Source organism: Oceanobacillus limi (genome assembly GCF_900111445.1).
In the GTDB taxonomy this organism is placed as follows: Bacteria; Bacillota; Bacilli; order Bacillales; family Amphibacillaceae; genus Ornithinibacillus; species Ornithinibacillus limi.
In genome coordinates this window covers 1-57,671 of sequence record NZ_FOHE01000010.1, presented here as the reverse complement: position 1 = coordinate 57,671, position 57,671 = coordinate 1, and the positions used below count along the sequence as shown (strand labels likewise).

Annotated in this window: 57 protein-coding genes, 1 pseudogene and 1 riboswitch (1 of these 59 running past the window's edge); of the genes and pseudogenes, 37 read left to right on the top strand and 21 right to left on the bottom strand. The window is 37.8% G+C overall.

Translation table 11 applies throughout. The features are described from left to right. Both BMX40_RS11780 and BMX40_RS11775 read right to left on the bottom strand, forming a co-directional pair. Positions 1-1,862, bottom strand: the 5' portion of a protein-coding gene (locus BMX40_RS11780) for a vWA domain-containing protein (RefSeq protein ID WP_090870123.1). 55 nt of this gene lie to the left of the window's left edge; only the first 1,862 of its 1,917 coding nucleotides appear in the window; its start codon is at positions 1,860-1,862; its stop codon lies off the left edge, out of view. Between the two features lie 15 nt (positions 1,863-1,877). Then, positions 1,878-2,753 carry an ATP-binding protein gene (locus BMX40_RS11775; RefSeq protein ID WP_090870121.1) on the bottom strand — a complete coding sequence of 292 codons (876 nt, stop codon included), beginning with the start codon at positions 2,751-2,753 and terminating at the stop codon, positions 1,878-1,880. A 295-nt stretch (positions 2,754-3,048) separates the two neighbouring features. On the opposite strand from BMX40_RS11775, the gene BMX40_RS11770 reads away from it, so the two are divergent. The 9 genes from BMX40_RS11770 to BMX40_RS11730 all read left to right on the top strand — a co-directional run bounded on the left by BMX40_RS11770 (position 3,049) and on the right by BMX40_RS11730 (position 9,262). Next, a complete protein-coding gene (locus BMX40_RS11770) occupies positions 3,049-3,768 on the top strand; it encodes a Na-translocating system protein MpsC family protein (RefSeq protein ID WP_090870119.1) in 720 nt (239 codons plus the stop codon). A 315-nt stretch (positions 3,769-4,083) separates the two neighbouring features. After that, positions 4,084-4,326 carry a hypothetical protein gene (locus BMX40_RS11765; RefSeq protein ID WP_090870117.1) on the top strand — a complete coding sequence of 81 codons (243 nt, stop codon included), beginning with the start codon at positions 4,084-4,086 and terminating at the stop codon, positions 4,324-4,326. A gap of 101 nt (positions 4,327-4,427) precedes the next feature. Further along, the gene (locus BMX40_RS11760) at positions 4,428-5,120 is read left to right on the top strand and encodes an N-acetylmuramoyl-L-alanine amidase (RefSeq protein WP_090870115.1); all 693 of its coding nucleotides are present in this window, start codon (positions 4,428-4,430) and stop codon (positions 5,118-5,120) included. Between the two features lie 88 nt (positions 5,121-5,208). Continuing rightward, positions 5,209-5,484: a GNAT family N-acetyltransferase gene (locus BMX40_RS11755; RefSeq protein ID WP_090870113.1), complete on the top strand. Its 276-nt coding sequence runs from the start codon at positions 5,209-5,211 to the stop codon at positions 5,482-5,484. Between the two features lie 163 nt (positions 5,485-5,647). Beyond that, a complete protein-coding gene (locus BMX40_RS11750; protein WP_090870111.1) occupies positions 5,648-6,076 on the top strand; it encodes a transposase in 429 nt (142 codons plus the stop codon). 287 nt (positions 6,077-6,363) lie between these two features. Then, entirely contained in the window at positions 6,364-6,594 is a 231-nt protein-coding gene (locus BMX40_RS11745) for an excisionase family DNA-binding protein (RefSeq protein ID WP_090870109.1), read from the top strand. A 29-nt stretch (positions 6,595-6,623) separates the two neighbouring features. Then, complete coding sequence (locus BMX40_RS11740) at positions 6,624-7,514, top strand: RluA family pseudouridine synthase (protein ID WP_090870107.1); 891 nt, start codon at positions 6,624-6,626, stop codon at positions 7,512-7,514. A gap of 286 nt (positions 7,515-7,800) precedes the next feature. Then, entirely contained in the window at positions 7,801-8,550 is a 750-nt protein-coding gene (locus tag BMX40_RS11735; RefSeq protein WP_090870105.1) for a hypothetical protein, read from the top strand. A gap of 4 nt (positions 8,551-8,554) precedes the next feature. Next, positions 8,555-9,262 carry an ATP-binding cassette domain-containing protein gene (locus BMX40_RS11730; RefSeq protein ID WP_090870102.1) on the top strand — a complete coding sequence of 236 codons (708 nt, stop codon included), beginning with the start codon at positions 8,555-8,557 and terminating at the stop codon, positions 9,260-9,262. A 43-nt stretch (positions 9,263-9,305) separates the two neighbouring features. On the opposite strand, the gene BMX40_RS11725 is transcribed toward BMX40_RS11730, so the two are convergent. After that, the gene (locus BMX40_RS11725; RefSeq protein WP_090870100.1) at positions 9,306-10,307 is read right to left on the bottom strand and encodes a P1 family peptidase; all 1,002 of its coding nucleotides are present in this window, start codon (positions 10,305-10,307) and stop codon (positions 9,306-9,308) included. 188 nt (positions 10,308-10,495) lie between these two features. Between BMX40_RS11725 and BMX40_RS11720 the strand changes: the two genes are divergently transcribed. The 9 genes and pseudogenes from BMX40_RS11720 to BMX40_RS11680 all read left to right on the top strand — a co-directional run bounded on the left by BMX40_RS11720 (position 10,496) and on the right by BMX40_RS11680 (position 19,047). Then, positions 10,496-11,083 (top strand): peroxiredoxin family protein, encoded by a 588-nt coding sequence (locus BMX40_RS11720; protein WP_244513506.1) that lies wholly within the window; start codon positions 10,496-10,498, stop codon positions 11,081-11,083. Between the two features lie 98 nt (positions 11,084-11,181). Next, a riboswitch (FMN riboswitch) is annotated at positions 11,182-11,326 on the top strand. A 141-nt stretch (positions 11,327-11,467) separates the two neighbouring features. Further along, on the top strand, positions 11,468-12,118 hold the full coding sequence (gene ribE / locus BMX40_RS11715) for a riboflavin synthase (protein WP_090870095.1): 651 nt from the start codon (positions 11,468-11,470) through the stop codon (positions 12,116-12,118). A 15-nt stretch (positions 12,119-12,133) separates the two neighbouring features. After that, a pseudogene (ribB, locus tag BMX40_RS11710) lies at positions 12,134-12,745 on the top strand (3,4-dihydroxy-2-butanone-4-phosphate synthase); the annotation flags it as partial. 38 nt (positions 12,746-12,783) lie between these two features. Beyond that, positions 12,784-13,248, top strand: coding sequence for a 6,7-dimethyl-8-ribityllumazine synthase (gene ribH / locus BMX40_RS11705; RefSeq protein WP_090870091.1), 465 nt, complete (start codon positions 12,784-12,786; stop codon positions 13,246-13,248). 153 nt (positions 13,249-13,401) lie between these two features. Then, a complete protein-coding gene (locus tag BMX40_RS11700) occupies positions 13,402-13,581 on the top strand; it encodes a hypothetical protein (protein WP_090870089.1) in 180 nt (59 codons plus the stop codon). Between the two features lie 22 nt (positions 13,582-13,603). Continuing rightward, the gene (locus tag BMX40_RS11695; protein ID WP_090870087.1) at positions 13,604-15,484 is read left to right on the top strand and encodes an ABC-F family ATP-binding cassette domain-containing protein; all 1,881 of its coding nucleotides are present in this window, start codon (positions 13,604-13,606) and stop codon (positions 15,482-15,484) included. A gap of 390 nt (positions 15,485-15,874) precedes the next feature. Further along, a complete protein-coding gene (locus tag BMX40_RS11690) occupies positions 15,875-16,927 on the top strand; it encodes a C45 family autoproteolytic acyltransferase/hydrolase (protein WP_090870085.1) in 1,053 nt (350 codons plus the stop codon). A 155-nt stretch (positions 16,928-17,082) separates the two neighbouring features. Then, entirely contained in the window at positions 17,083-17,754 is a 672-nt protein-coding gene (locus tag BMX40_RS11685) for a hypothetical protein (protein ID WP_090870083.1), read from the top strand. 174 nt (positions 17,755-17,928) lie between these two features. Further along, entirely contained in the window at positions 17,929-19,047 is a 1,119-nt protein-coding gene (locus BMX40_RS11680) for a DUF5667 domain-containing protein (protein ID WP_090870082.1), read from the top strand. A gap of 96 nt (positions 19,048-19,143) precedes the next feature. Here BMX40_RS11680 and BMX40_RS11675 read toward each other — a convergent pair whose 3' ends face one another. The 4 genes from BMX40_RS11675 to kynU form a co-directional block, all read right to left on the bottom strand. Continuing rightward, complete coding sequence (locus tag BMX40_RS11675) at positions 19,144-20,490, bottom strand: sodium-dependent transporter (protein WP_090870080.1); 1,347 nt, start codon at positions 20,488-20,490, stop codon at positions 19,144-19,146. 291 nt (positions 20,491-20,781) lie between these two features. After that, on the bottom strand, positions 20,782-21,630 hold the full coding sequence (gene kynA / locus BMX40_RS11670) for a tryptophan 2,3-dioxygenase (protein ID WP_090870078.1): 849 nt from the start codon (positions 21,628-21,630) through the stop codon (positions 20,782-20,784). Beyond that, the gene (gene kynB / locus BMX40_RS11665; protein ID WP_090870076.1) at positions 21,623-22,267 is read right to left on the bottom strand and encodes an arylformamidase; all 645 of its coding nucleotides are present in this window, start codon (positions 22,265-22,267) and stop codon (positions 21,623-21,625) included. The genes kynA and kynB overlap by 8 nt, the downstream gene beginning before the upstream one ends. Continuing rightward, positions 22,267-23,538 carry a kynureninase gene (gene kynU / locus BMX40_RS11660; RefSeq protein ID WP_090870074.1) on the bottom strand — a complete coding sequence of 424 codons (1,272 nt, stop codon included), beginning with the start codon at positions 23,536-23,538 and terminating at the stop codon, positions 22,267-22,269. Before kynU ends, kynB begins: the two co-directional genes overlap by 1 nt. Positions 23,539-23,715: 177 nt before the next feature. Here kynU and BMX40_RS11655 point away from each other — a divergent pair, with 177 nt between their 5' ends. From BMX40_RS11655 to BMX40_RS11635, 5 genes are all read left to right on the top strand, one after another. After that, positions 23,716-24,882: an aminotransferase class I/II-fold pyridoxal phosphate-dependent enzyme gene (locus tag BMX40_RS11655; RefSeq protein ID WP_090870072.1), complete on the top strand. Its 1,167-nt coding sequence runs from the start codon at positions 23,716-23,718 to the stop codon at positions 24,880-24,882. Positions 24,883-24,887: 5 nt separating this feature from the next. Then, positions 24,888-26,552, top strand: a complete 1,665-nt coding sequence (locus BMX40_RS11650) for a thiamine pyrophosphate-binding protein (protein ID WP_425287858.1) — start codon at positions 24,888-24,890, stop codon at positions 26,550-26,552. Between the two features lie 34 nt (positions 26,553-26,586). Next, complete coding sequence (locus tag BMX40_RS11645) at positions 26,587-28,086, top strand: aldehyde dehydrogenase family protein (RefSeq protein ID WP_090870070.1); 1,500 nt, start codon at positions 26,587-26,589, stop codon at positions 28,084-28,086. Between the two features lie 28 nt (positions 28,087-28,114). Beyond that, a complete protein-coding gene (locus BMX40_RS11640; RefSeq protein WP_090870068.1) occupies positions 28,115-29,287 on the top strand; it encodes a saccharopine dehydrogenase family protein in 1,173 nt (390 codons plus the stop codon). 185 nt (positions 29,288-29,472) lie between these two features. Beyond that, complete coding sequence (locus BMX40_RS11635; protein WP_090870262.1) at positions 29,473-29,805, top strand: DUF3870 domain-containing protein; 333 nt, start codon at positions 29,473-29,475, stop codon at positions 29,803-29,805. 30 nt (positions 29,806-29,835) lie between these two features. Here the strand turns inward: BMX40_RS11635 and BMX40_RS11630 are convergent, their stop codons facing one another. The 4 genes from BMX40_RS11630 to mreBH form a co-directional block, all read right to left on the bottom strand. Then, complete coding sequence (locus BMX40_RS11630) at positions 29,836-31,281, bottom strand: NAD-dependent succinate-semialdehyde dehydrogenase (RefSeq protein ID WP_090870066.1); 1,446 nt, start codon at positions 31,279-31,281, stop codon at positions 29,836-29,838. Between the two features lie 133 nt (positions 31,282-31,414). Continuing rightward, a complete protein-coding gene (locus tag BMX40_RS11625; protein WP_090870064.1) occupies positions 31,415-32,605 on the bottom strand; it encodes an acyl-CoA dehydrogenase family protein in 1,191 nt (396 codons plus the stop codon). 14 nt (positions 32,606-32,619) lie between these two features. Then, on the bottom strand, positions 32,620-33,771 hold the full coding sequence (locus tag BMX40_RS11620; protein ID WP_090870062.1) for a CaiB/BaiF CoA transferase family protein: 1,152 nt from the start codon (positions 33,769-33,771) through the stop codon (positions 32,620-32,622). A gap of 448 nt (positions 33,772-34,219) precedes the next feature. Beyond that, a complete protein-coding gene (gene mreBH / locus BMX40_RS11615) occupies positions 34,220-35,227 on the bottom strand; it encodes a rod-share determining protein MreBH (protein WP_090870060.1) in 1,008 nt (335 codons plus the stop codon). A 357-nt stretch (positions 35,228-35,584) separates the two neighbouring features. Here mreBH and BMX40_RS11610 point away from each other — a divergent pair, with 357 nt between their 5' ends. The 3 genes from BMX40_RS11610 to BMX40_RS11600 all read left to right on the top strand — a co-directional run bounded on the left by BMX40_RS11610 (position 35,585) and on the right by BMX40_RS11600 (position 38,322). After that, a complete protein-coding gene (locus BMX40_RS11610; RefSeq protein WP_090870058.1) occupies positions 35,585-36,334 on the top strand; it encodes a lysophospholipid acyltransferase family protein in 750 nt (249 codons plus the stop codon). 311 nt (positions 36,335-36,645) lie between these two features. Then, entirely contained in the window at positions 36,646-37,641 is a 996-nt protein-coding gene (locus tag BMX40_RS11605) for a glutaminase (protein ID WP_090870056.1), read from the top strand. Between the two features lie 15 nt (positions 37,642-37,656). Continuing rightward, on the top strand, positions 37,657-38,322 hold the full coding sequence (locus BMX40_RS11600) for an SOS response-associated peptidase (RefSeq protein ID WP_090870054.1): 666 nt from the start codon (positions 37,657-37,659) through the stop codon (positions 38,320-38,322). 41 nt (positions 38,323-38,363) lie between these two features. Here BMX40_RS11600 and BMX40_RS11595 read toward each other — a convergent pair whose 3' ends face one another. The 7 genes from BMX40_RS11595 to BMX40_RS11570 all read right to left on the bottom strand — a co-directional run bounded on the left by BMX40_RS11595 (position 38,364) and on the right by BMX40_RS11570 (position 42,230). Next, on the bottom strand, positions 38,364-38,615 hold the full coding sequence (locus BMX40_RS11595; protein WP_090870052.1) for a hypothetical protein: 252 nt from the start codon (positions 38,613-38,615) through the stop codon (positions 38,364-38,366). Between the two features lie 227 nt (positions 38,616-38,842). Then, complete coding sequence (locus tag BMX40_RS11590) at positions 38,843-39,376, bottom strand: cysteine hydrolase family protein (protein WP_090870050.1); 534 nt, start codon at positions 39,374-39,376, stop codon at positions 38,843-38,845. 20 nt (positions 39,377-39,396) lie between these two features. Next, positions 39,397-39,558 carry a hypothetical protein gene (locus BMX40_RS20275; RefSeq protein ID WP_170840765.1) on the bottom strand — a complete coding sequence of 54 codons (162 nt, stop codon included), beginning with the start codon at positions 39,556-39,558 and terminating at the stop codon, positions 39,397-39,399. Positions 39,559-39,585: 27 nt separating this feature from the next. Then, a complete protein-coding gene (locus BMX40_RS11585) occupies positions 39,586-40,077 on the bottom strand; it encodes an NUDIX hydrolase (RefSeq protein WP_090870048.1) in 492 nt (163 codons plus the stop codon). A gap of 32 nt (positions 40,078-40,109) precedes the next feature. Then, complete coding sequence (locus BMX40_RS11580) at positions 40,110-40,397, bottom strand: hypothetical protein (RefSeq protein WP_090870046.1); 288 nt, start codon at positions 40,395-40,397, stop codon at positions 40,110-40,112. Positions 40,398-40,582: 185 nt separating this feature from the next. Further along, entirely contained in the window at positions 40,583-42,049 is a 1,467-nt protein-coding gene (locus BMX40_RS11575) for a sodium:solute symporter family protein (RefSeq protein WP_090870044.1), read from the bottom strand. 1 nt (position 42,050) lies between these two features. Continuing rightward, on the bottom strand, positions 42,051-42,230 hold the full coding sequence (locus BMX40_RS11570) for a hypothetical protein (protein ID WP_090870042.1): 180 nt from the start codon (positions 42,228-42,230) through the stop codon (positions 42,051-42,053). Positions 42,231-42,612: 382 nt separating this feature from the next. Between BMX40_RS11570 and BMX40_RS11565 the strand changes: the two genes are divergently transcribed. Continuing rightward, entirely contained in the window at positions 42,613-43,155 is a 543-nt protein-coding gene (locus tag BMX40_RS11565) for a transcription repressor NadR (RefSeq protein WP_090870040.1), read from the top strand. Positions 43,156-43,235: 80 nt separating this feature from the next. Here BMX40_RS11565 and BMX40_RS11560 read toward each other — a convergent pair whose 3' ends face one another. Further along, positions 43,236-44,588: an alanine/glycine:cation symporter family protein gene (locus BMX40_RS11560; protein WP_090870038.1), complete on the bottom strand. Its 1,353-nt coding sequence runs from the start codon at positions 44,586-44,588 to the stop codon at positions 43,236-43,238. 807 nt (positions 44,589-45,395) lie between these two features. Here BMX40_RS11560 and BMX40_RS11555 point away from each other — a divergent pair. Genes BMX40_RS11555 through BMX40_RS11545 form a run of 3 tightly spaced genes read left to right on the top strand, consistent with a single transcriptional unit; the run spans position 45,396 to position 47,027 of the window. Continuing rightward, complete coding sequence (locus BMX40_RS11555; RefSeq protein WP_090870036.1) at positions 45,396-45,863, top strand: low molecular weight protein-tyrosine-phosphatase; 468 nt, start codon at positions 45,396-45,398, stop codon at positions 45,861-45,863. A gap of 18 nt (positions 45,864-45,881) precedes the next feature. Then, positions 45,882-46,175: a hypothetical protein gene (locus tag BMX40_RS11550; protein WP_090870034.1), complete on the top strand. Its 294-nt coding sequence runs from the start codon at positions 45,882-45,884 to the stop codon at positions 46,173-46,175. Positions 46,176-46,199: 24 nt separating this feature from the next. Continuing rightward, entirely contained in the window at positions 46,200-47,027 is an 828-nt protein-coding gene (locus BMX40_RS11545) for a YihY/virulence factor BrkB family protein (protein ID WP_090870031.1), read from the top strand. Between the two features lie 69 nt (positions 47,028-47,096). Here the strand turns inward: BMX40_RS11545 and BMX40_RS11540 are convergent, their stop codons facing one another. Then, on the bottom strand, positions 47,097-48,986 hold the full coding sequence (locus tag BMX40_RS11540) for a heavy metal translocating P-type ATPase (RefSeq protein ID WP_090870260.1): 1,890 nt from the start codon (positions 48,984-48,986) through the stop codon (positions 47,097-47,099). Positions 48,987-49,324: 338 nt separating this feature from the next. On the opposite strand from BMX40_RS11540, the gene BMX40_RS11535 reads away from it, so the two are divergent. Both BMX40_RS11535 and BMX40_RS11530 read left to right on the top strand, forming a co-directional pair. Continuing rightward, positions 49,325-50,197 carry a transporter substrate-binding domain-containing protein gene (locus BMX40_RS11535; RefSeq protein WP_090870029.1) on the top strand — a complete coding sequence of 291 codons (873 nt, stop codon included), beginning with the start codon at positions 49,325-49,327 and terminating at the stop codon, positions 50,195-50,197. A 9-nt stretch (positions 50,198-50,206) separates the two neighbouring features. Further along, positions 50,207-50,890 (top strand): amino acid ABC transporter permease, encoded by a 684-nt coding sequence (locus BMX40_RS11530; protein ID WP_090870027.1) that lies wholly within the window; start codon positions 50,207-50,209, stop codon positions 50,888-50,890. 39 nt (positions 50,891-50,929) lie between these two features. On the opposite strand, the gene BMX40_RS11525 is transcribed toward BMX40_RS11530, so the two are convergent. Further along, positions 50,930-52,105, bottom strand: a complete 1,176-nt coding sequence (locus BMX40_RS11525; protein WP_090870025.1) for an MFS transporter — start codon at positions 52,103-52,105, stop codon at positions 50,930-50,932. A gap of 133 nt (positions 52,106-52,238) precedes the next feature. Between BMX40_RS11525 and BMX40_RS11520 the strand changes: the two genes are divergently transcribed. From BMX40_RS11520 to BMX40_RS11500, 5 genes are all read left to right on the top strand, one after another. Further along, entirely contained in the window at positions 52,239-53,066 is an 828-nt protein-coding gene (locus BMX40_RS11520) for a YfkD famly protein (protein ID WP_425287857.1), read from the top strand. A gap of 126 nt (positions 53,067-53,192) precedes the next feature. After that, complete coding sequence (locus BMX40_RS11515; protein ID WP_090870023.1) at positions 53,193-54,497, top strand: Na+/H+ antiporter family protein; 1,305 nt, start codon at positions 53,193-53,195, stop codon at positions 54,495-54,497. Positions 54,498-54,551: 54 nt separating this feature from the next. Then, entirely contained in the window at positions 54,552-55,349 is a 798-nt protein-coding gene (pdaA, locus tag BMX40_RS11510) for a delta-lactam-biosynthetic de-N-acetylase (RefSeq protein WP_090870021.1), read from the top strand. A 146-nt stretch (positions 55,350-55,495) separates the two neighbouring features. Then, complete coding sequence (gene mbcS / locus BMX40_RS11505) at positions 55,496-57,076, top strand: acyl-CoA synthetase MbcS (protein ID WP_090870019.1); 1,581 nt, start codon at positions 55,496-55,498, stop codon at positions 57,074-57,076. Positions 57,077-57,396: 320 nt separating this feature from the next. Further along, the coding region (locus BMX40_RS11500; protein WP_090870017.1) for a transposase at positions 57,397-57,671 on the top strand (275 nt) is incomplete at its 3' end.

The window sequence follows — 57,671 nt, the reverse complement described above, 5'->3', positions numbered from 1 at the left end:
TCGGCGACGCTTGGGATCATCAGCCTTTCTCGTCCATAGATGTTCCTCATGGTTAGGTCTTCGTGCTCTTGAACCTCTCCATCTGCCAGGAACATGCCGACTACATCAATACCTCTTTTACGTGCTTCAGCTACTGCTTCATTCGTATCAACAACCCCATTTTGTTCATAATTCGAAGCAGCTGGTTCGCCGTCAGAGAATACCAATAAAAACTTATTCTTTTCTCTACGACTTTGTAATTCTTTTGTCGCGACGCGAATGCTAAATCCATCACGATTATCCTCTTCCGGTTCTAGTTGCATGATCTTAGGACCATTATCTTCATAAAAAGAGTCGGAAAATGCGTGGATTCGATGAAAATAATTAGGTTGATACCCTTCTTTTACTGCGTTGGCATCCTCCCAAAATCCGGTAATCGAGTGAGGAATTTTTAATTCATTTAGTACTTCGTGAAATAATACGATTCCTTTTTTTGTCTCTTCCATCTTATTGTGCATGGATGCGGAGCAGTCAACGAGAAGGGAGAATACCGCATCTATTTCATTGGATTCATTGTTTTTCTTATAGAAAATTCTTCGATCATTATCAACTACAATTGGTAATAGCTTTCTAGACAGTCGACCAAATAATAAGTCTTTACGGGGAGAGTTCTTCTTATGCTCTAACGTTTTTTGAATTGTTTTTGAAAGCTTGCGTTTATAAGCTTCGATGTCATACGTGTATTCCGCATACAATTGCACATCCTCTGCGGAAGGCTTATTAGCAACCTTATCCATTTTAACGGCATCTCTATTTTCTTCACCATAAGGTACTTCCTTTTGTTCCTGTCCTTGATTGGATTCCTTTTTTTCCATAGATTCCATTTTTGAGTAGTCATTTTGTTTGCTCTCACCTGATGCACCTTGGATGGAAGCCATTGCTTGATCGCCTTCCTCCGTTTCTCTCGCTCCATCACCGATAAGACTTGTCTTTGTACCTTGTTCTAATTCAAATTGTAAAAAGGTTTGATTGCCATCTCCGTTTTTATTTTCGCGATGCCATGTGGAAAACTTCTCATCGATATATTCACTTTTTTCTTGATCAACCTCTTCAAAATCGTCATTTGATAACGGGTCTGTTCGCGTAAGTTCGTCAAAAAGTGTATTTCTTGTATAGTTTTCCATATGAACAATTGGGAAGATGAAATATTCATTAAATGTATCCTTGTAATCAGGATCAACCTGGAAAACAATTTGGGTTGCTAAGTTGGTGATATCAGCTGTTGTTTTTGCCTCAAAGACCGAATAAAGGGTTGGCTTTAATCTTTCTAGCTTTTCCAATTGTCGTTCATTCGCTTTTGGAAATCGTGGGTCTGGAACATCTGATAAGATTAATAAATAAATCAGACAAAATAATTCATCTGTGGAATAGCTTCGGTTTACATTCGTAGCCAATTGACTTTCAAAGTATTGTTTATGATAGCTTCTACGTGTGGCAAAAGCTCTTTTGGTACCTGGGCGTTCTTTTTTAATAATTTCTTCTAAGCGAATATCCTCTAAAATAGCGACCAATTGAGAAGCGAATTTGGAAATAGAAACTTCTTGAATTTCTTCTCGATAGTTTTTCATCGCAGGGATATTCGTATATTTGAGTGTTCCAATGGCTCGCAAAAAGATATCTGTCTTTAGTCCAGCCTCCTTGATGTCTTGTTTTGTATTATCCCAAAAGGAGCGACTTGCAGTTATTTTATGCTCCACGACATCAATAAAGGAACCGTAGTTGTATTCAAAAGCAATTTCAGGATCACTAGACAATACGGTTGATAGATCTTGCAATTGTAGGAATAGGTTCGTATCAACTCGTTTATCATTAAATTGAAACATTACGAATTCTCCTATCTAGAAAAGCGTCTCTGTTAAATTTTGAACAAATTCTCTTTCGCGCGCTTCATCTAACTTATCGGCAATAGATCGCTGAATCGCCCGTTTTGCTGGAATAAGTGCACTTAAGTCACATGCATCTAGTAATGCTCGAATAGATGCCGCATCTTCCGATAGTTTCCCTTGAGAAACAGCATGAATAAGGTCACTTGATAGGGTGACAAATAAATCAATCATGGAATCATCCGTTAAATTCGTATTGGAACGGATCAGATTTCGTAATTGATCGCCTTCAATATATGGTACTTCAATGACAACGAATCGGTTCTTTAATGCTTCATTAAGGGGAACGGTTCCTACATAACCTTCATTAATAGCTGCAATGACGTTAAATCCATCTTCTGCGGTTACGATTTCGTTTGTAAATGGATTTGTGATCGTTCTGCGGTAATCCAGCACGCCATTAATAAGTGGCAACGTTTCTGGTTTTGCCATATTTACTTCATCAATATATAAAAAATTTCCGTGTTTCATGGAATTGATGACTGGTCCAGGAATGAATTCAATTACTTGTTTTTCCCCTTCATAAGTCAATGTTTTAAACCCTAATAGGCTTTCTGCATCCAAATCAACGGAACAGTTTACACTAAACATTGGTTGGTTGAATAACTGAGATAAGGATTCAGCGAATTTTGTTTTTCCCGCGCCAGTTGGTCCTTTAAGTAAAACGTTTTTCCCCATACTTAATGCAGAGATCGCATCGACTAGTAAATCCATATTCGGTGGAACATAGCCACCGCCTCTTATTAAATCCGTAAATGAATCATTCGTCTTTCTTCTTCTCGATTCTAATATATCAACAATATTTTCTGGTAATGGGTAGTGTGGTTTCATGTTGTAAAACTCCTTTCTTAACACATTGTAATCCTCTTTGACAGGAATCTCAAAAAATTGTTATTGGAAATGTATTGTCAAACGTGCTAATTATAAATGGAGTTTAGATACGATGATGTGATATACCTCATTCGTTAATATTGTAGATTAGGAATTTAAAGATTTTAAATAGTATGAAGAAATTGGCAGGGAATATTTTTCTCTTATTTTGTTGATAATCTTATTATTAGGTATTAAAATGAAAACTCGGATAAAAGAAAACAATGCTTTTATCTATAGAAAAAGGATGTTACGTTTGGAAACGGAACAAATTCAAAAAGAACTAGCGAGTTACATAGGTAAACTATTAAGAGATAATTTTGGTCGAGGACCGGAAACGGTATTTGTATCCGTGAAGCAACCATTTATAACGGTATATTTACGAAAGTTTTTATCACCGATGGAAAAAGTGCTTATGAGTGAAAAACAAGAAAGCTTTGTACAATCTTCTAGGGATATTCTAATGAAAAGTTTAATCCCAGAAATTAAAGCCTATATGAAGTTACTAACTGCCTGCGAGATTGAAGAATTCTACTATGATTGGAATCTTCAAAATCAATCGGGAATGTTTGTGGCAATTTGTCCTGAATCAGCGAAGTTAGACCAGCTTGCAACCTTAGATTATCCAGGAAAACAAGAGGTTCATGAGGAGATTAATAATGTTAGTCAGCAGGCGCAAAAAGTTCCTGAAGAAGTCGTTTCGATTAAACTAAATGAACGAACAATTGTAGTTATTCGAACGGGTATCTTTGTAACAATTGAACGAGAATTTATTCGTATGGGCCAGACAGAAGTATTACGAACCGCTAAAAGGCGGGTAGAAAAACGCCTATTACATAATAGTACACGGATGGAATCCATTCTTGATGCGAAAATAGATGATTCATTTACAGCTTGGGATTTTGAACGTGATAAAAGTGTCATTTTGTTCATTATCAACCCAAATCAAAAAGGTAGCAATGTGCTAGATAAATAAGCTAGCCATAAGCCAAAAAGTAGGAAGCTTTAACGCTCCTCTTTTTGGCTTTTTTATTTTGCAGATGAAAGAATAAAAATTTGGTTTTGTTAAGCTTACATACAGCAATAACGAAGCATGACGAATACTCCATTAAAATCGTCACTTTGCCTGGCAATATGGAGCCACCTGGCATGGCCAGGTGCAAAAGGTTTTCGGTTTGGCGAGTAATCGCCGTCCCAGTTCGTACGTCGCTAAACGGGCGCTTGCGCTTTTGTTCTTTTGGGTATAGAGAGATAGAGAGAAAAATAGAAGTATAAAGGGAGAAGTAGTAGGGTGAAACGTAGAAATTTTTATGACAAAATATCAAATGAACTATTAGGATGTTTTTATTGTTATATACAGGATAAAATTGAACAAGGTGTTCATTTAAAAACAATGAACTTTGAAAATCACTTAATAGAGGAAGTGGCCAAAAAGCGGGGGATTTCCTTAATTGAACTGCGAATTATTGGTTATTGGTTTATTCAAAAAGAGAAAAACTTAACAAAAGATAATGTCAATCGACCTAAGAAATAATTGGTAGTACGAAAAATAGGATCAAGACTCGAAAGCAATGTTGTTTTTTCACTCCATGTATGGTATAAAAACGCTACAATGGATAGAAATGAGGACACATTTTGAAGCGCAACGTATTTTATCTTATTTTATGCTGTGTGGGGATTGTTGCATTTTTGTTTATTCATCATTTAAGGAGTGAATCATCCTCAATCACGGTGAAAGATGTAGAAGAAAGTCAACAAGAGGAACGTTTTAAAGCAGAAGTAAATGAAATCTTGCTGCCACTTGAAAACTCTGAATTTCGATTAGAACCTGTCACACATGTAGTGATTCATTATATGAGTAATGCGGTAGAAAAACCGCATGATCCTTATAAATTAGAGGACATTTATTCTATATTTTTAGCAAGTGGATTGTCTTCCCACTATGTTATTGATCGAAAAGGTAATATCTATCAGCTTGTTGCAGAAGAACGCATTGCTTATCATGCTGGGGCTGGAAGGTTAACAACTGTACCTAATTATGAAGATAAGCTGAATGATTATTCTATTGGAATTGAATTGCTAGCAATTGGAACAAAAGATGAAATGAAACCACTTATAGATGAACAGACCTATGAGGTTATACCGTCTCAATCTATTGGCTTTACAGAGGATCAATATCAATCATTAAAGGAGCTACTAGATGACATACAAGTAAGACATCCTGACGTTCACTTAAACAGAGACCATATCGTTGGACATGATGAATATGCCCCAAAGCGAAAAAATGACCCTGGTTCATTGTTTGACTGGGATAAGCTTGGATTTTAAGAGCGAAATCTCTCTTTTCGTTATATGCAAAAGTGAAAAATGATTTATGTTATACTTATTGTAGAAAACGGTATTAGGAGGAAGTAAGATGACGGCAATTCATAGAGGAAACGGTAAATTTTATGTTGGAGAAAACGAACAAGAACCGTCAGCAGAAATCACCTTTACACAGGAAAATGATTCTACTATTCGAGTAGACCATACGTATGTATCTGATCAGCTTCGTGGACAAGGCATGGCCGGTAAGCTTGTGGCAGAAGTTGTATCTTATGCTAGAGAAGAAGGGAAGAAAATTAGGCCAGAGTGCTCGTACGCAAAAAATAAATTAGAGAAAACCTCCGAGTATCATGATGTATTAGTATAATAAAGTGTATCGACTTAATAGACAAGAATACCACTTTCAATCATTGAAGTGGGCTTCCTGTCTATTTTTATTATTCGTGTTTTGTAATGAATGTGTAATGCCCCGTATTGTAAAATCTGCTTGAAACGAAGAGTAGATTATTGCAACTTGGAGGGATGAGGTTATGGAAAAGGAGAAAAAACTCTATAGCCGCTATAGCAAGGAAGTAAAGCTAGAGGCAATACGTCGTGTGCTAGAAGAAGAAGAGCCAGTTCAGCAAGTCATTGAAGATTTGGGGATTAGACATCGGGATAATGTATATGAATGGATAAAAAAATATAAATCTCAAGGAGTGGCTGCTTTTGATCGGAAAATTTTGGGCAGCTCAACAGAATGTGAAATTCTTCAGTTAAGAGCCGAGGTAGCTGCACTTAGAAAGTATATCGAGATCGTTGTACAAGGGGAAGAAGAAAAATATCAAGCGGTTGATGAACTAAAAGATGCCTATCCGCTTGAAATGCTGTGTAAAGCATTAAATATTTCAGTTAGTGGGTATATGCAATACAAAAAGCTCCATAATCCAGTAAGTCCAGATTTTTATCTTCATCGATAAAGTTCTGTATTTGAAAAAAAGCTGTCATGAGTATGGCAGCTTCTTCATTTACAAATATTATTGAATAGAAATTTGTTTGGGAGTTAGAGAGTAAGAAGTTTGTAACTGGTAAAATCTAAATATAGATCATTCTATATTAGATGTTTTTGAAGCGGGTACTCTATAGGAATGTTATATGTGTGATTTTATAAACGAATGCTGTATAATTTTCCTAGTGATGAACTTATGATGAAAATTTTGAACGGAAGAATTTAACGGTAGTATGGAAAGATAAAGGGGTTTTACATATGTATTTATCAATTGATGAAACAGCAGAATATCTTTCAATGGAAGCTACGAAAGTAAGTGCACTCGTTCTTCAAGGACGGATACGGGCCATCCATGATGGAGAGCAATACTTAATTAATAAAGACCAATTCACAACACATTTTGACCAAGTTGAAAAGTATAGAAAACTAATTCAAGAATATTTAAGTGAACCAATACCAGAGGATATTGATGTAAACGACGAGGATTGAAGGATCTTACCAAAGGAGAAGTTATTCATATGCAAAAACACGCAAACAAGAAAAATTCACTTGTTTATACCGTAGAGGAAGAGACGGAATTATTACCGTTTCTGTTAAAAGTGATGCCAAATCGAAGCCGTAATTCGGTGAAGTCAATTTTAACACGTGGACAAGTAACGGTGGACGATCATTTGGAAACGAAGCACAATTATCCATTAAAAGCCGGACAACAAATTATGGTTTTAAAAAATAAAGCAGCCATTAAACAGGACCAATTGATTGGGATGTCGATTCTATATGAAGATGATGATATTATCGTTATTAACAAAGAAGCGGGGCTCCTTTCGATTGCTACGAAAAAGGAAAAGCAGCAAACGGCACATAACCAATTAATGGAGTATGTACGCCAACAGCACCCACAAAATCGGATCTTTGTCGTGCACCGACTGGATAAGGAGACATCCGGGGTGATGATGTTTGCAAAGCGTGAAGAGGTAAAACGTAAACTACAGGATAATTGGAAACGAATTGTAAAAGAACGTACATACGTGGCCTTAGTAGAAGGAAAGGTTGAAAAACCAAAAGACACCATTGTTTCTTGGTTAAAAGAAACAAAAACCCATCTCATGTACTCCACAGAAGATAACCAAGGGCAAAAAGCAATAACGCATTATAAGGTTATTCAATCCAATCAGGATTTCTCATTGGTAGAGGTTCAGCTGGAGACAGGGAGGAAAAATCAAATTCGGGTCCATATGAATGATTTAGGTCACCCAATCGTTGGAGACAAGAAATATGGTGCTAAAACGAATGCCCTAAGACGATTAGGATTACATGCGAAAATACTATCCTTTCACCATCCAACAACTAGGAAATTATTATTATTTAAAGCAGATGTCCCAACTTCATTTATAAAAAAATCAAAGTGATAGCCCTTGGAAAGTCCGAACACGCTTCTCAATTCTTAAAATAGAATTGAAAACGGTTTGGACTTTTCTTTTGGCTGTTCATTAATGGGGATCGGGGAGGCATCGCGGTAGATTAGCGGTAGAAACGAGAGGAAATCAACTGAGAAAAGGGCTATTACTTCGTTAAACTCCTATCCATTCTGCATCTCTAGACAGGGCGCTAGTGCTTTTGTTAATTATGGCAAATAAATTGGAATTTTAAGTTATTTATCCTTTATAATAGAAAATTAAGGAGAGGGGGAGGAACGTGGAGAAAATCACAAAAAGCTATGAGTACTTTCTATTATTCAATAAAGAAGTTTTCTATAATAAGTTATCCTACGTTTGGTCACTCGTTTTTCCAATCGTATTTATTCTATTAAATTCCTATAATGAAAGAGATACAATGACATATACTGAGTTTAGCTCGTATCTATTTTTCTTTTGGAGTTTTATGGTGTTAATTACAGCTGCGGATGGGATTGGTATGGGAATTTTGCTGATGCGTGATCGTAACTTTCTCAAAATGTACACTTATATTTCGGGAGATAAATTGCCAATCGTTTTTGGGAAGGTTTTGTCGCAATGCTTCTTTTTACTTGTTAATATCGTTCTATTTACTGTTATCAGTGGAATGTTATATAGCCAACCCGTTGGTAGTCTACTACTTACGGCTTTCCTTATTTTGGTCGTTTGTACGATTCCTATTTATCTTTTATTTCTTATTACCTCTTCGTTACGCATAAAATCAAATGGAATTGGTCCGGTTCTAACAATTTTGGTGTTAGTCTTGGTAAATTTCTCAAACGTTCGTATGGATACCAACTCGATACTCGATCTGATTGTGTATCTAAATCCAGCTTTTGTTTTAACACATATTTCTGAAGTAATACATCATAGTTTGCTTGGAACAACGTATGAAATTATTTGGCTTACGTTCCTTTCTTTAGCGCTATATTGTATCATTGGATTCTTCGGATACAGGAAGCTTGATATTATAACAAGGGAGGGGAGATAGGCCAATGAAATTAGAAAATATTAATTTCACATATAAAAAACAAATACAATCCGTTTTGGAAAACGTTTCGCTAGAATTAGCTGAAAACAAATTGAATGTGATTATTGGTATGAATGGGGCGGGAAAAACAACTTTATTGGATGTTATCAGTGGTGTTCATTCCATTCCAGAATTTAACCCTCCTTTTGATGATGAAGATATCGTTTATCAGCTTCAAGGAATTTACTTGCCACCAGCATTAAAAGGGAAAGACCTTCTTCGGTTAATTTTAAAGTCTGATTCAATAGCTCCTTTTAAAGCATTAAAGGAACGATTTATCAATGGACTAGAGGAAAGCGAAAAAGGCATGCTCGATCGATTGTGGACGAAAAAATTTGGTGATATGTCTGTTGGGGAACGTCGATGGTTAACCATCCGAGCCATAACAGTACTTGACCGAAAACTGTACATATTTGATGAACCAACTGCTGGCATTGACCCAAGCTCCAAAACGTTTATTATTGATGCCCTGCAACGATTGGTCGAAAAAGAGGATGTTTATGTCATTATGTCTACACATATTCTCCATGAGTTAGCTTATATCGATTGTCAAATTAACTTTTTACATAATGGAAAAATCGTTTTTACGGGAGACTACGAATCCTTTCTGCAAGCAAATAATACCGATAATCCAGATCTTGCTTTTCAAGATTTCCTTCGTACAGTCGGCTAAAAAAGAAAAGAATCTAGCCCAATTTGTAAGCTAGATTCTTTAGCTATTGTTCGATGCTTGGAAGTGGAGCTTTTTTTACAACACGTCCGCGCTTTCCTTCTGTAGTTTCCGCGTGTTTAAGGGAGCTGATGATTGCTTCTTCTGTTGATTCAATGACGGCTTGAAAGAGCTGGTTCATTACTTTGTGGCTATCACGGATATATGTCATTGATTCGGTATGAGCGTTTGCATGATGACTATATTTGTTTCCGGTAGAAAATGCGATAGCAATATCTCCACTTCCATGGGATATATGACTACCTGTACGGGCTAAGCCAGCAGTTGTATGTTTAGCTAATCGCTTCAGTTGACGATCATACAAGGGCGCGTCTGTAGCAATAATCATCATAATAGAGCCATCAGGAGTGTCGATTTCTATTTTAGGAAAATCTGCAAATAATGCTTGGTCACGTTGTCCAAAATTGGTTAGTACAAGACAACCAACTGTATATTTTGTATCAGCTGAAGTTACGATCCGAGATGCTGTTCCAATACCACCTTTGTAACCGAAGCACATCATGCCTTTTCCAGCACCAACTGCCCCTTCTTCTACAGCGCTTGTGCTCGCATTTTCAATGGCTTTGATCGCATGCTCGGGGCGGATTGCTTGAAGTCTAGAGGAATTTAAGTGGCTATCATTACATTCTCCGACGACAAGATTTATTGTCCCTGCTGATTCCCCAATTTCTTCATGTTGAGATAACATGTAACGTAACGTACCTTCCATCACAGGACCAACACTAAGGGTGTTTGTTAGCATGATAGGAGATTCTAATAAACCGAGTTCCTCCAGTTGAACTAATCCACTTGTTTTACCAAAACCATTAATGACATAGCTTGCTGCATGAAGTTTTTCGCTGAACAAATTTCCTTTGTGGGGAAGAATAGCAGTTACCCCAGTACATATTGTATCCGTATCATTAAGCTTTTCATATAACGTGACATGACCTACTTGTACATCTGCTACGTCTGTAATACAATTCTTTTTTCCTTTTTGCAATGACACTTCGACCACTCCTTTATCGATTCCTGTATATAATACAAAATTTTAATGGTAATCAACCAAAATATCAATGAAGGTGTTGATACGTTAATTGTATCTATCAAGCATTAGTATGCAAAAAATGGTACATAATAAATGTAAGTGAATCTATTGACTAGTTATTTTCTATTCAAGTGAATGGAGGAATGATTGTGAAAAAAACAGCACCCATTTTCTTTATTATTGTCATGTTTGCGTGGGGGATATATGATGATGTGAGTAATTCAGACAAGTCGAATGAAAGTCAAATGGAACCTACAGAAGATAGCAGAATTGAAACAGGAATTGAAGTAATGTCTAGAGGAGCTACCGATGAAGTAGGATTAAAAAAAGGTAACATTGCTCCTGATTTTGAATTAACAACCCTTGACGGAGAAACGGTGAAACTCTCAGATTTTCAAGGAGAGAAGGTTATGTTAAACTTTTGGGCTACATGGTGTGGTCCGTGTCGATCAGAAATGCCGGATATGGAGAAGTTTTATCATGACAAGGATATCGCCATTTTAGCGGTAAATTTAACAGATACAGAAATACGCGAAAGTGATGTAAGCGAATTTGTTGATGAGTATCAAATAACTTTTCCCATTTTAATGGATGAAACAGCAGAAGTAGCAGACCAATATCGAATCAATCCCATTCCAACTACCTACCTCATCGATACAAAAGGGAGGATACATAATGTTGCCTTTGGTGCTCTTAATTATGAACGTATGGTAGATGAGTTTGAGAAGATGGATTAGTGAAAACTTCCATGATGATAGTAAAAATCCTTTGAAATCAAATGATTGCTTTTTCATAAAATCGCTGATAAACTTAATGAAAATTAATGAAATATATTGTATTCCTTCGGGGTAGGGTGTGATTCCCAACCGGCGGTGATGAAGCTAAAGCTTCTTAGTCCGTGACCCGTATCGTTATACGATGCGGTGGATCTGGTGAAAATCCAGAGCCGACAGTTAAAGTCTGGATGGGAGAAGGAATTTTAGAAAGCAAGTAAGTCTTAAAATGTAGGGGAAATCTATCTATTTTTCCTATCGTTTGTTGCTACTTGTTGGTAAAATTCTGTCCTTATGCCCCTGAAGCTATTCAGGGGCTTTTTAATTTATATAAAAGGGATGAGGAAAATGTTCACAGGTATTATTGAAGAAAAAGGCACAATTAAACAGATCCAACCTGTTTCTGAACAATCAATCCAAATGATAATCAAAGCAGAAAAGATTTTGGAGGATGTAAATTTAGGGGATAGTATTTCTGTAAATGGCATTTGTCTAACCGTCACTCAATTTACAGCAAACGAATTTCAAGTTGATGTCATGCCAGAAACGGTAAAATCCACATCATTACATGGGTTGACTTCAGGTGCACATGTTAACTTGGAGCGAGCAATGGCTGCCAATGGTAGGTTTGGTGGACATTTTGTTTCGGGGCATGTAGACGGGGTTGGAACAATTAAAAGGAAACAAAAGCAAGAAAATGCGGTTTACTATGATATTGAAATTCCAGAAGAATTTGCTCGATTTGTACTATTAAAAGGCTCGATAACTGTAGATGGAACGAGTCTTACGGTATTTAATAGTAAAGATAATACCTTTACGATTTCACTCATCCCACATACTGTATCCGAAACGGTACTTGGGGAGAAGGGGCAAGGAGATATCGTAAATATTGAGTGTGATATGCTTGCCAAGTATGTGCAAAACATGCTGGAGCAACAGTTCTCTTCCCAAAAAGAGGACATTAGCAAAGATTTTTTAAGGAATAATGGATTTTTATAAAGGAAGTGACGGATCATGTTACATACAATTGAAGAGGCGATTGCTGATTTAAAGGCAGGAAAAGCCGTTATTGTTGTAGACGATGAAAATAGAGAAAATGAAGGGGATTTCGTGGCATTATCTGAGAAAGCGACCCCAGATATGATTAATTTTATGATTACACATGGGAAAGGATTAGTTTGTACAACCATAGAAAAGGATTTAGCAGAGAAGTTAGATTTAGATCTAATGACAAGTAATAGTTCCGATCCATTCGGTACGGCATTTACCGTAAGTATTGATCATAGGAGCACAACAACTGGAATCAGTGCAGCAGAACGCGCAAGAACCATTCAAGCGATGCTAGAGCCAAGTGTGACCGGAGCTGATTTTAAAAAGCCTGGCCACATGTTCCCGCTAATTGCCAAAGATGGAGGAGTCTTAACTCGTCCTGGTCACACAGAGGCTTCTGTTGATCTAGCGAGGTTAAGTGGTGCATTTCCATCAGGGGTCATCTGTGAAATCATAAAGGAAGATGGGACAATGGCTCGGTTGCCAGATCTAGAAGTTATGGCTGAGGATTATGACTTAAAACTGATATCCATTGAGGAATTAATTCGTTACCGTAGCAAACTTGAAAGTCAAGTGGCTTATAAATAGAAATGAATGACAAGGAGATGGAGTTAATGGGAAACGTATTTGAAGGAAATTTAGTAGGTAGTGATTTAAAAGTCGGTATAATCGTAGGTCGTTTCAATGAATTTATTACAAGTAAACTGTTAGACGGTGCGATAGATACGTTGAAAAGACATGGTGTAGGTGAAAATAATATTGATGTTGCTTGGGTACCGGGAGCATTTGAAATTCCATTAGTGGCACAAAAAATGGCAAACAATGATAAGTATGATGCTGTTATTACACTAGGAACAGTTATTCGTGGTTCAACACCACACTTTGATTATGTGTGTAATGAATCGGCAAAAGGTGTGTCCCAAGCAGCTATTCAATCAGGAAAGCCTGTTATTTTCGGCGTTTTGACAACGGAAACGATTGAACAAGCAATCGAGCGTGCTGGTACGAAAGCAGGAAATAAAGGTGCAGAAGCAGCTGTATCTGCAATCGAAATGGCTAATCTTGTGAATCAGTTGTAAATAAAGATTTTTTTAGGAGGGCTACAGGGATCTGTAGCCCTTCCTTATGGTTAATGAAATGATAACCGATCCATCTTTCTTTGCAAATGGAAAAATAAATCATTGTAAGGTACACTAGACAAAGAGTTATCATAGAAATTGGGGGAGATTGCAATGAAATTTTATATATACCAGGTCATAGCAATTTCGATTATTTGGTTCGGAATGGCTTTCTTTTTTTCTGAATTAAGTGAAGCTAGTAAAATTATATTCTATATTGTATCATCATGGTTATTATTTTTAATTGTCTTGCTAGTGAAATATGTAGTGACGAATCGTAAGGTAGATAAATAAAGGTTAAAAGAGGGTTCTGACAATGCTTACCATTGAGAATTTATATAAATCATATGGCGAAAAGGTATTATTCGACCATATTTCTTGCACAATTACATCAGAAGATCGAATTGGTCTTATCGGGGTAAATGGAACTGGGAAATCTAGTTTTCTTAAAGCAATAGCAGGGATTGATGCTCCAGAAAAAGGGGAGGTAATTGCTCCAAAGGATTATCAAATCGAATATTTAGCTCAAGACCCTGAACTTAATCCGGACTTAACCGTTATCGAACAAATTTATTACGGGGAAGCTACCATAATGAAGGTGATGCGGGAATATGAGTCTGTCCTGCAAAATTTAGAAAAAGATCCCACCAATGAACAGATTCAAGAACGGCTTCTAAAAGTTCAACAGAAAATGGATGAACAGGAAGCATGGGAAGCAAATACTGCAGCGAAAACAGTATTGACCAAGTTAGGAATAACGGATTTTGAGAGGCGGATTACGGAACTATCCGGAGGCCAAAAAAAGCGAGTTGCAATAGCAAAAGCACTTATTCAGCCTGCTGATTTGCTAATATTAGATGAGCCAACAAACCACCTAGATAATGAAACAGTAGGGTGGCTAGAGAAATACTTAGCTAGCTTTAAAGGAGCTTTATTACTTGTTACACATGACCGGTACTTTTTAAATCGTGTAACCAATAAAATTTATGAGTTAGATAATGGAAATCTGTATATTTACGAGGGAAACTATGAAGTATTCCTAGAGAAAAAAGCGGAGCGGGAAGCGCTTGAGCTTAGCAACCAACAAAAGCATGCTAATACGCTTCGTAGGGAATTAGCTTGGTTAAAAAGAGGTGCTAAAGCTCGTTCTACGAAACAAAAAGCCCGAATTGACCGGATTCATGATATGAAGGAGCAGAGCTTTGATACAAATAAGCAAAATGTTGAATTTCAAGTTGGCTCCCAGCGGTTAGGTAAAAAAGTTATTGAATTGAAAGACATAGAAAAGGCGTTTGAAAATAAGGTATTATTACGTGATGTTAACCATTTAATTATTCCGGGCGATCGAATTGGAATTATTGGTCCAAATGGATCAGGTAAAACGACCTTACTAAATATAATGGCGAAGCGGCTAGAAGCAGATCGTGGCGAAGTTATTATTGGCGAGACGGTAAAGGTCGGTTACTATACACAAGGTGACGAAGAACTGGACGGAAGTATGCGTATTATTGATTATATTAAGGAAGTCGCAGAAGTCATTCATACACAAGATGGTTCAGCCATCACTGCAGAGCAGATGTTGGAGCGTTTCTTGTTTTCACGATCCGAACAATGGACATACATTCGAAAATTATCTGGTGGGGAACGCAGACGACTATACCTTTTGAAAATACTTATGACGGAGCCGAACGTCCTGTTTCTTGATGAGCCTACCAATGACTTGGATACACAAACCTTAAGTGTGCTAGAAGAATATTTAGATCAATTTCCTGGAGTTGTCATTACGGTATCACATGACCGCTATTTCTTGGATCGTGTAGTGGATAAATTACTCGTTTTTGAGGGGAATGGTCACGTAAACACATTTTTCGGAAATTATAGTGATTTTCTTGAAAAACAGCAAGTGAAAGCGGCAAAGCCTATGAAAACAGTAACGAAAGATGAAAAACCAAAGAAACAAAAGAAGAAATTATCCTATATGGAACAGAAAGAATGGAATGAAATTGAAGACCAAATTACTTCATTAGAAGAAAGAATAGAAGAACTGCAAGAAGGCATTGTTGCAGCTGGCAGTGATTCCGAGCAGGTACAGAAATTATTTAAAGAACAACAAGAAGTTGAAGCAGAATTAGAAGCTAAAATGGAACGCTGGGAAACGCTATCGATAAAAATAGAGGGTTTTGAAAATAATGAGTAAAAAGCTGGTAGAGTGAAGCCTCTACTAGCTTTTTTAGCTTCTTAGGAAATTATAAAATTAAATCCCTGTGGATAAATTATTGGTAGGAACAGCCGCGTCCAGCTCCAGCGCCCAGAGACTAGCGAGACTTCCCTCGCCTTCGTACGATAAGTCAACATCGGCTTCCTTCGGTCGCCGTGTTTCCTTTATCTCCTACGGCTCAGTCCAGTCCGTACGTCTCTATCCGGGGCGCTTGCGCTTTTGTTCCTTATAAGAAAGTGTCTTTTTTCTGATCCTAATTAAGTACTAAGTAATCATGGAACAGAAGGATTGGTGATAAGTCGAGTTATTTTTCAAATAGAAGTGAATCCGCTAGACTATGGGTAAATAAAATAAAAAGAGGGGGATATCATGAAACAGATATATAGTGATATCATTCCATTTCGTGGAACCCATTATGATTTTGGATATTTACAAGGGGAATTATTACGAGATTCCTTAACAATAGAAAATCGCAAGAAACAATGGAAGATTCGGCGTCCACGCTTCACGATTGATGAACAGGAAGTAAAGGCAGCAATAGAACCATTTGCACCTGAGATTTGGCGTGAGCTATTGGGGTTGCAGGATGCGTTAGGGTGGACAATGAATGAGGTTTTACAGGAGTTTGGTGGATATCGTTTGGCCTATATGCGAAGTGGTTGTTCGATTTATACTGGTTCGGATTATATGATCAGAAATTATGATTACCACCCCAAAACGTACGAAGGGCGCTATACGATTTATCAACCAACAGATGGTGGATATGCAGTAATTGGACCATCGCAACGAATTACAGGTAGAATGGACGGGATGAATGAAAAAGGTCTCGCAATGGGGTACAATTTTATGCATCGCAAAAAGCCAGGCGACGGGTTCATTTGTAATATGATTGGACGAATCGTATTGGAGACATGTGCAAATGTAGAAGAAGCTGTTACGTTGTTAAAGGCTATTCCCCATCGTCATTCGTTTAGCTATGTTGTGTTAGATCAAACTGGTGAAACATATGTCGTAGAAGCAACTCCACGAGGAATTGAAGTTCGACAATCAAATATGTGTACCAACCATTTCGAATTACTGAAGCATGAAAACCGTCACCACCTTGATGATTCTTACAAAAGAATGGATGCTATGAACCAACAACAACACGACATTTCGGATGCATACCAAGCCTTTCGTATGTTAAATGATACGGATAAAGGTGTGTTTTCGACGCAATACAAAAATTGGTCTGGAACGATTCATACATCAGCTTACTTTCCGAAAGAGCGAAAGGCTTGGTTTGCTTTAGGTGGAGATCGAGAGCCAGTAATTTTCGATTTTGCGCAATGGCTAGAAGGTAAGTCCATGACAACCAAGCGAATTTTAGGTGAGGTAGATACGGATTTACCATTTGTTCATATGGATGAAAATGTTCGTTAAAAGAAATTATTTTTGTAAAGACTAGAATAATACTTGCTTTCATGTTTAAATGAAGTATAGTTAAGGGAACATAAGAATAATAATCGACTATTGTTGTTAAAATATATATGAACTACATATATGTATGACTAAGTAATTTCATAGGAGGATATTAGATGAAACTTCTACAAGTGAGAAAAGGACAATTTGTTTTTTATGAAAATGAGCTTCACCAAGTTTACTCGGTTAAACCTATGTTTAAGAAGTCTGTTCATTTGTATCGACTAAAAGATATGAAACAAGTGTTAACGAAAGCTAGTGATATTCATTTATATAAGCCACAACATAATGATACATTTATTTTTTACGGCAAGCGTTATACGATTGATAAAAATAAGAAACCAGAGCCAGGTGATTACATTTTAATTATTAAGCCTGCTCCTGACTTTTTAGACCATTATTCCCTAAATGCCATTGAAAAGGTTGAGAGTGTAGAAGATGGAAATGTAGTAACAACAAGGGATAACGGTGTGAAACATCATGAATATGTAGTCATGGTTCCTGGCCGTGCGGATGCTAGTCAAGAGATTGCATATTATGATAAAAGCTTGGTACCTGAATCCCAGCAGCTTGAAGATGAATCGATTTCTTATTTAGCTGAAAGCGATGAAAGTATTGCTCCAGTAGTTGGTGATATTTACGTTGATGTGCAGCAAAGTACGAAGGCGATGGTCGTCGCAATGACAGAAGATGAGGTCGTATTCGGTCACGGTGTTCGTGTTCATGTTGCCGACTTAATCGATGAAAGTAAATTTAAATTAGTGTTCCGTGTAGAAGAAGATTTATAAAATCAGTAAACAGAACTCCTAGAGGATAACTTTAGGGGTTTTTTTGTGCATATTTACCTATATAGGACTAGGTCGATAGCTTTATTTATCGTTCGTTGGTGTAAAATGCGACATAAATCCTTCTCTATAACCGAAAGTTATATTGCAATTATTTATTATAAGGGAGGAATCATGTTGAAATTATCAACGAAATTATTAGGTTCATTGGTAGCATCAATGGCTGTCATGACAATCGGAACAGGTACGGTTAATGCGGAAGAGGAGGATTCGTCCAACTTAGTTATTACAGAAGTGGAAGATAACGAGGAAAATAATGTAAATGATGGATCAACAAGTGAGGAAGTGGTGGAGGAAGTAGAGGAAGAAACTCCAAACCTAATTCCTGGAGATTTCTTTTATTTTGTAAAAGTAGTAAAGGAAAAAATTCAACTTGCATTGACATTTAATGATTACAAAGAAGGACAACTTCTTGCAGAAATTGCTGCAGAACGTATTGCAGAAGCAAACGCATTGATTCAAGCTGGTAAAAGCGAGGAAGCTTCCAAATTACTTCAAGAAGCAATAACGATCCAAGAACAAGCAGAGGAAACAATTGATGAAAAAGGTAATGAAGAAACAGTAGAAATCGAAGTAATTGAAGAAAGTGAAGAACCCGGTGAACAAGAAGAAGAAACTACCAATGAAGAAGTTGTAGAATCAGACGATGAAAATGAGGAATCATTAGAAGCTGAAGAAGAATCAGTGGGGACAGAAAAAGAAAATGAGGATAATGGTGAGGATGAACAAACCGAAGTTCAAGTAAAACTTGCTCAAAATATTGATGCTCTTACCATGGTCTTAGCTAAAATTGACAATCCCAATGCACAACAGGCTATCATGAAAAATATTGAAAAATCATTTGCAAAATTAGCTCAAAAAATTGAAAAGCGTACGAATAAAGAAGGTGTTTCAGAGGAAACCATCGATTTAGAAGATGATGTAGAAGCGTCTCAAGAAGCTGAAGAAATGGAAAGTACTCCAGAGTCAGAGGAAACCGAAGAAGTTGAAGAGGTAGAGAAGAATGAGGAACAAGCTGTAAACGTAACAGAAAAGCAGGAAGTAAAGAAAACTCAAAAGCAAGAAAAGAAAGCACAAAAACAGGAGCATAAGGCCGAGAAAAAAGCAGGAAAACATAAGAAAGAAAAGAAGGCTGGAAAAGGAAAAAATAAGCCAAATAAAGACAAGAGCAAAGGCAAAGGAAATAAACAGAATGGAAATAAAGGAAACAACGGAAAGAATTCTGGAAGAAACTAATAAAAAACCAATGACAATCTCGTGTTGTCATTGGTTTTTCTATCTGATCGTTTCTAACCTAATAGGTTAACGAGTTACTACTTAGAAATTTTGTGATTAAATAATACCAAGTGACCCTAAAAATACAATGATGATGGTGACGGGAGCAATCCAACGCATGATCTGAAACCACATGGGAAACAAGCCAACTGGCAAGTTATTGCTATAATAAAACTCCTTTTTGATCAGTTCTTTATCCATTTTAAATCCAATAAATAAAGCGATTAGTAAGCACCCTCCTGGAAGTAACATGTTACTCACCAAAAAATCTGTTGCATCAAATACCGTTAGTCCAAACAGTTTTACCTCAGCCATATGACTAGAGGATAAAGCTGCTGGTATACCAGCAAAAAAGATAATAGTACCAGCAATAATGGCAACCCTAGTACGGGAGCGAGCTTTATTTGCAGTAAAGGCGGAGGTGATAATTTCAAGCATGCTAAACGACGACGTCAAAATAGCAAACAAGAATAAAAGTAAAAACAAACTTAAGAACAATTCACCAAATGGCATTTGAGAAAAAGCCTCTGGTAAGACCATAAATAATAATCCCGGCCCTTCAGCTGGTGTAAGTCCAAATGAAAATACGACTGGAAAAATTGCCAATCCTGCTAATAAGGATACAAATATATTCATCAGTGACACAGAAGTTGCTGACATAGGCAAACTAACATCTTTACCTAAATAGGAGCTATACGTTACCATGACTGAAAATCCTACAGCTAAAGAGAAAAAGGATTGCCCCAATGCATAAAGGATACTTTCACCAGTGATTTGGGAGAAGTCAGGCTGAAGGAAAAATTGAATCCCCTCTACGGCACCTTCAAACGTTACCGCTCGGATAACAAGAATAATAAAGAAAATAAATAATAATGGCATTAAGATTTTACTTGCTTTTTCAATACCACCTTTTATCCCCATGGATACAACGGTTATATTAATGGCAAGAAATCCCGCTAGCCCCAAAAGGGTGATCACTGGACTGCCTGTAATCGTAGCAAAAAGCTGTTCATAAACAACATCTTCTTTAATAATCATTCCGACAATGGATAAACCGCTATAGATTAAGACCCAACCACCAACAACACTATAAAAAGACATAAGTAGGAATGAGCCTAAAACTCCCCATTTGCCAATGATCGACCAACCTGTTTTAGGTGCGAGAAATTTATAGGCGCTCACTGCCTCGCGTCCCGAACCACGTCCAATGACAAACTCAGCAATAAGCAAGGGTAAACCAATGACAATTGTAAACAGAATAAATAGAAAGAAGAAGGCCCCACCACCATTCATTCCGGTCATATATGGGAATTTCCAAATGGCCCCTAGTCCGACTGCAGCACCTGCAGAGGAAAGGATAAATCCAAGTTTGGTCGTCCACTGGTCATTTTTTTGATTTTGCATAATCAAGTGCCTCACTTTCATTTTCGGTGGTAATTCTAATTCTAATGATAAAAAAATAACATAGTGGTAGCTGGAATGCCACCACTATTTGTCGTTCATGCTATGAGTCTTATAAAATGATACTTTTGAATTATTACGGACACTCTTCCTAAGCAGTGGTTCAAGCGTCTTCGAACTAGAACGTCTCACTACCGGACATCAACGCTCCACCATCGAACGTGAGCGCACCATCATTTAAGACAAGATAAATTCCAAATAGCTGAAATTGCTATTATATCACACATGTCAACTCTATAATTTAGTGCGGATTTCCCATAATTCTGGGAAGAAATAATGATCAAGTACCTTTTTCAAATAGCCTACGCCTGAGGAACCACCAGTTCCGACCTTGTGTCCGATAATGCGTTCTACGGTTTTCATATGTCGGAAGCGCCATTGTTGGAACCAATCCTCAATATCTACTAGCTTCTCCGCTAACTGATATAAATCCCAATACTTTTCCTTGTTTTTATATACATCTAGCCAGGCTGCTTCTACAGTTTCATCCTTTTCATAGGTTAGGGAAAAATCTCGCTGTAAGACTGACTCATTGATATCAAAACCATCTTTAGCAAGCGCTTGAATTGCCACGTCATAAAGTCCTGGTGCACGATAAGCCTCATCCAAGATATGATATAAATCTTCATTCTTTTTATATATTTTCATAATGTGAGGTGTTTTGTAGCCTAGCACAAATTCTACTAATCGATACTGATAGGATTGGAATCCGGATGCGTTCCCTAATTTATCACGGAACTCCATATACTCGGCTGGAGTTAATGTGGATAAAACATCCCAAGCCTGAATGATTTGTGATTGAATTTTGGAAACACGTGCCAACATTTTAAAGGAAGCCTGTAGTTCACCATTCTGTATCGCTGTTGTTGCAGCTTGGATCTCATGAATAATCAGTTTTAGCCATAATTCACTTACTTGATGAATGATAATGAATAACATCTCATCATGGTGAGAGGAAAGGCGTTTTTGACTATCCAATAATGTGTCTAGCTGTAAATAATCTCCATACGTCATCTTTTCTAAAAAGTCGGTATGAATGCCTTTTTCCGATTGAAATGTATCGTTATTCTCATGGTTAGCCATGGTTGTTCACATCCTTTAATGGTCGGATTACTGCACGCACTGGACTACCATCTGCACCTTGAATAGCAAGTGGTAGTGCAATTAATTCATACATTCCCGCATCGATCTCATCAAGCATGAGGTTTTCAAGGATATTGATATCGTGCTTATACAGCGCGTGATGGGTTGCTAGTTCTTTACTATCTGGCGCATCTACAGAAGGCATATCAACACCTAATAGAAGTACCCCTTTCTCTTGCAAGTAAGGAGCAATTTCTGGATCGATAGCGGGCATTGTTTTCGGAAATCGTTTCGGGTTATTTGGTAATGCTGTTCGAAGTAATACCCGTTTAGTATCTGCTAGATTGATTCCCTGAAAAACCTCTGGTGTGATGTGGTCTACATGACTCACATCAACCACCATAGCGTTGCCAACATATCGTTCTAAGTCAAGCTGGTCGACGGTTTTACCATCGGAGTCATAATGAAAGGGAGCATCTATATGTGTTCCATTATGTAAGCTGGCAGTCATCTGACCTATGTTTGCGGTTCCATTTTCCTCTTTCGAATAGGTTAAGGAATAGGAAAAAGGGGTATCCCCTGGAAAATGTGCCATATCATTTGTAAGTGGTTGAGAAATATCGATCCATTTGGCCATTAAGCAATCACTCCTCGTTTGTTTTCAAATTTTTTGTAGCTTTCCTCCTGCATAATTTCTTTTAACGTTTTTACCGTTTCCCATACTTCCTCAAACGTATTATATAAAGCTACGGGAGCTAAACGAATTCCATTAGGATTACGAAAGTCAGGAACAATTCCATTTTCTTTCAGTGCCTTACAAATTCGAGCGGCCTCTGGATGTTCTAGGAATATATGGCCTCCTCTTGTTTGATCATCTCGTGGATTGGCAATCGTAAACGCATAGTCGGTTAGCTCGATCTCTATTAATTCCATGAAGTAGTTTGTTAATTTAAGAGATTTTTCACGAATTTGATCCATTCCGGCTTCCTTGAATATTTCCAATGAACCTAATAAAGGAGCGGCACTTAATACGTGTGGAGTGCCGATTTGAAATGCTCCAGCATCTTCAGCAGGTGTTAGCGTGTGTTCCATGTCGAATTGTTTATCCTTAGCTGAACTAAACCATCCAGCAAGTCCCGGTTCTTTTCCTAGATGTTTCTTGTTTACATATAACGCTCCTACGCTACCAGGACCACCGTTTAAGTGTTTATAGGTGCACCAAAAAGCGAAATCTACGTCCCATTCCGTTAGTTGATGTGGGATCGAACCAATCGAATGGCATAAATCAAATCCAATTATAATTCCTCGCTTATGCGCTTCTTTTGTCAATGTTTCCATATCTACTATTTGTCCACTTCGGTATAAAATGGATGGCAATACAATGAGAGCAATGTCATCTTGCATCCCATCAATAATATCTTGTGTTTGTAGAGTATTTCCGTCTTTACTCTTTATTTGCACAAGGTGGTCATCTGGATCCAGCCCTTTTAGTTTCAACTGACTTTTTAATGCATAGATGTCAGAAGGAAAGTTTAATTCATCTGCTAAAATTTTATTTCTTTTTTCATCGGGTTTAAAAAATGTGGCAACAAGCTGGTGCAGGTTCGTCGTCGTTGAACCGGTTACAATAACTTCGTCCGTTGAAGCGCCAACTAATGGTGCAGATAAATCTCCAAGCTGTTCGGATAAATAAAACCATGGATGCGTCCCTTCTGTCCACCCATCAATTGCATGACGTTTCCACGCTTCCATGATGGACTCCACAGCTTGTTCAGCTCGCTTGGATAACAGTCCTAAGGAATTTCCATCAAAATAAATGGTGTTATCAGAGATATAAAATTCCTTTCGAAAAGACTGTAACGGATCTTCTTGATCATATTGAATGGCAATACTTTTTTCTGTTTTCATATAACTTCACCTCTTATGATTATTTTAACAAACTTTTACAAAGAAAAATGACTAAATTTCGTATAAATAAAAGAGTAAAAAAATACAGTGAAGGATAGAGGTTCTGATTTTTATTCAGTCTATTTTAATAATTGAAAAATTTATTCTGGTATTCTATACTGGAGTGGAGGGTTAAAGATGCATGTTTCTGATAAGGTGAAAAACCTACCACCATATCTATTTTCTGAATTTCAACGAAAAAAGAAAGGACTGCAAGCTCAAGGGGTCGATGTGATTGATTTAGGAATTGGTGCACCTGATTTACCAACACCTGAATTTATCATTGATACGTTAGTTAAAGAAGTATCGGTATCAACAAATCATAGATATTCCAACTATGATGGCATCCAAGAATTTAAGCTTGCGGTTGCAGCGTATTATGAAAATCATTATGGTGTTGCATTGGATCCAGATACAGAAGTGTTGGCCTTGATTGGATCCAAGGAGGGGATTGCTAACATGGTGCAAGCAGTTATTAATCCTGGTGATACCGTTTTAGTTCCGGATCCTGGATATCCAGTTTACCGTACTGCTGTTCACCTTGCTGGAGGGGAAACGGAGTATGTTTCTCTCGATCAACAGAATGGGTATATTCCTCAATTAGAGAATGTAAGTAAATCAACAAGAGATAAAGCCAAGTTATTATTTTTAAACTACCCAAGCAATCCAACGTCAGCAACAGTAGATATCAATGTATTTTTGAAAGCGATTACATTTGTAGAGAAAAATAATATGCTCCTTGCACATGACGCTGCGTATGACCTAGTTACGTTTGCGGGTTACCAAGCGCCGAGTGTACTACAGGTTCCTGGTGCAAAGGAACATGCCATTGAATTTGGGTCGCTATCAAAGAGCTTTAATATGACAGGCTGGAGAATTGGGTATGTCGTTGGGAATAAGCAAATCATTCAGGCAATCGCTACATTAAAAAGTAATATAGACACCTGTCAATTTATCCCAGTCCAAAAAGCGGCAGCTGTCGCTTTAAGAAGTGACTTATTTACAGTGAAGCAGAATAATGAGGTGTTCCAAAAACGAATGGAAGTATTACATCACGCTTTAGAGGAACTTGGCATGCATGCAGAAAAGCCAAGGGGATCCATTTTTCTTTGGGCAAAAATTCCAAGCGATTTCACATCCATAGCGTTTGCTGACTTCCTACTAGAGAAGGCAGGGATCATTGTAACACCTGGTAATGCTTTTGGACCATCAGGAGAAGGTTTTGTACGAATTGCATTATCTGTAACAATCGAACGTATAAATGAAGTAATACGTCGGCTGCGAAAGCTAGACTTTAGGAGTTGAGCGATATGCAAAATAAATTGGCCATTCAACAAACAAAGACGATGACAGCAGCCCATGCTATTGTTGAGTGCATGAAACGTGAGAAGGTCACCAATGTTTTTTGTGTCCCTGGAGAGAGTTATTTACCTTTATTAGATGCGCTTTACGATGAACCATCCATCCGACTAATTTCGGCTAGACATGAAGGAGGAGCTTCTTTTATAGCGGAAGGTTATGCAAAGGCATCCTTAAAGCCAGGAGTTGTTCTAGCGACTAGAGGGGTGGGCGCAACGAACTTATCTATTGGCGTACATACCGCTTATCAGGATTCTACACCGATGGTTGTATTTTTGGGGCAGGTTCACCGGAAGTTTCGCGGGAGAGAGGGATTTCAAGAAATAGATTTAGAGAAATTTTTTCAACCGATCTCCAAATGGGCTGTAGAAGTTACGGATCCAGAAAGAATGCCTGAGTTGGTTCAACAAGCATTTCGAGTTGCTCAATCTGGTAGGCCGGGTCCAGTAATCGTTTCGCTTCCAGAAGATGTTTTGCCTGTTGAGGGTGAAATGTCCTTTAAGCCAGTAACAGAAAGACCAAAACCAGCTCCAAGTCAAACAGAAATCGAACAAATCGAACAAATTCTAACTTCAGCAAAGTCTCCACTCATCATTGCCGGAGGTGGTGTAAAGCTATCTCAAGGAGAAGATTTACTTCTTCGTTTTGCAGAAAGATTTACCATACCAACGATCGCAGCATTTCGCAGACATGATATATTTCCAAACAACCATCCATTATACGCGGGACATCTTGGTCTCGGAACAAATAAACAAATTATTGAAAGGGTTAAAGAAACAGATGTCATTTTAGCTCTTGGAACAAGGTTATCGGAGGTGACAACACAGGATTATACGCTGTTTGAAGCCGATCAAAGGCTCGTTCACATTGATATAGACCATCAAATTATTGGGAAGGTTTATGCGCCTGATATTGGGGTTGTCGCAGATCTTCAACAAGCTTTCGAATTGCTTCTTCAGATTAATATAAAACCATCCTGGTCTACGTGGGCTGGTTTGTGTAGAACCAGCTATATACAGACTAGTGAGTTAACCATAAACGAGGGTGATGTGATCAATAAACATATTATCCAAAAATTGAATGACCAGCTTCCAAAGCATGCCCTGCTTACAAATGATGCAGGTAATTTTGCCGGCTGGTTACACAGCTTTTATTCATTTGATGAAAAACATACCTATGTAGGACCTACTTCGGGGGCAATGGGATATGGGATGCCTGCTGCACTAGGAGCAAAGCTTGCCTATCCTAGTAAAACAGTTGTTTCTCTATCTGGAGATGGTGGGTTCATGATGACATTTCAAGAGCTTGAAACTGCCGTTCGTGAATCGATTCCAATAATTGCAATTGTGTTTAATAACAATATGTATGGAACCATCCGAATGCATCAAGAAATGCATTACCCCAATCGAGTAATGGGTACGGATCTTGGCGATGTATCCTTTGCTGACTTAGCAACTAGTATTGGTGCAATCGGGAAAAGGGTATTGGATATAGAACAATTTGAGTCCGCTCTTGATCTAGCGTTACAGGAGGAAAAGCCAACTGTAATAGAGGTATTGACAGATAAGGAGCACATTTCCGTATCATCTACGATTACACAGCTACGTAATCGATAAACCATAGAATCAAATCTTATTAGGAGGGATTGGAATGACAGATGTATTACTCAAAACAAGCAAACTAGAAAACTATTTGAATGGTGACTGGGTAGAAGGAGAAAAGTCAACACCTGTTATTAATCCAGCAACAGGCGAAACCGTTGTAGAAGTACCACTGTCCGATGCAGCTACCGTTAATGAAGCGGTTAACGTTGCTAAAAAAGCGCAGAAAGAATGGGCTTTAGTACCAGCCCCACAGCGTGCAGAGGTGCTATACCGCGTTGGGAATATAATGAAAGAGCGGAAGGAAAGGCTCTCGAAGCTTTTGACAATGGAAAATGGAAAAGTGTTGGAAGAGGCAAGGGGAGAAGTTCAGGAAGGAATTGATATGGCCTTTTATATGGCTGGTGAAGGGAGAAGGTTGTTTGGGCAAACGACACCAGCAGAACTAAAGGATAAGTTTGCCATGAGTGTTCGTTCTCCAATCGGTGTTGTGGGAATTATTACACCATGGAATTTTCCGATTGCTATTGCAACTTGGAAATCATTTCCGGCAATTGTTGCAGGAAATGCTGTCATTTGGAAGCCAGCTACAGAAACACCGATCATGGCATATGAACTGGCAAAGATTTTTGAAGAAGCAGGTTTGCCAAAAGGTGTTCTTAACGTTGTATTTGGTTCTGGTTCAACAGTAGGTGATGCCATGGTGCACCATGATGATATTAGAGTAATTTCATTTACTGGATCCAACGAAACTGGTCGTCATATAGCAGGCGAGTGTGGTCGTCAATTGAAAAAGGTCTCCCTTGAAATGGGTGGGAAAAATGCTGTCATTGTAATGGATGATGCGGATCTTAACCTTGCAGTAGAAGGAATTCTCTGGAGTGCATTTGGTACAAGTGGTCAGCGTTGTACAGCATGTAGCCGTGTGATTGTCCATGAAGATGTCAAAGAACGCTTAGAAGAGCGTTTATTGGTAGAGATGGAGAAACTAACGATTGGAAATGGATTGGATGAATCGATTAAAGTAGGACCAATTATAAATAAAGCAGGACTCGACAAAATTAAAAATTATATCGAAATCGGTAAGAATGAAGGGGCAAAATTGCTCGCAGGTGGTTATGAGCTTACCGATGGAGATCTAAGTAATGGACATTACTTTGCACCAACATTGTTTACGGATGCAACCGCAGATATGCGAATTGCCCAAGAGGAAATTTTTGGTCCAGTTGTGTCGCTTATTCCTGTGAAAAGCTTTGAGGAAGCTATTGAAGTAAACAATGGTGTGACATATGGCTTGTCTAGCTCGATTTTTACGAATGATGCGAATCGAGTATTTAAGGCGCAACGTGATCTAGATACAGGAATCGTTTACGTAAATGCGGGTACAACCGGTGCAGAGATTCATTTGCCTTTTGGTGGATCAAAAGGAACTGGAAATGGCCACCGTGATTCTGGTGTTCAGGCGCTCGATGTATTTACCGAGTGGAAAGCCGTGTATGTTGATTTCAGTGGGAAGCTACAGCGTGCGCAAATAGATGTTGATGAATAAGAGATAGATAGGAAAGGGAGTGAATAAGTTGAAAATAGGTGTATTAGGCTCAGGGTTAATGGGAAAAGAAGCAGCTCGTGATCTTGTTGCTAGTGAAGGAGTCGAAGCAGTCGGATTAGCAGATATTGACTTGGATCGTGCGCAACAGGTATGTGATAGTCTGGATTCAACAAAATTAACGGCATATCGAGTAGATGCAAGTGATGAAGTAGAGTTAGCCAATTATATGAGGCAATTTGATGTAATAATCAATGCCTTGTTTTATTCGTTTAACGAAATAGTCGCAAAAACTGCGATTCAAGTAGGGGTTAGCTCGGTCGACTTAGGTGGGCATATCGGACACATGACCGATAAAGTGTTAGCACTGAAAGAAGAGGCAAAGGCTGCCAACGTAACACTGATACCAGACCTTGGGGTTGCTCCAGGGATGATTAATATTCTTTCTGGATATGGAGCTAGTAAACTAGATAAAGTAGATTCGATTAAAATATATGTTGGAGGTATTCCAGTAAAGCCAGAAGCCCCTTTGGAATATAATCATGTATTTTCAATGGAAGGTGTGTTCGATCACTATACAGATCCATCCGTGATTATTCGAAATGGTGTAAAACAAGAGGTACCTTCCTTGTCAGAGGTGGAGCGAATTCATTTTGAAAAGTTTGGACCTTTAGAAGCCTTCCATACTTCTGGTGGAACATCGACTTTACCAATTTCATTTCCAAATGTTGATACGTTGGAATATAAAACAATCCGATATCCTGGTCATGCCGAGAAGTTTAAATTGCTTGTTGATTTGAACTTAACACGTATGGATTATGAGGTAGATGTGAGGGGAGAGAAAATCAATCCTCGTGAAGTATTACTAAAGGTTCTAGATCCGATTGTTGAATTAGGAGAAAAGGATGACGCGGTTCTATTGAGAGTGATTGTGTCTGGATGTAAAGATGGGGTACCAGCTACTTGTGCGTATGAGATGACAACCTATAAAGACCGAGAAACAAATGTAACAGCAATGGCTCGAGCAACTGCCAATACGGTGTCCGTAGTTGCACAAATGATTGGCCGTGGTCAAATTGATAAAGAGGGAGTTTATCCTCCTGAGAATATCGTCCCTGGCAAACCGTATATCGAGGAGATGGGCAAACGAGGGGTCGTTATTTACGAAACGGAGACAATGGAAAAATCCGATGTAATGAATTAAAAAACAAACGAAAAGTAATCCAGTTAACGTTACTGGAGCAGTTTAAAGGAATGAGGATCCCCACCGAAAACAAAGTGGATCCTCATTCTGCTAAATAAGCCTATAAATCATCAGGTTTAGGTTTTCGTAATACCTTGGACTGAAACGCTTGTCCCAACTTTTTCATTAGGGGGTAGATGAACCACGTGAAAACGGTGTTTATTGCAGGACATGCTAGGCTGCCATCGGGTATGGCGGCGAAAAGTATGTATGATACGTTAACGATCACGGCCGAGGTGGACAAAAAATATGGCGTTATCGTAACAGCAGGTTGTACACTGGCAACAGTGCATGGGCGTGAATTTGTTCAGCAAATACTGCGAGGCTATAGCTTGCAGGAAGGAATCGAAGAACCAGTAGAAGAAGTGAAGCGTCATTATTTAGGTAAAGCTGGGAATGCCTTAGCGTCTGCTTTGCGAGATTTATATAAACAGTATCAAACCTATACTGAAGCAAATGAAAAAGCGCCCGACTCCTAGTATAGTCGCGCGCTTTTTTGTTAATCAAAATTATTCAATTCCGATTGAAACAAATTTCTTCTCAAGAAATTCATCCATCCCATGGTGACCGCCTTCTTTGCCATTTCCGGATTGTTTGATTCCACCAAACGGTGCCTCTGGTACGGCAGGGAAGACATCATTAACACCAACGATACCATAGTCTAACTTTTCTGCTACACGTAATGTACGACTTGTGTTTTCTGTGAAGATATATGCAGCTAAACCATAGTCGGTGTTATTGGCTTTTTGGATGACACGATCTTCGTCCGAAAATGGTTGGATTGGAAATAGTGGGCCGAATGTTTCTTCCCGCATAACAACCATATCATCCGTTACATTAGAAATGACAGTTGGCGGATAGAAATACCCCTTTAATTCTCCATTCCACTTGCTTCCACCACAAACAATGCTTGCTCCTTTTTGAACGGCATCATCTAGGTGGGCTTGCACTTTTTCCGTCGCTTTTTCACTAATAAGTGGTCCCAGATCGGTGTCTTCTTCAAGTCCAGATCCAACTTTTAACTTTTCTACTTTTTCCTTCAGTACGTTTGTAAATTCTTCGATGATGTCTTCGTGAACATACAACCTGTTTGCACAGATGCACGTCTGCCCATTATTTCGAAACTTACTACCTAATGCCAACGTTGTCGCTTTATCGATATCAGCATCCTCAAAGGCAATAATCGGCGCGTGGCCACCTAGTTCAAGTGCCACTTTTTTTACATGATTAGCACTTTCTCGCATTAAGTATTTTCCGACCTCAGTAGATCCTGTAAATGTAATCATTTTGACATTTTTGTTGGTGAGCATTTCCTGCCCGATTGCTTGTGCATCGCCTGTTACTAAATTAATAACACCTTTAGGCATTCCTGCTTGTTCAAAGATTTTCACGATTTCGATTGCTGATAATGGTGTTTCAGGTGATGGTTTTAAAACAGCAGTACAGCCAGCTGCAAGTGCAGGTCCTAATTTCCGCGTGATCATCGATGCTGGGAAGTTCCATGGCGTAATGGCCCCGACTACTCCTACAGGCTTTGGAATAACTAACATCCGTTTTGATGGGATGGACGAAGGGATCCACTCCCCATATCCCCGACTAGCTTCTTCTGCATACCATAATAAAAAACCTGCGGCACCTTTTACTTCACCAAGTGCTTCTTTTAACGGCTTTCCTTGCTCCATCGTTAGAATTTGTCCTAACCGTTTGGCATCTTTGCGCATCATTTCAGATGCTTTATATAAAACTCGTGAACGTTGCCTACCAGTCATTTCACTCCACGATTGGAATGCGTGTGAGGCAGCATCAATCGCTTCCTTTGTTTCCTCCTGACCACCATAGGCTACTTCTGTTAACGCTTCTAGGGTAGCTGGATTATAAATAACTTGGGTTTTCTTAGCGTTAACCTCTTTCCATTCCCCATTAATATAAATACTTTTTGTAAGTGACTCAAACATGTGAACCCTCCTTTTTAAACATGCGTTTATGACGTGATTGGTAGATTGATAGATTTTATTGATTATTATGACAATATCTTCACTTTTAAGGATATCGTATTTGACAAATCTATTCAATGCCAAGCTTAGCTAGTTATTCGTTTTCCCAAGCGGGGAGCATTTTGTTTAAGGGTTTATCTTGTCGATAGCCAAGTACGTATTCGGCTTGCATGATTGTATGAATTTCTCGTGTACCTTCATAAATGACTGGTGCCTTTGAATTACGCAAATAGCGCTCCACCGGGTATTCATCCGAATAGCCGTAAGCACCATGTACTTGAATGGCATCATCAGCTGCTTTATTGGCGAAATCACATGCCTGCCATTTTGCAAGCGAGGTTTCTCGTGTGTTTCGTTTTCCTTCGTTTTTTAATTCTCCTGCGCGGTATACGAGAAGGCGACTCATTTGTAGGCCTGCTTCCATGTTGGCAATCATTTGTTGGACGAGCTGATGTTTTCCAATTGGTTTGCCAAATGTCTCTCGTTCGTGACAGTAGTTTACACTTGCTTCTAAGCACGCCATAATTTGACCAACTGCACCTGCAGCAACGGTGAATCGTCCATTATCTAGTGCAGACATAGCGATCTTAAATCCTTCTCCTTCTTCACCAAGTAAATTTTCAGCAGGAACTTTTACATCTTCAAAAAACAATTCACCCGTATTTCCAGAACGTATCCCGTGTTTTCCTTTGATGGCTTTTGAAGAAAAACCATCCCATGTACGTTCGACAATAAAAGCGGATATTCCGTGATGCTTTTTGGATTTATCCGTATAGGCAAAAACGAGAAAGTGATCGGCGCTATCACATAATGAAATCCACGTTTTTTGCCCATTTAGAATATAGTAATCCCCATCTCTAACAGCAGTAGATTGGATGGCAGCTACATCCGAACCAGCACCAGGTTCCGTTAAACCAAAAGCACCAATTTTTTCTCCTTTAGCTTGTGGAACCAAATATTTCTGTTTTTGCGCCTCTGTCCCCCATTGCAGTAGGGTCATGCTGTTGAGTCCTGTGTGGACGGAGACTGCAGTACGGAATGCCGTATCTCCTCTTTCTAATTCCTCGCATACGATAGCTAAGGAATTGTAGTCCATTCCACTCCCACCATATTTCTCGGGAATACAAACCCCCATTAAACCGAGGTCAGCTAGCTTTGGTATGAGTTCTGGATCAAACTTTCCTTGGCGATCCCATTCTGCAATGAATGGCATGATTTCCTTATCGACAAAACTTCTTACGGTATCTCTAAGTAGCTGTTGTTCTTCTGTAAAATGAAAATTCATACGATATTCAACTCCTAATCCTTGGTATATAATTTTGTAACTATCTCTTGATTATGCTCCCCGGCATCTGGTGGGTGGTGCCGTAGCGTGACGGGTGTACGGGAAAGTTTCAACGGGCTTCCAATCATGTTGATGATGCCTGCAGTAGGGTGATTCATTTCTAAAAACATGTCCCTAGCTTGTAATTGTGGGTCATTGGTTACCTCTTCTACATTTTGAATTGGGCCACAAGGTATATTGTTTTCCCTACATTTCTCCTGCCAATACGAGGTTGGTTTGGTTAGGAAAATTTCCTGTAGTAAAGGAACGAGCACATCACGATTTGCGACACGATTTGGATTCGTTTTAAACCGGTCATCTTCACTATATTTTGGTTTTTCCAAAATAGTACATAATGTCTTAAATTGTTTATCATTCCCTACTGCAATAACCATTTCCCCGTCAGCGGTTTGAAAGGTTTGATAGGGAACAATATTGGCATGTTGGTTTCCAAGAGCTTTCGGAATCGTACCAGACATTAAATAATTACTCCCAATGTTTACTAGCGCGCTCACAGCAGAGTCATAGAGGGATATATCTAGCTTTTGTCCCTTTCCGGATTGATTTCGTTCCAATAATGCTCCTTGAATCCCAATACATGCATACAGTCCCGTTAAAATATCGGTGATTGCTATACCGACCTTTTGTGGACCTGATTCGGAATCTCCGGTAATGCTCATGAAACCGCTCATTGCTTGAATAATAAAATCATAGCCTGGCATTTCCTTATAGGGGCCAGTTTCTCCAAAACCGGTAATCGAACAATAAACTAAGGAGGGATTTATACTTGCTAAATTTTCATAGTCTAATCCAAACCGATCCATTGTCCCAGTTTTAAAATTATGGATGAGGACATCACTTTCCTTTACAAGTTCTTTTATGAGGTCAATCCCATCTACCGACTTTAGATCAACGGTAATACTCTTCTTGTTTCGGTTTGCACATAAATAATAGGCACTCATATCATTTTGAAAAGGGGGTCCCCATTTTCGTGTGTCATCACTACCACCAGGTGCTTCGACTTTTATTACCTCGGCACCAAGATCGCCTAATATCATTGTGCAATAGGGACCAGCTAGAACACGTGATAAATCCAGAATACGAATGTTTTCTAATGCACCAGTCACTTCTTCACTCCTTCCATAAAATAAAGTGAATCTTCATTTGGGTGGCTCTAACCACTACTGATTGATCACAATTACTCCTCTCCTTAAATTTCTCGCCGTTAAACGTTTGAGATGGGGGAGGACTTACTGGCTGTCTATTCAAAATAAAAAAAGCCAGTTCAATTAGACAACAGATAGCTGTCGTCAGATGAACTGGCTGATACTTGTTGGGGGAAGACCTGGCATTGGTCTTAAACAAGTTAGGCAGAATGTATGAGTTTGTATACAAAATAGGTCATGAGATAATCGTGTGGAACACGTAGTCATGACTCTTATTAATTAGTGTAATATATTCTGAATAATTTGTAAACACCTTCGTTTGAAATTATCGTATTAGTCGATATCAAAATAGAATTCCTTTATATAAATCAAAAGAGGTGGAGCAAATAGCCCACCTCTTCTGTCAACGTTATTTTGCTGCTTTTTCTAATTTCGTAATCATTTTAATTGCTTTTCCAGTTCCGATAGCTACGGATTCAAGTGGATTTGGAGCTACGTGTACAGGAACAGCAAGTTCTTGTGCTAACCATTCCTTCATGCCATGTAATAATGCACCACCGCCGGTTATTACGATACCGTGGTCAACAATGTCACCACTTAATTCTGGTGGACAATTTTCAAGTGTAATTCGAATAGCTTGTAGTATTTGTTCCAATGACTCACGAATTGCTTCATAAATTTCTTTTGATGAAATAGAAATGGTTTTAGGAAGTCCTGTAACCATATCACGCCCGCGAACATCCATTATTTCTTCCTTATGGTTTGGATGAGCATAACCCAATTCCATTTTAATATTTTCTGCTGTACGTTCCCCAATCAGAATATTATACTTTTTGCGGATGTATTGGATAATTTCATCATCCATTTTGTCTCCACCAACGCGAACTGAGCTGGAGGAAACAACCCCACCAAGGGAAATAATTCCGATTTCCGCTGTTCCTCCACCGATATCAACAATAACATTGGCAATTGGCTCGTCTACTGGTAAATCAGCTCCGATTGCAGCAGCAACGGGTTCTTCTATTAAATGAACATTTTTTGCACCATAACTAGTAACCGCATTATGGATGGCACGACGTTCTACTGACGTACTTCCAGTTGGTGTACAAACAACAACAGTTGGTTTACGCATCGACATGCCCATTTTTTTGCTTACTTTTTTAAGAAATGCTTTTAGCATTTGCGCAGTAATGTCGTAATCTGCGATAACACCATCTTTTAACGGGCGGATGGGAACAATATTTCGTGGAGTTTTTCCAACCATTTCTTTCGCTTCTGTACCAACTGCTACGACCTGTTTCGTGCTCATATCAATCGCTACTACTGATGGTTCGTTGAGTACAATTCCTTTATTTTTAGCGTATATAAGTATATTTGCAGTACCTAGATCAATTCCGATTTCTGCATTAGAAAACATGATACGTTCCTCCAATGATGACTAATTTCAATTATATTTTTCTACACGTTCTTTCCATTTCTGGGGGTAGATAGCATTACCTATTTTAGCAACCAACAACAATTTTTCCCATAAATTGTTGATGAAAAACGCTCTACTAATAAACATAGAGCAAAAACTTGTCGAAAACAAGTAACATTTCAATGACAAACTGGTTAATTTTGTAACATTCCTATTATGTAGTATTTGCTACTGTTTTGTCCATTATTTAGAAGTGTGTCCAAAATGATTAATTTTAGTAGCTTACCCATCGTGTATGATGATTGAAAATATAAGCGGAACAGGTATAATTAGAGTGAACTATGAGGGGGAAGCAAAATGATTTTTACGATCCGAGTATATACATATGCAGGCTTGCTAGTTCTTGGCAGTTTATTTCGTCTAAATAAGGCAAAAAAACTTTTTAGCAAATCGAACGATCAGATATATAAAGAAGAGATCTTTACAACACCAAAGCGTGTATCTCAAAAAGTAATGAAAAAGACTGGCTCTACCGTGCAAGTGAATGGACAGGAGAAGCTCCTCGATGAACCAGTATTATATGTTGCTAATCACCAAGGATTATTTGATATTTTAGCTTTTCTCGGTTATCTTGGACGTCCAGTAGGTTTTATCGCAAAAAAAGAAATTAAAAAGCTACCCATCATCAGAACATGGATGGAGCTATTATATTGTGTATTTATTGATCGGAAAGACCGCAGACAATCGATTCAAGCCATTAATCAAGGAATCGAAAATTTAAAGGCAGGTCACTCCCTTGTTATTTTCCCGGAAGGAACACGCAGTAGAGGAAATAAACTAGGAGAATTTAAATCAGGGAGTCTTCGATTAGCACTGAAAGCAAGGGTACCGATCGTTCCAGTATCAATTGATGGAACCTATCACATGTTGGAAGGGAATAAGGGACGAGTAAAACCGTCCACGGTTAGCATGACAATTCATGATCCGATTTACCCAGCCGATTATCAAGATAAGAAGGGTGCTGAATTAGCAGCTTCTATTCAGTCTACCATTGAACAATCTCTACGAAGCGAATCGAAAGAAGAATTAGAATCTGTTATGGCGTAATATAGTGTTTCGTCCATAAGAAAATATGGAATGTAAATAGTAGGGCGAATAGTCCCTGCTTTTTTAATGGGTGTTGAAACAGTTGGGAGTAAGTACCTCGTTAAAGAGAGAGGAAGACGTGAAAGTAGTGTTGATCGAGATAAATAGTCTTCATTCGGTAGAGCATGAATAGGGAGCACGAATAAATTAGCTATTGAATGTTTACCTTCTTGATAGGTCAATTCCTGCTTTTCTATCCTAATGAATTTATTCTAGCTGGTTATGCTAATTAATATTGATTTTTTTCGGAATGAATGATTGGAGTGATTGTTGTGGTGCAAGGTACAGCTAACTGGAATACAAAACAAAATCAAGAATGGCTTCAAGAGTATGTGGAGGATTGGATAAGTTTTTACAGAAAACATACAAAAGAAGGGAAGGTTGCTTCGTATATTCCGTTATTAGCAGAGGCTAATCCAGATCATTTAGGAATATCCATTTTTGGAGCTAATGGAATGACTCTCCGTGCTGGAGAAGTAGATATTCCGTTTACGATTCAAAGTATTTCAAAGGTGATTAGTTTTATTGTTGCGTGCATGGAACGGGGAGTTGGCTATATGCTCGACCGTGTGGATGTAGAACCAACGGGAGAGGCTTTTAATTCCATTATGCATCTCGAAATGCGTAAAGTGGAAAAACCATTTAATCCATTTGTAAATGCAGGGGCCATCAGTGTGACATCCATGCTTCCGGGAAGGACTTCGGATGAAAAACTTGAGCCGATGTTTCAACTGTTAGATAGGATTTTAGGTTATCGGCCACAAATAAATGTAGACGTTTATGAATCAGAACGAGATTCTTCGATGAGAAATCGAGCGATTGGTTACTATTTATTAGAAACAGGATTTTTGGAATCGGATCTTAATATTACGCTAGAGACGTATTTCAAGCAATGTTCGATTGAAATTACCGTTGACGATTTAGCACAAATTGGCCTTATTCTGGCAAATGATGGGGAGGATCCAAAAAATCAACAAGAGATCATTCCGCGACAAGTTGCTCGTATTGCCAAAGCGTTAATGTTAACATGTGGGATGTATGATGCGTCGGGGAAATTTGCTACATATGTAGGGGTTCCTGCGAAAAGTGGTGTGTCTGGTGGGATAATTGCTGTTGCTCCTCCTCGTGTACGTGATGAGGAATTACCATTTGTTGATGGATGTGGGATTGGTGTATTTGGGCCTGCTTTAGATGACAAAGGGAACAGTATTGCAGGAATACGACTACTTCGGCATATTGCTTCACAGTGGGATTTAAGTATATTTTAATTGGGGGCTTTGTTTATGTGTGGAAGGTATACATTGCTTGCAGACGAATTAGATATTTTACAGGAGTTTGATATTGACCAGCCAATTGATGGTTATCATCCAAGTTACAATATTGCTCCAGGACAAAATGTATTAGCTGTTATTCATGATGGGAAAGAAAAAAGAGCAGGTTACTTGCGTTGGGGACTTGTGCCTTCATGGGCAAAGGATGAAAAGATAGGCTATAAGATGATTAATGCGAGAAGTGAGTCTGCTCATGAAAAACCGAGCTTTAAACGGCTGATGTCTAGAAAGCGTTGCATGGTTATTGCGGATAGCTTTTATGAGTGGAAACGGGAAGGCAAGGAAAAACAACCGAAACGAATCCAATTGGCAGACCGTAAACTATTTGGCTTTGCTGGTCTGTGGGATAAATGGTCCGAGGGGGATCGTGATTTATTTACATGTACGATCTTGACGAAGGATGCTAACCCATTCATGCAAGAAATTCACCATCGTATGCCAATCATTTTACCGAAATCAAGAGAAAATGAATGGATTGAACCTCATCCATGGAAGCCTGAGGAAGCACATCAATTTTTACAAACGGTAGAAGATGAAGAGTTTTCTGCGTATAACGTTACATCTTATGTAAATGCTGCCAAAAATAATGATGAAGCTTGTATTGCACCTATTGTTTAAATATTGAATAGAGAGGAGTCTGTTGTGACTCCTCTATGTTTTCAGGAATTAATATCTATAAGAACTATCGAAAGTGTTGAAAATAGGACTAATCCCCATAGAACAATCAATCTCCCAAGTTTCCCTTTTGAATATAAATAAACAAGAACTACATAGATGAATGTCATTCCAGTAAAAAAGGCGATTCCAGAAATGACTTCTTGTTCAGAGTAGCCAGTAAATATAAAATGTAAAATGATAACTGGGTATGAGACAAGTGCTATGAAATAATGAATTTTTGTATAGGAAACCACTTCATACCTCCTAATATATAAGGTAATAAATCATACGAATCGGATGAATGAAAAGATTCATATATTAGTGATCTGAAATGAAGTCAAGGTGATCGAAAAAGAGTAGTAAGTGCTCGGTATTGTTAGGGAGCACACCTATGTTAAAAAGGGAAGGTTCTGATAATTAGTGGTATAAAAAAAGCGGTGTTTTACCTAAGCACCGCAATAAAATACCTGATTCACCTAGTTCATTCTGCTTTGTACTCTTCAAGGTATTCATCAAAATCCAATACCTCGATCACATCAGACCAATGTAATACAGTTCCAACGAAATCTCTAATATCCAAGCCTTTCATTTCATAAGTGTCTTCATCATTTGTAGTGCCTGTTGCATTTTCTATAAAGGTTACCTCAAATCCCCTGTCGAATGCAGATATGGCCGTAAACATGCAACAGAACTCTGTATTAAATCCAGTAATGAATAGGTGATTAACGCCTAACTTTTTCAGTTCCTTCGCAAGGTCTGTGTTAAAAAAAGAACTTGGTGTTTTCTTTTCAATGACCTGGTCTGCATACCCTTTCAATGAATCGTGTAATTCAGAACCGGTAGAATTCTTATACAAAGGACTTTCCTCGATATCATCGAAATGTCTCATAAAGATTACTGGAAGGTGTTTTGCCTTAAAATCCTTAATAATGCATTCCATGCGAGAAAGCTCATCTGTAAAGTCACCATGGTTAACAATTCCATTTTGGACATCGATAACTAATAATGCTTTCATTATAAAACCTCCTTTAACTACTACTTTTCTTTATTTACTTTCAAAATTTCTTTTAACGTACGGTGTATATTTTGTAAGCTAATCAATATTAATCCTAGCATGACAAAAGTTACGATTTCTCCAGTAATAATAGATACGAGTGCAATAAGAAGTGCATAAAGTATGTAAAGCCAATTGTTCATTTATTATCACCTCCCCTTGATGTCAGACTATTTTCTTCCTAGTGCGTCGTTTAATATTGCTTGATGAAGTTCATTCCAATCATGATAGTAATCATCTATTCGTTTTGGATTTATTAAGATTCTTTCGGTTGATTCATAGTTGGCTTTAAAATCAAATAATTGATCAACATCCATTCGATAGAAGACCTGATAACCTACCTTTGGATAGGGGGAAAGGTTATTCCATTTTGGATTTTTATGGTGATCCACGATGATATGTCCTAGTAAGCTACAATTCCCTGTAACATATGCCTCTTCAAATGTTTCTCGTTTTGCACATTGAATTGGTGTTTCTCCGTCTTCCATATGACCACCAGGAAAATCCCATCCCCTATGATTTAAGTTTACCAATATTAACTGATCATTCTTAAAACAAAAACAGTGCACACTTGTTATTAATTCAACTGGCGGGAGTTTTGTATCTCGTTTCCACGTTAATTTTACTTTTCCGCCTCCCCAGTTTACATATTTCGTTGTCATTCACACTCTCTCCTTATGTCTACGTGAATCTACTAGAAATACAGAAACCAGGAACTGATCACAAAGACTCCAATAAAAATAATGCGAAACATGTTCCTAACTTTGGTAGTGCCTATTCCTTTATTTGAAAATGAGAAATAGGTCATTACAAGCATGAAACCTAGAATGATTTGTATTCGACTAGTAGTATCATGAAAGGTAGTAACAAATTGTAAGGTTGCTAATCCTGTTAAGAGAAGACCTATATACCCGATTATCAAATTAAAATACTTCTTAAATCTTTCTTCATATAATTGTTCTTCCGTCAATGGGTCTACCATGTTTCCTCCTTATGATTTTACGGAGAATGTCTCCATAGCCTATTACCTGTTAACAAAGATTTTAGCATAAAATTCCAAAAATTATAACGCATTTTTGGAACTTTGTTTGGGTTGAATTTTTAAGACTAGGGACCACACTATTTTACAAGCGTTAAAAAGGGATGCTTTATTCAGCATCCCTCGAACTAGCTCTTTTGTTTTGACTCTTTCAAAATATGGATAAATGCGTGGGCTTTTTCTTCTGGTGCTTTTGTTGCGAGACTTACTCCAATAAATAGTACGGTAGAAATTAATAAACCCCAGATACCCGAAGCAAGACCAAATGGTTTTGTTCCAGTAAACTCTAAAACTAATACAATGAGTGCTCCGATTGATACACTAGAAATAACACCTGCAGCAGTACCTTTTTTCCAGAAAAATGTTCCAAAGAATGCTGGAACCGATACGATTAAACCAGAAGAGGCTGCAACCGAAAGTACGGCAATCAAGTTTAACTCTAATTCGGCAAATCCATATGCTAGTATAGCAATTACTGGAATAACGATTTTTCCTATCTTTAATTGCTTTTCATCTGATGGTCGGTCCTTCTTGTTTCCATAAACATCTCTTGCGAACATGGAGGACAACGTAAGCATAATGGAATCTATCGTTGATATTGCTGCTGCCATGATTCCAATCATCACGATTACCCCAAGAACTGGCGGTACCAAATCAGATGATAGAAGTTGTGGTGTAGCTAAGTCTGCCGTTTCTAAATTTGGGAAAAGCTGAAGTGCTGAGAATCCCCATAAAACGGAAACAAACGTATAGACAAATCCAAAAATAAGAAATCCAATTAACATCTGCCGCAACCCTTTTAAGGAAGATGGCATGAACATCCGTTGTGATACTTGCGGATTGGATAAGCTAAAGAAAAACCAAGGTAAAGTCATCCCTAAAAAGGTTAAGAAACTAAAGTAGCCATTTCCTGGTACGGAAAGTGAACCTGAATGGTCCGTTTTCAAATTATCAAAGAATTGACCGAATCCACCTAGGCCATTAATTAATAGCAATACCACGATTGTTGAAGTAATAATCATAAATATTGCTTGTAGAGCATCTGTCCAGACAACAGAGCGAATGCCTGCTGCATAGGAGAAAAATACCGCCAATACAGTAGCAATAATCACGCCAGTTGTAAATGGAATAGCATTATTTGTTATCCCTTGTAACAGGTAACCTACTCCAGCTAATTGAACAGCAGAGTATGGAATAAGGAATAAACAACTAACTAGCGCGATAGCTGAAGCTGCTTTTTTACTTTGGAAACGATCCCCAATCATTTCGGACGGGGTAACATATCCATATTTTTTACCTACTAACCAAAATCGTGGTCCAAATAAGGCGATTAAAGACACACCTGCAAAGTACACAATTTCAAATCCAAGTGCCCCAACACCACCTTGATAGGTTAATCCAGCTAGACCGACCATCATAAACGCACTATATGTTGTAGCACTATAACTTAAAGCGGAAAGAATACCGTTCATTTTTCTTCCACCTAGATAATATCCGGCCATTCCTTCTCGATCACCACGTCGGGAGAGAAGTGCAATGCTAATTGCTATTACAATATATATAATGATTCCCCAGACTACTAAACTTGTATTCAAGTTACTCCCCCCAATCCTTTGTAACCATTAAATTCGCTATAATAGTAAGTACGCCAATAATTCCCCATAGTAAGAAACTTCCATACCATTCATGGACATCAGTTAGAATAGTGTAGGGAAGTACGTAAGCTAGTAAGATTAAAAAGATAATGAAGATTCCCCAAAAAACTTTTCCTTTCATATTTCTCTCCTCCTTATGTGAGAAATTGAACAAACTAAACAAACGTTTGATTAACTAGTAAACTAACATTTTACATGTGTCTTTACACATATATTTACATAGTTTATGTGAAAAAGCAATATTTTTATTACAAAAAGGGTTTGATTGGAACTTCTGTTTACTAGATCATTCGCTCATAATCAATTATGGATTCTAGGGTGGATTTTAGGTGATATTATTATAAGGTGTTACACATTTAAAATCTTATACATGTCAAGGGAATGCGTTTCAAGGGAAGTTTCGATATAATGGTATAATAAATATCATAGACATCGGTTAGTAAACATTTCGTTATACAAACATAGTGCAATCATTTGCTTAATAGGGAAGGGGAGAGGTAGTTATGCAGGAAGATGGTACAAAAATGCTAGGCGAAAAAAGAAGGAGCTTAATACTCGAATGGCTTCAAAATAATAGTGAGCCAATTACAGGAAAAGCTTTAGCGGAAAAGACCAATGTAAGTAGACAGGTGATTGTTCAGGACATCTCCTTATTAAAGGCCAAAGGTGAACCAATTATTGCAACCTCAAGAGGGTATGTGTATTTTAAAGAAAATAATAAAATGGCAAAGCAATCGAGGATTATTGTAGTGTCTCATCGTGCTGAGGAAACGGCTGATGAGTTATATACGCTTGTAGATATTGGAGTAAGTGTGAAAAATGTTATGGTGGAACACCCAATCTATGGTGATCTTACGGGTTCCTTGATGTTAAAAAATAGAAGAGACGTCGATCAATTTATCAATGAATTAGAAAAAACGAATGCATCCCTATTATCAAAATTGACAGAAGGTGTTCACTTACATACAATCGAGGCGGACACAGAGGAACAACTGGATGAGGCATGTGAGGCGTTAAGAGAAGCTGGATATTTGTTGGAGTCTTAACTAATTCCTTCTGTGTTTATAAAACAAGGATCGATTCTCAATTATCCATTGGAATCGATCCTTGTTATTTGGTCTAATTATTACGATGCTTTGGCTTTTTCTTGTTCCTTTTCTTCTTTGGCTACTTTAAGGAAGCGGTTTGTCTCATAAACAACTACTCCAGAAAGTCCGAGTAGTCCAATTAAGTTTGGAATCGCCATTAATGCATTCATGATATCCGAAATTGCAAATACCGTATCAAGCGTTAATACCGATCCAATTAAAATCGCAAATACGAATAACGCCCTATAAATAGGAATTGCTTTATCATTAAATAAATAAGAGAAACATTTCTCTCCATAATAGGACCAACCAACAATGGTAGAGAAAGCAAAGAAAACAATTCCTAGCGTAACAATATAACCACCCGTATCACCTAAGAAAGCAGCGAAAGAAGCAGAAGTTAGTGGTCCACCTTCCAACCCACTGCCTGCAAGGTCTGCCATAACAATTGTAATACCTGTGATGGAACAAACAATAATTGTATCGATAAATACCTGTGTCATGGATACTAGTGCTTGGCGCCCGGGATAGTCTGTTTTCGCTGCGGCTGCTGCAATTGGAGCAGAACCGAGACCAGCTTCGTTAGAGAATACCCCTCGAGCAACCCCGTAACGAATTACGGTACCCAACAGTCCCCCACCAAGTGCACTAGCTGTAAAGGCATCTGTCAAAATTAAATTTATAGCAGCAGGTACAATATCTAAATTTGTCACAATAATAATTAATCCACCTATAACATAGAACAATGCCATAATAGGGACGAAAAAGGCAGTAACTCTACCAATACTCTTAATCCCACCTAAAATAACTAATGCTGCTAAGATCGTTAGAACGATTCCAGTTGCAAATGTAGGAACATTAAACGTATCATTTAGTGCATCAGAAACGGAGTTGGATTGAACCATGTTTCCAATTCCAAAAGCTGCACATGCACCAAATATGGCGAATAAAACACCCAACCATTTTTGCTTTAAGCCCTTTTCCAGGTAATACATTGGTCCACCAGACATTTCTCCTCGGCTGTTTTCCACGCGGTATTTTACAGCAAGAATTGCTTCAGCGTACTTTGTTGCCATACCGAAAAAGGCGGTGATCCACATCCAAAAAACAGCACCCGGACCTCCTAGAACAACTGCTGTAGCCACCCCAACAATGTTACCTGTACCTATCGTTGCTGCCATGGCGGTACTTAGTGCCTGATAATGACTAATATCTCCTTTGGATTTTTTGTCCTGTCTTCGTGGGCTAAAGGCTAATCTTAACGCGTATGGCAATGTACGAAATTGTAAAAATCCTAGACGCAGCGTTAAGTAAATACCAGTTCCCACAATTAGAATGAGTGTAGGAGGTCCCCAGACAAAATCACTGATCGCTCCAAGAAAATCAAGCATTCCATTTCCTCCTTTTAGTTGGCTATTCTTAAAATAATTGATGCGTAGTTTGTATAATGCGACGTAACTTTTAGTTGGAGATTGCTAATTTTTCTTCACTTATTAGCGATATAATACCACTACGGCAGAACACTTCGCTTTCCGCGGGCACGGCCTCAGCCAGGGAACTACTTGAGTATGCTTCTTTGTTCCCTTGTGCCGAGAAAATAGCATCGAAGAGTTACTAGTAGACGCAGGCGCATCAATGCGGGGTCTTCGGACTCGTGCTATTCCCGCAGGAGTCTACGCATTCTGACTCCGCTAGTGTTGTGATTCCAATCTTAAGAGAAATATATTTCCTTAAAATCGGTGTTTCATGACGATTGAGCTGAAGTACGGATAAACGCAATCCTACTAGCGTAGGAAATACATGGAGACTCCTGCGGGAAAGCGAAGACGCTGAGACCCCGCAATGAGCGCTCTTTGCGAATGAGGAGGCTCAGCGCGAGCCCGCGGAAAGCGTAATGTATTTACGTAGCGGTGTAGTAACAAAAATATTACATAAATTTCCTAATGGATAAATTGATACAGTTGCGTCGCATAATCCATCTCCTACGATAAAATCAATCATTATAAAAAAGCCTTTATTTGATTTCTTATATTAAATATTCCGAAAATTTAATGAAATGTCAAGTGTTTTTTTAAAATTATTTTGAATATTCCATCTCTATTACAACCAATAATGGGTAATGAATGAAATATATACCATTTCACTTAAAGGTGGGTTAAGATTTGATTATAATATAGAGGAAAGGTGGGAATTGTAAAATGATACGTGTGTTATTCATTTGTTTAGGAAACATTTGCCGTTCTCCAATGGCTGAAGCTGTTTTTCGTGATTTTGTAATAAAAGAAAATTTGACAGACAAAATAGAAGTAGACTCAGGTGGAATTGGGAGCTGGCATATAGGAAATCCACCGCATAAAGGAACAAGGGGTATTTTAGATCAATACAACATAGATTATCAAGGAATGAAGGCAAGACAAGTTCAAAAACAGGACTGGGATAATTTTGACTATATTATTGCAATGGATGAACAAAATAGGGAGGATCTATCTCAAATCCGACACAAAGATAGTGTTACAGTAAAGAAACTGATGGAGTTTGTTGACCATCCAGAAACAATGGACGTACCTGATCCTTATTTTACAGGTGACTTTGATTACACGTACCAACTTGTATCAGAGGGTTGTGAAAAATTATTTAAGTATATTCGTACCAAACATAACATATAACAAAGGAGAGGTTTTATTATGGGTAGACGTAGACTTTTAACGAGTATTGCAATTGGTGCTGCAGTGGGAGGAATTACTGCATTAGTTGACCGGGATACGAGAGAATATACAAAGGACAAGCTGCATGCGGCAAAAGTGAAAACAACTTATTGTATGAAGCATCCATCGGAATCTTTACATAATGCAAGGGTTGCCTTTGATCGATTTAATCAAGCTTTCTCCTATCAAATCGAGAATGCAGCAAATGCATTGGAGCAAGTTGAAAATACAGTAGAAAAGGTTTCAAATAGCAATAAAAAAATAGAAGGTTAGTGTTCTAAAAGGGAGAGTGATTTGGTGAAGTCAATTCTTGAATTTAGCAAGCAGTTGTATATTCGCTTAATGGATGCAGATGTCTTTGGCTTGGCCGCACAGCTTGCTTACTTTTTTCTGTTATCACTTTTTCCTTTTTTGGTATTTTTAGTTACGTTAATAGGCTACTTGCCTTTTGATGAGCATAATTTTATGAGTATGGTTGCGAGTATTGCTCCTGCGGAATCGATGGAATTGATTAATTCGAATATTGACCAGTTGGCCCATTCTAGAAATGGTGGGTTATTATCCATCAGCCTGATTTCGTCCTTATGGTTAGCTTCTAATGGAGTTAATGCAATTATGCGGGTGTTTAATCATGCATACGATGTAGATGAGAACCGATCCTTTATCGTGTCTCGTTTAATTGCGATCATATTAACGATCGCCATGGTTCTTGTAATAGTTATTGCCATTATATTACCTGTATTAGGGAGAATGATTGGATATTATATCTTTTCTTTTTTCGGATTTACAGAAGACTTTTTAACCTTTTGGGAAATGCTTCGCTGGGTTATTTCGTCTAGTGTGTTCTTTATTGTTTTTTTATTCCTGTACAAGCTTGCACCGAATAAAAGAATTTATTTCAAGAATGCAATTTGGGGGGCGTTATTTGCAACTTTTAGTTGGCAATTTGTGTCCTTTGCCTTTTCTTACTATGTTGAAAACCTTGGGAATTACTCGGCAACGTATGGTAGCTTAGGAGCTGTCATTGTCTTAATGATTTGGTTTTATATTTCTGGAGTGATTATTATTATTGGTGGAGTTTTAAATGCAGTGATACGGAAAAGGAAAATAGAAAAAATCACATAAAACGCCCTCCTCTCATTTGAGGGTGTTTTTATGTGACTTTAAAACATATGATCAAGTTTACGTATGTTACTATCTTAGCAAGCGTAAACCATTTAATATAACGAGAATAGTACTTCCCTCATGGCCAATTACTCCAAGCGGGAGATCGATGACCTGGAAAAAGTTGGTGAAAATTAATACAACAATAACGCTCAATGAAAAGTAAATGTTTTGCTTTACGATTTGATTCATTCGTTTTGATAGTTTAATAGCATTTGTAATTTTATCGAGGTTATTTTTCATTAAGACGACATCAGATGTTTCTAATGCGACATCTGTTCCCTCACCCATTGCAATTCCTAAATTAGCTGTTGCCAATGCAGGGGCATCATTTATTCCATCGCCAACCATTGCTACATTTTTATACTGTTTTTTGAGCTGTTTGATATGGGTTACTTTTTCCTTTGGTAAGCAATTCGCAATATAATCATCTATTCCTGCTTCTGTAGCAATTGCCTTTGCAGTTAATTCATTGTCACCTGTTAGCATAATCGTGTGAATACCGTTTTTTCGTAACAAACGAATCGCATGTTTGGTTTCTTCTCGAATCGTGTCCTTGAGTGCAAATGCAGCAACTATTTCATTATCTTTTTGAACAAAAATTACGGATTTTCCTTGAGAGGCTAATGTGTTCAATATACCACCTTGAAATTCTTTTGCTTCCTCCTCACCAACAAACTCGGCTTTGCCTATTTTCCACTCATGTTGTTGGAGTGTTGCTTTAACTCCGTTACCACCAATTGTTTTCATGGCTTCTACATTAGGGGATTGTTTATGATTAACCCGTTCTTGACAATATGTCGTTAATGCCTTTGCAAGAGGATGAGTGGACTGCTTTTCAATTGCTTCTACTGCAACCAAGATGTCTTCTTGGTGAAGCGTATCCTTCAAATGAACATCGGTAACCACTAGCTTCCCTTTTGTTAATGTCCCTGTTTTATCAAAGGCTACTGCTTTCACATGACTTAGGTTCTCGATATGCACGCCACCTTTAAACAGGACTCCCTTTTTTGCGCTATTTGATATCGCGGATAAGGTTGCTGGCATAATCGAAGCCACCAAAGCACAAGGAGATGCGACGACGAGTAAAATCATAGCGCGATAGATGCTTTCGGATAATGACCATCCAAATACAAGATAGGGTAAAAACATCATGACCGTAACAACGAGCAACACTACTTTTACATAGGTCCCTTCAAATTTTTCAATAAATAACTGAGAAGGTGATTTTTCCTCCTGAGCAGATTGAACGAGTTGAATTATTTTCTGGAACATCGTTTCATGGGACGGTTTTGTAATTTCAACTTGAATCGTGCCATCTAATGAAACCGTTCCAGCAAACACGTCATCATTTAACTTTTTATTTATCGGAATAGATTCTCCACTAATCGCGCTTTCATCAATTGCGGTGGATCCATTCAAAATAACTCCATCTGCTGGAATTCTTTCTCCTGCGCGAACTTGTATCCGATCGTTAACCTTTAACTTAGATACGGGTACAATTTTTTCATCTTTCCCCTCTATTAATGTTGCTTGCTCTGGTTGAAGATTCATCAAAGCAGATATTTCTTTGTTACTTTTATTCATTGTATATGTTTCCAAAGCACCAGATAAGGCAAATATAAAGATTAGAATAGCACCTTCTGTCCAGTAACCTATGATTGCTGAACCAATAGCTGCAAAAATCATAAGCATTTCTACATTTAGTTCTTTATTCGCAATAGTTTCTTGAATACCTTCCTTTGCTTTAGCATATCCTCCTATGATGAATGCTAGTAAATGTAATGTGATCCAAATTTGACTGGTAAGATGATCTGCCAATAGCCACGTAAGGAGAATAATAGCACCACTCAAAAGTGCAGCAATTAATTCGATATGTGGAAGGATCGATTTCTTGAAGAAGTTCCTTGCAAAATGCATATGTTTATTTTTGGATGGTGGTCTAACTGACTCTGTTTTTGCAGTCAACATCAATACCTCCTAAAAGAGAATTGCTTTCAGTTTTATAGTAAAGTAAAAATCAAAAAGCTTATTTATAATTATTATAATTTAATATTCGTTATAATCATAACACGTATAGAATCGTTGTCAAGAATAATTGCGTGTGATTATACATTTAATAATACAGGTGCAACTGTATTAATATAATTTGTATTTTGAATGATAACAGTCGATTAATTATTGAATTAATTGATTACTACTGTTACAATAATATTTGAATTTTTTGTATAACAATTAAAGAAGGGGGCATTATGACTATGAAAAAAATAAATCTATTTATAGTCTTGTTAGTAGGAGCAGTGTTATTAGTCGCTTGTGCGGATTCTGAAGAGGGCGCAACGAACTCGAATGAAGGATCTTCAGGAGAGGATGCTTGGAATAGAATTCAAGAAGCGGGAGAGATCGTAGTAGGGACTTCAGGAACTTTGATAGCTGCTTCCTATTATGAAGGGGATGAAGAAACAGAGGATCAATTAACTGGTTATGAAGTAGAAACGATGAGGGAAATTGCGAAACGTCTTGATTTAGATATTTCGTTCGAAATTATTGGTGTTGATAATGTCCTTCCAGCTATAAAAAGTGGAAGAATAGATATTTCATCAGGAACAATCACGGATAAAAGAAAAGAAGAATTTGATTTCAGTGATCCTTATAAATACTCCTATATCACAATGGCAGTACGTAAAGAGGATAATTCAGGAATAGAATCCTTGGAAGATTTAGAAGGTAAAAAGAACGGCGGTGGGGCCACGACGATTTATAGTCAAATTGCGGAACAATTTGGTGCAGAGGTCGTAACATATGGAAACGCTCCAAATGAAGCATACCTTCGTGATGTTGATAACGGTAGAACGGATGTAGTAATCAATGATTATTATTTAACAAAATTTGGTGTAGCAGCATTCCCAGATTTTGATATCCATTTACACCCTGATTTGAACTTTAATTTAACGACTTCAGGCGTAATCGTTCCGAAGGGTGAAGATACGTTACGAGAAAAAATTAATGAAGCATTGCAAGAGATGCGTGAAGATGGAACATTATCTGAATTAGCAATTAAATTTTATGAAGAAGATGCTTCTGTTGAACCTGAAAAAGAAATAATAGAAATAGATGACTTAGATATATAAGGAGTACACATGAATATTAGGGAGTTAGATTTCGGTGGGTTGTTTGATGTCCAATTAGCCATAGAAAATCTTCCGTTTATATTGGGAGGTTTACCCATTACCCTTCTTGTTTCGATAATAGGAATGATTTTGGGATTAGTGCTAGGACTATTTTTAGCATTATGTCGAGGATCTAATAAGCGGTCCCTGCGTTGGCCGGCACGTATATATATATCATTTATGCGAGGGACTCCTCTTCTAGTTTTCTTATTCATTTTATATTTTGGACTCCCCGTAATTGGTATAGAATTTACAGCAATCACGGCTGCTATATTAGGTTTCGGATTGAACAGTGCAGCATATATTGCTGAGATTAATCGTGCATCATTAAATAGTGTTGACAATGGACAATGGGAATCGGCAAAAGCTTTAAACTTAGGGTATTGGAAAACGTTACGAAAAATAATATTACCTCAAGCAACAAGAATTGCTGTGCCACCATTAACAAATGTATTTATGGATATTGTCAAAGCAACATCTTTAGCAGCGGTTATAACAGTTCCAGAACTGTTTCAAAAGACTCAAATTGTTGCTGGTAAAACGTATGATGCGATGACAATGTATATCCTTGTTGCATTAATCTATTGGCCATTGTGTATCGTGATCTCCTTTATACAAGATAGGATGGAGAATCGGTTTAGTAGATTTTTATAAAAAGAAATCGGGTAACGTACCCGATTTCTTTTTATACTATTATGAAGCTGAAACGGTCTCCACATTTTCTCTTTTTACAAGGAGAGCAACAATAATTAAACTAATCATCACCACAAGTACATAAAAGAAAGAAACTCCTGGTAAGAATTCTAAAAACAATCCTCCTAAATAAGGTCCACTTATACTTCCGATACTAAATGCTACACCACACATAATATTTCCAGCAGGAAGCAGGTTCTTCGGTAATAAATCCGTCATATAAGAGATACCTAACGAGAATAAGGACCCGACAAACATACCGGCAAGTGTGAACAAGATAAATAAGGCAATAGCAGATGTATCAAAGAATGCAGCGAATAGGAACATAAATAGTCCACCCGTTAAAACAAATAGAAGAATATTACGACGACCATAACGGTCACTCATAATTCCTAATGGTAACTGCGAAATCAGGCTTCCTGCGGCAAAGCAGGGGATAATTAACGATAAAACATTTGTATCATGACCGATGCGTAAACCATAAATTGGGAAAATTCCATGTAATATGGCTTCCATAAATCCATATGCAAAAGGTGCCAATAACGCAATCCAGGCTATTTTACCGGTCTGGATAAATCGTTTAAATGAGTTATTTGTTGCAGTCGTAGTATCCGTACCTTCCTCTTCAGGCCAACGGTTGCGAACAAATAACATGAGTGACCAAACAATCATGCTCATGATTGCAGAGACGATAAATGGGAATGCGTCACTTACTTCAAGTAGCCTCGTCATTAATGGACCAATTGCAAATCCTAACCCAAAGAACATTCCGTATAAAGCAATACTTCTTCCTCTTGTCTCTTTTGCGGCAGTTGTAGTAATCCATGTCTGTGTACCGAAATGGAGCATATTATCTCCAATCCCAATGGTAACCCTTAAGATAAACCAAAACCATAATGATTCCCATAATGGGAATAATGCTAAAGAAAGAAAAACAAGAAACCCACCAACTAGAATAACCGGTTTAAAACCAAATTTTTGCATCGGTTTTTCCATAAAAGGGGAAGCAATTAATACACCTATGTATAAACCAGTGGCATGTAATCCATTAACCGATGAGGATACGCCGTTTTGCTCCAAGATGATCGCTAATAGCGGTAATAACATTCCTTGAGAGAATCCTGAAATGGTTACAAGGGCGATTAAGATCCAAAAACGAAATCTAGGTGAAACCAAATGGATTCCTCCTTTTTAAAAAATTATTGCTCCTTCAATTTAATTTGTTTCATGAATAAAAGTCAATTTACACGATTTAAGTATAATATTTATTCCTACGAAAAAACTATATCAAAAAGAAAGGAGTGCAATCATGCAGAGAATGAAACGATTTTTCGTTGCTTTAATTGTACTTACTGCAGTTGTATGGTCGTTTCCTGACATTAGCTTCGGTGAAGAAGAAGAAAATAAAAAGGAAGAAAAGCAAGAGGAAAAAGATGAATATTCTGTCCCTAGTCATGTGCTAAATATTTCTAAAGAAAATACCTATCCGAATTCAACAGAAGATGAGGGAATAATTGAACCAAGCGAATTAACCCAAGAGCTAATTGATGAAGTAGAAGTACCGATTGAAAATCCAAACCTGATTAAGATGTTAAATGAAACTTCTCTTAATCCCTCTCCAATTGCGTTTGGATATCGTGGTTCTGTCTTTTTAGGACGTTGGCCATTAAGTTATCAGTCTTCCGAAACAACGGTTAATTGGGAGTTCCAGCCTATTAACACTAATGAATTAAACAATTTAGGTGGAGACAGTAACCAGAAATTAAATTACATGCAAGAGGAACAAAAAGAAATTAAAGGTGCTCTAACAAGTAAAATATCCAATGCAGCTGATGTAAAAACGATGATGTTATTGAAAGCAAAAGATAAAACCAAATTACCACTTTCCTACACGACGACAATTGGAAAAGATACAAAGAAAGAAAATTCATATGCGATACCTCCAAAAAAATATGGTGAACTGAATGCATATGCCCCTGCTGTAAATGAGAAAGGACAAGTAACCTTTGGTGAGGTTTATATTCAATTAAAAGGGTCTAAAAAGTCCATTGTTGTTAAAAATGTAACCAAGCAAGGCATTGGTGCTTGGATCCCAATACAAGATCATGTATCGTTCTCTTTCCAAGTGAAAGAATAGACCTGTTGAAAAGCTCTGCATGTCCAGAGCTTTTTATTTTTTTACAGGAATTATAAAAAAGGGGTTGATTTTATCACTTTAGTACTTTAGTATAGTAAAGAGTTAAAAGTTGAAAGGGGAAGAAAGATGGAGTGGGTAGTTGTTATTTCGGTTTTAATTATGACCGTTCTCAGTTTATTACGTGTTAATGTTATTATTGCTATTATTCTTGCTGCTCTTACCGCAGGTGTATTATCTGGTTTATCGTTAGTTGATTCCATAGAGATGTTAGTAAGTGGAATGGGAGGTGCATCAAACACTGCTTTAAGTTATATCTTGCTAGGTGCTTTTGCCGTTGCGATTAGCTACACAGGAATTACTACGATTCTTGTAAACTATTTAATTCGTGTCCTTACTGGAAAGAAAACAATGATGTTATTAGCTATAGCTGGTGTTGCATCATTTTCACAGAACTTAATTCCAGTGCATATTGCATTTATTCCTATTTTAATTCCACCATTATTAAAGCTCTTTGATAAAATGCGACTGGATCGTCGTGGTGCTGCAGTAGCTTTGACATTTGGCCTTAAAGCGCCTTATATTATGATACCAGCAGGATTTGGAGCTATTTTCCACGGTATTATTATTGATGGAATGGAACAAAATGGATCTGCATTAACGGATTCTGAAGCAGTGTTAGCGATGCTTGTTCCCGGGTCTGGAATGGTATTAGGTTTATTAATAGCTATTTTTGTTACGTACCGTAAAGATCGAAGCTATGATGAAAATTCCGAGAATGTAGTGGAAGAGAAAGTCACTTCATCAAATGTTTCATTTAATATCAAGCACGTATGGACACTTGTAGCTATCGTAGCTGCATTAGCAGTCCAATTAGTTACAAGTAATTTAATATTAGGTGCATTAACTGGTTTAGCTATTATGTTCTTATTTATTGTTGTTCCATTTAAAGATGGAGACAAAATCGTTACCGAAGGAATTGGCATGATGGGGACCATTGCCTTTGTTATGCTTGTTGCTTCTGGATTTGGGAATATTTTATCCGAAACTGGATCTGTTGATGCATTAGTAGAAGTATCATCTGGATTTTTAGGGGATAATAAACCATTGATTGCCTTTATCCTATTACTTGTTGGTCTTGTAGTCACACTAGGAATTGGTTCTTCATTTGGTACGATTCCAATTATCGCAGCACTTTTTGTCCCAATTTGTATGACGGCAGGCTTTTCACCTCTTGCAACAGCAACATTAATTGGTACTGCTGGTGCGTTAGGTGATGCGGGTTCTCCAGCTTCAGATAGTACACTTGGACCAACGTCTGGATTGAATGCAGATGGAATGCACAATCACATTTGGGATACATGTGTACCGACTTTTATTCACTTTAATATTCCATTATTCCTGTTTGGTTGGTTAGGTGCTATTATTTTTTAATGAATAAGTTCATTACGGATGGGGGATAGTAAGAGAGCAGATAGGTGGGTTGATATGAAAAGGAAAAGAATGATAGTATTAATCACATTTATTTTCTTTCTTAGTTTCTCCATTAATACTGGAAATGTTCATGCCAAAGGGTATGGCTGGGGATTCAAGAAAAATGATAACCATGAAGTCCCTTATGTTGGAAAGTATCGAGACATATTAAAAGAGTATGGTGCTTATTATGTCGATGAATCAGGAGAAAAAAATATATACTTAACATTTGATAATGGTTATGAACAAGGGTATACCGATGAAGTGCTAGATGTGTTAAAAAAAGAGAATGTACCAGCAACATTCTTTGTAACAGGGCATTATGTTTCTAGTCAACCAGATTTGATTAAACGAATGGTCGATGAGGGTCATATTGTCGGGAACCACTCCTATCATCATCCAGACTTTACCATTGTAACGAAGGATGTAATGAAACGAGAGCTTGAATCACTTGAAAAAGCAGTAGCAGATATTTCAGATCAAAAGGATATGAAATACATGCGCCCACCAAGGGGAATGTTTAACGAAAAGACCCTACAATGGTCTAATGAATTAGGGTATATTCATGTGTTTTGGTCTTTAGCATTCATAGATTGGAACACAGATGCTCAAAGAGGGTGGAAATTTGCTTATGATCAAATCAAAAAACAAATACACCCAGGTGCAATTATTTTGCTACATGCTGTTTCAGAAGACAATGCAAAAGCATTGGATAACTTAATTACAGATCTTAAAAAAGAAGGTTACACATTTAAAAGCTTAGATGATTTTGTTATAAAGGACAAGATCCCAGAAGGAATCTATGGTTATTAAGTCGATGAGAATACATCATCGGCTTTTTTATATGCTGTATATTTGTAATTCTAAAAGTGCCTTTGTATACTTGGGTTCATTTAATCATTTTAAATATTTATAATATTTGATATACTAATTCCAAATATAATTAAGGAGTTGGTAGAATGAAGCGCGAAGATCTAATTGCTCCAGTTGATTACAATATTGCGATGGAAGTAGAGAAGCATGCTAAAATAGCTCCGAATAGAAAAGCGTTGATATGGGAGGACGAAACGGGAAATAATCGTGACATTACATATGCCCAATTAGTAGAACATGTAAATAAAATTGGAAACGCTTTCTTAGATAGTGGATTGAAAAAAGGCGATAAACTCCTCGTCATGATCCCACGCATAATCGAAGCATACGAAGTATATTTAGCAGCGTTAAAAACGGGAATTGTCATCATCCCTAGTTCTGAAATGCTGAAAACGAAAGACCTTCAATACCGTGTTAGTCATGGAGAAGTTGATGGGGTTGTAAGCTATTATCCATTCGTCAATCAATACAAAGATTTACATGAATATGATCAATTGAAAAAATTCGTCGTTGGCAAACCTTCTGAGGAATGGCTATTTTTAGATGGCCTTATGGAGGATGCTAGTAATGAGTTAGAAACAGCTCAAACAACTCGTGATGATATCGCCTTTGTATCCTACACATCTGGTACAACGGGTAATCCTAAAGGAGTTGTGCATACACATGGCTGGGGATATGCTCATTTACAAACGGCACCGGAAAACTGGCTTTGTATACAAGAAGGAGATAAAGTATGGGCTACCGCAGGTCCTGGCTGGCAGAAATGGATATGGAGCCCGTTCTTATCGGTTCTAGGAACAGGTGCTAGTGGATTTATTTATCACGGCAAATTTGACCCTAAGAAATATTTAAGCCTGTTACAGGATCATGATATGAATGTACTATGTTGTACACCTACAGAATATCGCTTAATGGCAAAAGTAGATAACTTATCGGATTATCAATTACCTGCGCTTCATAGTGCTGTCTCTGCTGGGGAGCCATTAAATGTTGAAGTTATTGATACGTTTAGAAGATACTTCGATGTGACTGTTCGGGATGGGTATGGTCAAACAGAGAATACATTATTATTAGGTGTTATGAAAGATATGGAAGTAAAGCCAGGTTCGATGGGAAAACCCACTCCAGGTAATGAAGTAGAAATTATTGATGAGTCCGGAGAACCAGTTGCCATTAATGAGGTTGGCGATATTGCCGTTCGACTTAATAGTCCCGCATTATTCCGTGAATATTATAAAGATGAAGAACGAACCCAGATGTCAAGAAGAGGTGAATACTACATCACCGGTGATCAAGCAAGAAAAGATGAAGATGGTTATTTTTGGTTTGAAGGTCGTCGTGATGATATTATTATTAGTTCTGGCTATACAATTGGCCCATTTGAAGTCGAAGATGCATTGGTCAAACATCCGTACGTTCAAGAATGTGCAGTTGTTGCGAGTCCGGATGAAGTACGTGGAAGTATTGTCAAAGCATTTATCGTATTACAAGAAAATGTTAATCGAGAAGACCCTGGTTTAGTCAAAGTTTTACAGGATCACGTAAAAGAATTGACTGCACCATATAAATATCCAAGAGAAGTTGAATTTATCAATGAACTCCCGAAAACAACTTCTGGAAAGATCAGACGTGTAGAGTTAAGGCAAAAAGAAAGTTTAAGTAAATAAGTAGGAAGAGGATAGGGACTATCCCACGCTAAACCCGAATGATGACGTTCTGAAATCATTCGGGTTTTTAATTTGGGTTTATTTGTCGTTTAACGGAACCACGATCCACATCAAAAACGAAGTGGAACCTCATTCCGCTAAATAGATGAAATAATAGGTCTGGAGCAAGGTTTAGGTTCCTCATTCCTTTATTTACCTTGTTCAAGTATAATTTGCCCTGATTTATGTCTAATAGAGGAATGAGTGAAGCTAGAATAAAAAGTGGATACCCTTTAACGAACATCATTTTAGGTTAAAATGATAATCATAGGAGGGGTTCCATGGGTGAACATCGGCAAAGGTATAGTGAAGAATTTAAAAAAGAAACTGTTAAATTTGCGCAAGAACAACAGCAAAAGAAAACAATGAGAGAGATTGCAGCTGAATTAAAGCTTCCTTTAAGTTGTTTGCATGATTGGATGACGAAATATCGTGAATTTGAAAATGAACCTGTTGCAGCTGAGGAACGATTGAAAAAGTTAGAACAACAATTGAAAGAAAAAGAACGCGAACTAATGAAAAAGGATAAGCAATTAGCAGATACTGAGGAAGAACT

Coding starts and splice junctions, on each gene's coding strand:
- BMX40_RS11775 (WP_090870121.1), bottom strand. CDS start 2,753: ATGAAACCACACTACCCATTACCAGAAAATATTGTTGATATATTAGAA.
- BMX40_RS11755 (WP_090870113.1), top strand. CDS start 5,209: ATGACGGCAATTCATAGAGGAAACGGTAAATTTTATGTTGGAGAAAAC.
- BMX40_RS11750 (WP_090870111.1), top strand. CDS start 5,648: ATGGAAAAGGAGAAAAAACTCTATAGCCGCTATAGCAAGGAAGTAAAG.
- BMX40_RS11745 (WP_090870109.1), top strand. CDS start 6,364: ATGTATTTATCAATTGATGAAACAGCAGAATATCTTTCAATGGAAGCT.
- BMX40_RS11740 (WP_090870107.1), top strand. CDS start 6,624: ATGCAAAAACACGCAAACAAGAAAAATTCACTTGTTTATACCGTAGAG.
- BMX40_RS11730 (WP_090870102.1), top strand. CDS start 8,555: ATGAAATTAGAAAATATTAATTTCACATATAAAAAACAAATACAATCC.
- ribE (WP_090870095.1), top strand. CDS start 11,468: ATGTTCACAGGTATTATTGAAGAAAAAGGCACAATTAAACAGATCCAA.
- ribH (WP_090870091.1), top strand. CDS start 12,784: ATGGGAAACGTATTTGAAGGAAATTTAGTAGGTAGTGATTTAAAAGTC.
- BMX40_RS11700 (WP_090870089.1), top strand. CDS start 13,402: ATGAAATTTTATATATACCAGGTCATAGCAATTTCGATTATTTGGTTC.
- BMX40_RS11695 (WP_090870087.1), top strand. CDS start 13,604: ATGCTTACCATTGAGAATTTATATAAATCATATGGCGAAAAGGTATTA.
- BMX40_RS11690 (WP_090870085.1), top strand. CDS start 15,875: ATGAAACAGATATATAGTGATATCATTCCATTTCGTGGAACCCATTAT.
- BMX40_RS11685 (WP_090870083.1), top strand. CDS start 17,083: ATGAAACTTCTACAAGTGAGAAAAGGACAATTTGTTTTTTATGAAAAT.
- BMX40_RS11675 (WP_090870080.1), bottom strand. CDS start 20,490: ATGCAAAATCAAAAAAATGACCAGTGGACGACCAAACTTGGATTTATC.
- kynA (WP_090870078.1), bottom strand. CDS start 21,630: ATGGCTAACCATGAGAATAACGATACATTTCAATCGGAAAAAGGCATT.
- kynB (WP_090870076.1), bottom strand. CDS start 22,267: ATGGCCAAATGGATCGATATTTCTCAACCACTTACAAATGATATGGCA.
- kynU (WP_090870074.1), bottom strand. CDS start 23,538: ATGAAAACAGAAAAAAGTATTGCCATTCAATATGATCAAGAAGATCCG.
- BMX40_RS11655 (WP_090870072.1), top strand. CDS start 23,716: ATGCATGTTTCTGATAAGGTGAAAAACCTACCACCATATCTATTTTCT.
- BMX40_RS11650 (WP_425287858.1), top strand. CDS start 24,888: ATGCAAAATAAATTGGCCATTCAACAAACAAAGACGATGACAGCAGCC.
- BMX40_RS11645 (WP_090870070.1), top strand. CDS start 26,587: ATGACAGATGTATTACTCAAAACAAGCAAACTAGAAAACTATTTGAAT.
- BMX40_RS11630 (WP_090870066.1), bottom strand. CDS start 31,281: ATGTTTGAGTCACTTACAAAAAGTATTTATATTAATGGGGAATGGAAA.
- BMX40_RS11625 (WP_090870064.1), bottom strand. CDS start 32,605: ATGAATTTTCATTTTACAGAAGAACAACAGCTACTTAGAGATACCGTA.
- mreBH (WP_090870060.1), bottom strand. CDS start 35,227: ATGTTTTCTAATGCAGAAATCGGAATTGATCTAGGTACTGCAAATATA.
- BMX40_RS11610 (WP_090870058.1), top strand. CDS start 35,585: ATGATTTTTACGATCCGAGTATATACATATGCAGGCTTGCTAGTTCTT.
- BMX40_RS11600 (WP_090870054.1), top strand. CDS start 37,657: ATGTGTGGAAGGTATACATTGCTTGCAGACGAATTAGATATTTTACAG.
- BMX40_RS11590 (WP_090870050.1), bottom strand. CDS start 39,376: ATGAAAGCATTATTAGTTATCGATGTCCAAAATGGAATTGTTAACCAT.
- BMX40_RS20275 (WP_170840765.1), bottom strand. CDS start 39,558: ATGAACAATTGGCTTTACATACTTTATGCACTTCTTATTGCACTCGTA.
- BMX40_RS11585 (WP_090870048.1), bottom strand. CDS start 40,077: ATGACAACGAAATATGTAAACTGGGGAGGCGGAAAAGTAAAATTAACG.
- BMX40_RS11580 (WP_090870046.1), bottom strand. CDS start 40,397: ATGGTAGACCCATTGACGGAAGAACAATTATATGAAGAAAGATTTAAG.
- BMX40_RS11570 (WP_090870042.1), bottom strand. CDS start 42,230: ATGAAAGGAAAAGTTTTTTGGGGAATCTTCATTATCTTTTTAATCTTA.
- BMX40_RS11565 (WP_090870040.1), top strand. CDS start 42,613: ATGCAGGAAGATGGTACAAAAATGCTAGGCGAAAAAAGAAGGAGCTTA.
- BMX40_RS11560 (WP_090870038.1), bottom strand. CDS start 44,588: ATGCTTGATTTTCTTGGAGCGATCAGTGATTTTGTCTGGGGACCTCCT.
- BMX40_RS11555 (WP_090870036.1), top strand. CDS start 45,396: ATGATACGTGTGTTATTCATTTGTTTAGGAAACATTTGCCGTTCTCCA.
- BMX40_RS11550 (WP_090870034.1), top strand. CDS start 45,882: ATGGGTAGACGTAGACTTTTAACGAGTATTGCAATTGGTGCTGCAGTG.
- BMX40_RS11540 (WP_090870260.1), bottom strand. CDS start 48,986: ATGCATTTTGCAAGGAACTTCTTCAAGAAATCGATCCTTCCACATATC.
- BMX40_RS11535 (WP_090870029.1), top strand. CDS start 49,325: ATGAAAAAAATAAATCTATTTATAGTCTTGTTAGTAGGAGCAGTGTTA.
- BMX40_RS11530 (WP_090870027.1), top strand. CDS start 50,207: ATGAATATTAGGGAGTTAGATTTCGGTGGGTTGTTTGATGTCCAATTA.
- BMX40_RS11520 (WP_425287857.1), top strand. CDS start 52,239: ATGCAGAGAATGAAACGATTTTTCGTTGCTTTAATTGTACTTACTGCA.
- BMX40_RS11515 (WP_090870023.1), top strand. CDS start 53,193: ATGGAGTGGGTAGTTGTTATTTCGGTTTTAATTATGACCGTTCTCAGT.
- pdaA (WP_090870021.1), top strand. CDS start 54,552: ATGAAAAGGAAAAGAATGATAGTATTAATCACATTTATTTTCTTTCTT.
- mbcS (WP_090870019.1), top strand. CDS start 55,496: ATGAAGCGCGAAGATCTAATTGCTCCAGTTGATTACAATATTGCGATG.